At 62.2% G+C, this 57671-nt stretch carries 41 protein-coding genes (2 of these 41 cut by a window edge); 30 read left to right on the forward strand and 11 right to left on the reverse strand.

The features are described from left to right. Positions 1–102: the 3' end of a formaldehyde dehydrogenase, glutathione-independent gene (fdhA, locus tag P0D80_RS28880; protein WP_408179154.1), read on the forward strand. Its footprint begins 1098 nt before the window's first position; 102 of the gene's 1200 nt are visible here — the last part of the coding sequence; its start codon lies off the left edge, out of view; the stop codon is at positions 100–102. Between the two features lie 184 nt (positions 103–286). On the opposite strand, the gene P0D80_RS28885 is transcribed toward fdhA, so the two are convergent. After that, positions 287–1282 carry a GlxA family transcriptional regulator gene (locus P0D80_RS28885; protein WP_106280835.1) on the reverse strand — a complete coding sequence of 332 codons (996 nt, stop codon included), beginning with the start codon at positions 1280–1282 and terminating at the stop codon, positions 287–289. A gap of 442 nt (positions 1283–1724) precedes the next feature. On the opposite strand from P0D80_RS28885, the gene P0D80_RS28890 reads away from it, so the two are divergent. The 10 genes from P0D80_RS28890 to P0D80_RS28935 all read left to right on the forward strand — a co-directional run bounded on the left by P0D80_RS28890 (position 1725) and on the right by P0D80_RS28935 (position 14233). Continuing rightward, a complete protein-coding gene (locus tag P0D80_RS28890; protein ID WP_408288607.1) occupies positions 1725–2999 on the forward strand; it encodes a serine hydroxymethyltransferase in 1275 nt (424 codons plus the stop codon). Positions 3000–3017: 18 nt separating this feature from the next. Beyond that, positions 3018–3989: a dipeptidase gene (locus P0D80_RS28895; RefSeq protein WP_408288610.1), complete on the forward strand. Its 972-nt coding sequence runs from the start codon at positions 3018–3020 to the stop codon at positions 3987–3989. A 52-nt stretch (positions 3990–4041) separates the two neighbouring features. Continuing rightward, entirely contained in the window at positions 4042–4578 is a 537-nt protein-coding gene (locus P0D80_RS28900; protein WP_408288613.1) for a DUF5943 domain-containing protein, read from the forward strand. A 48-nt stretch (positions 4579–4626) separates the two neighbouring features. Continuing rightward, entirely contained in the window at positions 4627–6690 is a 2064-nt protein-coding gene (locus P0D80_RS28905; RefSeq protein WP_408288616.1) for an oxidoreductase, read from the forward strand. Positions 6691–6692: 2 nt separating this feature from the next. Further along, positions 6693–8606: a (Fe-S)-binding protein gene (locus tag P0D80_RS28910; RefSeq protein ID WP_408288619.1), complete on the forward strand. Its 1914-nt coding sequence runs from the start codon at positions 6693–6695 to the stop codon at positions 8604–8606. Positions 8607–8610: 4 nt separating this feature from the next. Next, the gene (locus tag P0D80_RS28915) at positions 8611–9783 is read left to right on the forward strand and encodes an electron transfer flavoprotein subunit alpha/FixB family protein (RefSeq protein WP_408288623.1); all 1173 of its coding nucleotides are present in this window, start codon (positions 8611–8613) and stop codon (positions 9781–9783) included. Then, positions 9780–10556, forward strand: a complete 777-nt coding sequence (locus P0D80_RS28920; RefSeq protein ID WP_408179160.1) for an electron transfer flavoprotein subunit beta/FixA family protein — start codon at positions 9780–9782, stop codon at positions 10554–10556. Before P0D80_RS28915 ends, P0D80_RS28920 begins: the two co-directional genes overlap by 4 nt. A gap of 73 nt (positions 10557–10629) precedes the next feature. Further along, the gene (locus tag P0D80_RS28925) at positions 10630–11943 is read left to right on the forward strand and encodes an aromatic ring-hydroxylating oxygenase subunit alpha (protein WP_408288627.1); all 1314 of its coding nucleotides are present in this window, start codon (positions 10630–10632) and stop codon (positions 11941–11943) included. A 33-nt stretch (positions 11944–11976) separates the two neighbouring features. Next, the gene (locus P0D80_RS28930; RefSeq protein ID WP_408288630.1) at positions 11977–13236 is read left to right on the forward strand and encodes an FAD-binding oxidoreductase; all 1260 of its coding nucleotides are present in this window, start codon (positions 11977–11979) and stop codon (positions 13234–13236) included. A 139-nt stretch (positions 13237–13375) separates the two neighbouring features. Next, the gene (locus tag P0D80_RS28935) at positions 13376–14233 is read left to right on the forward strand and encodes a glycine betaine ABC transporter substrate-binding protein (protein WP_408288633.1); all 858 of its coding nucleotides are present in this window, start codon (positions 13376–13378) and stop codon (positions 14231–14233) included. Positions 14234–14316: 83 nt separating this feature from the next. Here P0D80_RS28935 and purU read toward each other — a convergent pair whose 3' ends face one another. Continuing rightward, positions 14317–15192, reverse strand: a complete 876-nt coding sequence (purU, locus tag P0D80_RS28940) for a formyltetrahydrofolate deformylase (protein WP_408288637.1) — start codon at positions 15190–15192, stop codon at positions 14317–14319. 138 nt (positions 15193–15330) lie between these two features. Continuing rightward, on the reverse strand, positions 15331–16245 hold the full coding sequence (locus P0D80_RS28945) for a choline sulfate utilization transcriptional regulator (protein WP_408288640.1): 915 nt from the start codon (positions 16243–16245) through the stop codon (positions 15331–15333). A 162-nt stretch (positions 16246–16407) separates the two neighbouring features. On the opposite strand from P0D80_RS28945, the gene betC reads away from it, so the two are divergent. From betC to P0D80_RS28960, 3 genes are all read left to right on the forward strand, one after another. Then, a complete protein-coding gene (gene betC / locus P0D80_RS28950) occupies positions 16408–17946 on the forward strand; it encodes a choline-sulfatase (RefSeq protein WP_408288643.1) in 1539 nt (512 codons plus the stop codon). A gap of 51 nt (positions 17947–17997) precedes the next feature. Then, positions 17998–18948, forward strand: coding sequence for a choline ABC transporter substrate-binding protein (locus P0D80_RS28955; RefSeq protein ID WP_408288646.1), 951 nt, complete (start codon positions 17998–18000; stop codon positions 18946–18948). A gap of 269 nt (positions 18949–19217) precedes the next feature. Continuing rightward, on the forward strand, positions 19218–20366 hold the full coding sequence (locus P0D80_RS28960; RefSeq protein ID WP_408288649.1) for a porin: 1149 nt from the start codon (positions 19218–19220) through the stop codon (positions 20364–20366). Between the two features lie 60 nt (positions 20367–20426). Here the strand turns inward: P0D80_RS28960 and P0D80_RS28965 are convergent, their stop codons facing one another. Next, positions 20427–21347, reverse strand: a complete 921-nt coding sequence (locus P0D80_RS28965; protein WP_408288652.1) for a LysR family transcriptional regulator — start codon at positions 21345–21347, stop codon at positions 20427–20429. A gap of 110 nt (positions 21348–21457) precedes the next feature. On the opposite strand from P0D80_RS28965, the gene P0D80_RS28970 reads away from it, so the two are divergent. Both P0D80_RS28970 and P0D80_RS28975 read left to right on the forward strand, forming a co-directional pair. Beyond that, complete coding sequence (locus P0D80_RS28970) at positions 21458–22099, forward strand: glutathione S-transferase family protein (protein WP_408288655.1); 642 nt, start codon at positions 21458–21460, stop codon at positions 22097–22099. Between the two features lie 33 nt (positions 22100–22132). Then, on the forward strand, positions 22133–24181 hold the full coding sequence (locus P0D80_RS28975) for a 2Fe-2S iron-sulfur cluster-binding protein (protein ID WP_408288658.1): 2049 nt from the start codon (positions 22133–22135) through the stop codon (positions 24179–24181). Positions 24182–24209: 28 nt separating this feature from the next. Here P0D80_RS28975 and P0D80_RS28980 read toward each other — a convergent pair whose 3' ends face one another. Next, complete coding sequence (locus P0D80_RS28980) at positions 24210–24887, reverse strand: TetR/AcrR family transcriptional regulator (RefSeq protein WP_408288661.1); 678 nt, start codon at positions 24885–24887, stop codon at positions 24210–24212. Between the two features lie 71 nt (positions 24888–24958). Here P0D80_RS28980 and P0D80_RS28985 point away from each other — a divergent pair, with 71 nt between their 5' ends. Then, positions 24959–25603: a glutathione binding-like protein gene (locus P0D80_RS28985; protein ID WP_408288664.1), complete on the forward strand. Its 645-nt coding sequence runs from the start codon at positions 24959–24961 to the stop codon at positions 25601–25603. 91 nt (positions 25604–25694) lie between these two features. On the opposite strand, the gene P0D80_RS28990 is transcribed toward P0D80_RS28985, so the two are convergent. The 3 genes from P0D80_RS28990 to P0D80_RS29000 all read right to left on the reverse strand — a co-directional run bounded on the left by P0D80_RS28990 (position 25695) and on the right by P0D80_RS29000 (position 30935). Further along, complete coding sequence (locus P0D80_RS28990) at positions 25695–27050, reverse strand: epoxide hydrolase family protein (RefSeq protein WP_408288666.1); 1356 nt, start codon at positions 27048–27050, stop codon at positions 25695–25697. A 354-nt stretch (positions 27051–27404) separates the two neighbouring features. After that, on the reverse strand, positions 27405–29006 hold the full coding sequence (locus tag P0D80_RS28995; protein ID WP_408288669.1) for a DUF6345 domain-containing protein: 1602 nt from the start codon (positions 29004–29006) through the stop codon (positions 27405–27407). Between the two features lie 177 nt (positions 29007–29183). Next, complete coding sequence (locus tag P0D80_RS29000) at positions 29184–30935, reverse strand: FAD-binding protein (protein WP_408288672.1); 1752 nt, start codon at positions 30933–30935, stop codon at positions 29184–29186. A 347-nt stretch (positions 30936–31282) separates the two neighbouring features. On the opposite strand from P0D80_RS29000, the gene P0D80_RS29005 reads away from it, so the two are divergent. Both P0D80_RS29005 and P0D80_RS29010 read left to right on the forward strand, forming a co-directional pair. After that, positions 31283–32275 carry an ABC transporter substrate-binding protein gene (locus P0D80_RS29005; RefSeq protein WP_408288675.1) on the forward strand — a complete coding sequence of 331 codons (993 nt, stop codon included), beginning with the start codon at positions 31283–31285 and terminating at the stop codon, positions 32273–32275. 334 nt (positions 32276–32609) lie between these two features. Next, positions 32610–33143, forward strand: coding sequence for a MarR family winged helix-turn-helix transcriptional regulator (locus tag P0D80_RS29010; RefSeq protein ID WP_408179176.1), 534 nt, complete (start codon positions 32610–32612; stop codon positions 33141–33143). Between the two features lie 22 nt (positions 33144–33165). Here the strand turns inward: P0D80_RS29010 and P0D80_RS29015 are convergent, their stop codons facing one another. After that, entirely contained in the window at positions 33166–34101 is a 936-nt protein-coding gene (locus P0D80_RS29015) for a LysR family transcriptional regulator (protein ID WP_408288679.1), read from the reverse strand. A gap of 183 nt (positions 34102–34284) precedes the next feature. Here P0D80_RS29015 and gtdA point away from each other — a divergent pair, with 183 nt between their 5' ends. The 5 genes from gtdA to P0D80_RS29040 all read left to right on the forward strand — a co-directional run bounded on the left by gtdA (position 34285) and on the right by P0D80_RS29040 (position 38523). Then, a complete protein-coding gene (gtdA, locus tag P0D80_RS29020; RefSeq protein ID WP_408288682.1) occupies positions 34285–35331 on the forward strand; it encodes a gentisate 1,2-dioxygenase in 1047 nt (348 codons plus the stop codon). A 71-nt stretch (positions 35332–35402) separates the two neighbouring features. Continuing rightward, positions 35403–36101, forward strand: a complete 699-nt coding sequence (locus tag P0D80_RS29025; protein WP_408179179.1) for a fumarylacetoacetate hydrolase family protein — start codon at positions 35403–35405, stop codon at positions 36099–36101. Between the two features lie 33 nt (positions 36102–36134). Then, entirely contained in the window at positions 36135–36776 is a 642-nt protein-coding gene (maiA, locus tag P0D80_RS29030; protein ID WP_132379286.1) for a maleylacetoacetate isomerase, read from the forward strand. Between the two features lie 27 nt (positions 36777–36803). Continuing rightward, positions 36804–38009, forward strand: coding sequence for a 3-hydroxybenzoate 6-monooxygenase (locus P0D80_RS29035; protein ID WP_408288686.1), 1206 nt, complete (start codon positions 36804–36806; stop codon positions 38007–38009). A 229-nt stretch (positions 38010–38238) separates the two neighbouring features. After that, positions 38239–38523 (forward strand): DUF4148 domain-containing protein, encoded by a 285-nt coding sequence (locus P0D80_RS29040; RefSeq protein WP_408179181.1) that lies wholly within the window; start codon positions 38239–38241, stop codon positions 38521–38523. Between the two features lie 133 nt (positions 38524–38656). Here the strand turns inward: P0D80_RS29040 and P0D80_RS29045 are convergent, their stop codons facing one another. After that, positions 38657–41395: a winged helix-turn-helix domain-containing protein gene (locus P0D80_RS29045; RefSeq protein WP_408288690.1), complete on the reverse strand. Its 2739-nt coding sequence runs from the start codon at positions 41393–41395 to the stop codon at positions 38657–38659. A 425-nt stretch (positions 41396–41820) separates the two neighbouring features. On the opposite strand from P0D80_RS29045, the gene P0D80_RS29050 reads away from it, so the two are divergent. The 3 genes from P0D80_RS29050 (at position 41821) to P0D80_RS29060 (ending at position 44632) form a co-directional block, all read left to right on the forward strand. Beyond that, a complete protein-coding gene (locus tag P0D80_RS29050) occupies positions 41821–43203 on the forward strand; it encodes a sensor histidine kinase (RefSeq protein WP_243658285.1) in 1383 nt (460 codons plus the stop codon). Between the two features lie 379 nt (positions 43204–43582). Further along, the gene (locus tag P0D80_RS29055) at positions 43583–44224 is read left to right on the forward strand and encodes a response regulator transcription factor (RefSeq protein ID WP_132377129.1); all 642 of its coding nucleotides are present in this window, start codon (positions 43583–43585) and stop codon (positions 44222–44224) included. Positions 44225–44266: 42 nt separating this feature from the next. Beyond that, positions 44267–44632, forward strand: coding sequence for a response regulator (locus tag P0D80_RS29060; RefSeq protein ID WP_408179184.1), 366 nt, complete (start codon positions 44267–44269; stop codon positions 44630–44632). 30 nt (positions 44633–44662) lie between these two features. Here the strand turns inward: P0D80_RS29060 and P0D80_RS29065 are convergent, their stop codons facing one another. Beyond that, complete coding sequence (locus tag P0D80_RS29065) at positions 44663–46033, reverse strand: sensor domain-containing diguanylate cyclase (RefSeq protein WP_408288739.1); 1371 nt, start codon at positions 46031–46033, stop codon at positions 44663–44665. A 787-nt stretch (positions 46034–46820) separates the two neighbouring features. On the opposite strand from P0D80_RS29065, the gene P0D80_RS29070 reads away from it, so the two are divergent. The 3 genes from P0D80_RS29070 to P0D80_RS29080 all read left to right on the forward strand — a co-directional run. Beyond that, entirely contained in the window at positions 46821–47678 is an 858-nt protein-coding gene (locus P0D80_RS29070; RefSeq protein WP_408288695.1) for a hypothetical protein, read from the forward strand. Positions 47679–47809: 131 nt separating this feature from the next. Further along, positions 47810–56227 carry an RHS repeat domain-containing protein gene (locus P0D80_RS29075; protein ID WP_408288698.1) on the forward strand — a complete coding sequence of 2806 codons (8418 nt, stop codon included), beginning with the start codon at positions 47810–47812 and terminating at the stop codon, positions 56225–56227. An 88-nt stretch (positions 56228–56315) separates the two neighbouring features. Continuing rightward, on the forward strand, positions 56316–57671 hold the 5' portion of the coding sequence (locus P0D80_RS29080) for a hypothetical protein (RefSeq protein ID WP_408288701.1). It continues 39 nt past the right edge of the window; 1356 of the gene's 1395 nt are visible here — the first part of the coding sequence; the start codon lies at positions 56316–56318; its stop codon lies beyond the right edge, outside the window.

A 57671-nucleotide genomic window follows, 5' to 3' on the forward strand; every position in this document is an offset into this window, starting at 1 on the left:
GTGGTGTCGCTCGATCAGGCGCCTGATGGTTATCGCCAGTTCGATGGTGGTGCGCCGAAGAAGTTTGTGATCGATCCGCATGGGTTGTTGAAGGCGGCTTGAGGCAGATCTGATGCGAAGGCGGGACTGCATACGCGGTCTCGTGTTGCGCCGTCGTGCTGGAAGGTAGGTGGGCCAACAGAAACTGAGAAGGTCGAGGCACAAAAACAAACGCGTTGAGCGGTTTTCCGTTCAACGCGTTTTTTTGTGGCTGGGCAGTGAGTCCAGCGAGGCCGTCAAGCAGTGATCAAGCCGCCAGCACCGGCACCGCAGCCAGCGACGGCGCCTGCTTGCGTCGTTCGCGCGTCGGCGCCGTGCCGAACGCGTCGCGATAGCTCTTCGAGAAGTGGCACGCCGACTGGAAGCCGCACGCCATCGTGATGTGCATGATCGACATGTCGGTTTGCAGCAGCAACTCACGCGCGCGCCGCAATCGCAGCGTCAGATAGTAATGCGTCGGCGTCATGCCCAGATGTTCGCGGAACAGACGCTGCAATTGCCGTTGCGACATGCCCGCGAGCCGCGCGAGTTCTTCGCGCGAGAGCGGCTCTTCAATGTTGTTCTCCATCAGCGAGATCACTTCGAAGAGCGACTTGTTGGCCGAACCGAGCCGCGCCACCAGCGGCATTTTCTGTTGCGCGCTGGTATCGCGCACATGTTCGACGATGAACTGCTCGGCGATCTGCGTGACGCGTGCCGTGCCGACGCGCGGCGCGATCAGGTTCAGCATCATGTCGAGCGGCGCGACGCCGCCCGTGCAGGTGACGCGATCGCGATCGATCACGAACAGTTCTTTCAGAAAGCGCGTGTCGGGAAACTCTTCCTTGAGCGCCGACATGTTCTCCCAGTGAATCGCGCACGCATAACCCGCCAGCAGACCGGCACGCGCCAGCGCATAGGTGCCGGTGCAGAGGCTGCCGAGCACGCAGCCCAACCGGGCGAAGCGGCGCAGTGCGGAAAGGTGGGCAGGCGTGGTCGCGCGCTGCACGTCGATGCCGCCGACCACGAACACGATGTCCGGTTGGCCAACGCATTCAACCGGTCCTGTATCGACCGACAAACCGTTGCTAGCCGTGACCGGGCCGCCGTCAGGGCTCACGATCGACCAGCGGTAAAGCGTTTGGCCCGTCAGGTAATTCGCCATGCGCAGGACTTCGATCGCGTTGGTGAACGCAATCATGGTGAAGTTGGGAACCGGCATGAATGCGAAATGCGACAACGACGCCGTGCGATCGGTGGACATGGGAGGAATGATTCCTTCGAATCTGTAGTGTCACGTCGCCGTGGGGAGCAGCGACTCCTTCAATTTTGAGGACTAGGGCAACTACCGTGCCATCAGGCTAAACCCTCGGTTGGCCCGTATTCGACTCGGATAGCTAAACAAGTGGCACCAGAACGGAGCCGCAGAGGTCCGCTCTCGCACCTGAAGCGCGCACGGGCGTTCGCGTGCAGTGCAGCACGACCCCGCTTCAGCACGCTCGTTCGACCATTAACGAAAGCGCGGCAGCGTCGACTTGTGAAAAAAGGACGCGTATGGCGGAAAAGGCAAAGAACGCGTCTGAATTCATAAATTGACGCGCGGGGCGAGCGTCAAGAATAGACGCAATGCACACCGGTAGTAGCAGGGGCGAAGCAAGGCCCAGGCGCGGCTTCCGGCCTTCCGTCAACGACTCCACGGACCTTCCATGTCGAACCCGAATCCTTTCTTCGAAACATCGCTGGCCACGCGCGACACGGCGGTGCGCGGCGCCATTCTGAAAGAGCTCGAGCGCCAGCAGTCGCAAGTCGAACTGATCGCGTCGGAAAACATCGTGTCGCGCGCGGTGCTCGAAGCCCAGGGCTCGGTGCTGACCAACAAGTATGCGGAAGGCTATCCGGGCAAGCGTTACTACGGCGGTTGCGAATACGCCGACGTGATCGAAACGCTGGCGCTCGATCGCATCAAGCAGCTCTTTAACGCGAAGTTCGCCAACGTGCAGCCGCATTCCGGCGCACAGGCGAACGGCGCGGTGATGCTCGCACTGGTGAAGCCGGGCGACACGGTGCTCGGCATGTCGCTCGACGCCGGCGGCCACCTGACGCACGGCGCGAAACCGGCCATGTCCGGTAAGTGGTTCAACGCGGTGCAGTACGGCGTGAATCGCGACACGATGCTGATCGATTACGAGCAGATCGAGGAACTCGCGCAGCAACACAAGCCCGCGCTGCTGATCGCCGGCTTCTCGGCTTATCCGCGCGCGCTGGACTTCGCACGGCTGCGCGCGATTGCCGACGGCGTCGGCGCCAAGCTGATGGTGGATATGGCGCATATCGCCGGGGTGATCGCGGCGGGGCGTCACCAGAATCCGGTGGAGCACGCGCACGTGGTCACGTCGACCACCCACAAGACACTGCGCGGCCCGCGCGGCGGCTTTGTGCTGACGAATGACGAAGACATCGCGAAGAAGATCAACTCCGCCGTGTTCCCCGGCTTGCAGGGCGGCCCGCTGATGCATGTGATCGCCGGCAAGGCGGTCGCGTTCGGCGAGGCGCTGGAACCGGGCTTCAAGACCTACATCGACAGTGTGCTCGCCAATGCGCAGGCGCTCGGCGAGGTGCTCAAGGCGGGCGGCGTCGATCTGGTCACGGGCGGCACGGACAACCATCTGCTGCTGGTCGATCTGCGGCCCAAGGGCCTCAAGGGCAACCAGGTCGAGCAGGCGCTGGAACGCGCGGGCATCACCTGCAACAAGAACGGCATTCCTTTCGACACCGAGAAGCCGACGATCACCTCCGGCATCCGCCTCGGCACGCCCGCGGGCACCACGCGTGGCTTCGGCGTGAGCGAATTCCGCGAAATCGGCCGGCTGATTGTCGACGTGCTCGACTCGCTGCGTGAGCACCCCGAAGGGCATGCCGCCACCGAACAACGCGTGCGCCGCGAGATTTTCGCGCTGTGCGAGCGCTTTCCCATTTACTAAGCACGCCTGGAGCAAACGATGAGCACTTTGCACGACAACAGCATCATCATCGACGGTCTGAACATTTCGAAGTTCGAGCGCTCCGTGTTCGAGGACATGCGCAAGGGCGGTGTGACCGCGGTGAACTGCACGGTCTCGGTGTGGGAGAGCTTCCAGAAGACCGTCGACAACATCGCCGAGATGAAGCAGCAGATCCGCGAGTACGGCGAGATCCTCACGCTCGTGCGCACCACGGACGACATCTTCCGCGCGAAGAAAGAGAACAAGACGGGCATCATTTTCGGCTTCCAGAACGCGCATGCTTTCGAGGACAACCTCGGCTATATCGAAGCGTTCAAGGACCTCGGCGTGAACGTGGTGCAGCTTTGCTACAACACGCAGAACCTGGTGGGCACGGGTTGCTATGAACGCGACGGCGGTCTGTCGGGCTATGGCCGCGAAGTGATCCAGGAGATGAACCGCGCCGGCATCATGGTCGATCTCTCGCATGTGGGCGGCAAGACTTCCTCTGAAGCGATTGCGGCGTCGAACAAGCCGGTGTGCTACTCGCATTGCTGCCCGTCGGGTCTGAAAGAGCATCCGCGCAACAAGAGCGACGAGCAACTGAAAGAGATTGCGGACGCAGGCGGATTCGTCGGCGTGACGATGTTCGCGCCGTTCCTCAAGCGCGGTCCGGACGCGACCGTCGAGGACTATATCGAAGCGATCGAATACGTGGTGAATCTGATCGGCGAAGACCAGGTCGGCATCGGCACCGATTTCACGCAAGGCTATAGCACCGAGTTCTTCGACTGGATCACGCACGACAAAGGCCGCTATCGCCAGTTGACGAACTTCGGCAAGGTGGTGAATCCGGAAGGCATCCGCACGATCGGCGAGTTTCCGAACCTGACGGCCGCGATGGAACGCGCGGGCTGGAGCGAGACACGCATCAAGAAGATCATGGGTGAAAACTGGGTACGGGTGTTTGGGGAAGTGTGGAAGGTGTGACCTTGCATCGCTAATGAAATCTCACTCGTACACATAAAAACGGAGCCTCCACATGCAACCCCAACTGCCTATCGACGTCGATGCGAACACCGGCGTCTGGACCACCGACGCGCTGCCAATGCTATACGTGCCGCGTCACTTCTTCACGAACAACCACACCGCCGTGGAAGAAGCACTCGGCCTCGATACGTATGCCGATATTCTCTACAAAGCCGGCTACAAGTCCGCGTATTTCTGGTGCGACAAGGAAGCGAAGCAGCACGGCATTGCGGGCATGGCCGTATTCGAGCATTACCTGAAGCGTCTGTCGCAACGCGGCTGGGGCATCTTCACGATCACCGAAGCCGATCCGTCGAGTTCGCACGCGCGCATCGAGTTGCATCATTCGTCGTTCGTGCTGGCGCAGCCGGGCAAGGTCGGCAAGCTCTGCTATATGTTCGCCGGCTGGTTCGCGGGCGCGATGGACTGGGTCAACGACACCGCGCCGGACGCCTCGCGCAAGGGGCTGCCGTCCCATTCGAGAGAAGCGCAATGCGCGGCTGAGCACCACGACCACTGCGTGTTCGAAGTGTCGCCGCGCGCTTCCTGACCGCGCACGACACAGCGCAAAAAGTACTCCATTCCGAGGTCGATCGCGATGCGTTACCCGAACCTTTTCAAGCCTCTCACGCTGAACAAGCTGACCTTGCGCAACCGCATCGTCAGCACCGCGCACGCGGAGGTCTATGCGGAACCAGGCGGTCTGCCCGGCGACCGCTATATCCGTTACTACGAGGAGAAGGCCAAGGGCGGCGTCGGCCTCGCGGTGTGCGGCGGCTCGAGCCCGGTGTCGATCGACAGCCCGCAAGGCTGGTGGAAATCGGTGAACCTCTCGACCGACAAGATCATCGATCCGCTCGCGCGGCTCGCCGAAGCGATGCACACGCATGGCGCGAAAATCATGATTCAGGCCACGCACATGGGACGCCGCTCGGCGTTTCATGGCGAGCATTGGCCGCATCTGATGTCGCCGTCGGGCGTACGTGAGCCGGTGCATCGCGGCAATGCGAAGATCATCGAGGTCGAGGAAATCCGCCGCATCATCAGCGATTTCGCAGCGGCTGCGAAGCGCGTGAAAGATGCGGGCATGGACGGCGTGGAAATCTCGGCGGCGCACCAGCATCTGATCGATCAGTTCTGGAGCCCGCGCACCAACTTCCGTACCGATGAATGGGGCGGTTCGCTCGAAAACCGTCTGCGTTTCGGCACCGAAGTGTTGAAGGCCGTGCGTGAAGCAGTGGGTGCGGATTTCTGCATCGGCTTGCGGATGTGCGGCGACGAGTTCCACGAAGACGGGCTCGACCACGAACAACTGAAGGAAATCGCTCAGGCCATGAGCGAAACCGGCCTGATCGATTACCTCGGCGTGATCGGCTCCGGCGCGGACACGCATAACACGCTGGCCAACTGCATGCCGCCCATGGCGCTGCCGCCCGAGCCTTTCGTGCATCTCGCAGCGGGCATCAAGTCGGTGGTGAAGCTGCCCGTCATGCACGCGCAAAGCATTCGCGACGCGGGCCAGGCCGAGCGGCTGCTGGCCAGCGGCATGGTCGATCTGGTCGGCATGACGCGCGCGCAGATCGCCGATCCGCATATGGTCATCAAGATCCGCGACGGCCGCGAGGACGAAATCAAGCAGTGCGTCGGCGCGAATTATTGCATCGACCGCCAGTACAACGGGCTCGACGTGCTCTGTGTACAGAACGCCGCGACCTCGCGCGAAGAAACAATGCCGCACGTGATCGCCAAGACGCGCGGGCCGAAGCGCAAGGTGGTCGTGGTCGGCGCGGGTCCGGCGGGACTCGAAGCGGCGCGTGTGGCGAAGTCGCGCGGTCATGACGTGGTGTTGTTCGAGAAGAACGACTACGTCGGCGGCCAGATCATGCTGGCCGCGAAAGCGCCGCAACGCGAACAGATGGCGGGCATCGTGCGCTGGTTCGACATGGAGACGAAGCGCCTCGGCGTGGACCGGCGCCTCGGTGTCGCCGCCGACGAGCAAACCATCATGGCCGAGAAGCCGGACATCGTCGTGCTCGCCACGGGCGGTTCGTCGTTCACGTCGCAAGTGGCGGCGTGGGGCGTCGACGAAGGCCTCGCCGTGAGTTCGTGGGATGTGCTCTCGGGCAAGGTCGAACCGGGCAAGAACGTGCTGGTGTACGACGGCGTCAGCACGCATGCCGGCGCGGGCGTGGCCGATTTCATGTCGAGCCGCGGCTCGAACGTCGAGATCGTGACGCCGGACGTGAAGGTCGCCGACGACGTAGGCGGGACCACGTTCCCGATTTTCTACCGGCGGCTCTACGCGCAAGGCGTGATCCACACGCCGAACTACTGGCTCGACAAGGTCTACGAGGAGGACGGCAAGAAGATCGCCGTGATCCGCAACGAGTACACCGAGGAGCAGGAAGAGCGCGCGGTCGATCAGGTGGTGATCGAGAACGGCAGCACGCCGAACGACGAGTTGTACTGGAAGCTCAAGCCGGAGTCCGTGAATCGCGGTCAGGTGGACGTGCACAAGCTGTTCGCCTCCGAGCCGCAACCATCTTTGGGCGAAGAGCTCGGCAATGGACGCTTCCTGCTGTTCCGTGTCGGCGACTGCATTTCCATGCACAACATTCACGGCGCGATCTACGACGCGCTGCGCCTTTGCAAGGATTTCTGACGATGAGCCCCGTGTTTGTCATCACCGTCCTGCTGTGGTTGTCGGTAGCAGGTCTGGCGTTCGCGCTCGTCAAACGTGCCGCGTGTTGGCGCGAAGGCCGCGCCACGGCGGCGGGCGCATACGGCTGGGCCAATTTGCTGACGATTCCCAAGCGCTACTTCGTCGATCTGCATCATGTGGTGGCGCGCGATCCGTACATTGCCAAAACGCACGTGGCGACCGCGGGCGGCGCGATTCTCGCGATGGCGCTGGTGTTCGTCAACTACGGTCTGGCGATTTACTCGCCGTGGCTCGACAAGCTGATCTTTCTCGCCGCGCTCGTGATGCTGGTCGGCGCGGTGTTCGTCTGGCGCCGCCGTCACGGCGCGAAAGCGGTGCCGGCCCGGCTCTCGCGCGGACCTTGGGATCATTTGCCGCTGTTGCTTGGATCGTTCGCACTCGGCCTCGTGCTCTTTATCGCGCTGCCTGCCGGCGCGATGTCCGGCGCGCTGGCGATCATCGTCGCGCTGCTGATCGCGGCGGGCGCGTTTGCGATGACGTTCGGCGCGGCGCGCGGCGGTCCGATGAAGCATGCGCTCGCCGGTTTGCTGCACCTCGCGTTTCATCCGCGCCAGGAGCGTTTCGCCGAGCGCAATGACACCGACGTGGTGCCGCCTACCGCATTGAAAGCGCCGCTGCTCGACGCGAAAGAATACGGTGTAGGCAAGCCGGTCGAGTTCCGCTGGAACCAGTTGCTCAGTTTCGATGCGTGCGTGCAGTGCGGCAAGTGCGAAGCGGCGTGTCCCGCGTTCGCCGCCGGTCAGCCGCTCAATCCGAAGAAGCTGATTCAGGATCTGGTCACGGGCATGGTGGGCGGCACGGATGCGGAATACGCGGGCAGTCCCACGCCAGGCATTCCAGTCGGCAAGCATGCTGGCGCGCCGGGCAAGCCCCTGATTTCCAGTCTGATCGAAGCGGACACGCTGTGGTCCTGCACGACCTGCCGCGCATGCGTGCAGGAGTGCCCGATGCTGATCGAGCACGTGGACGCGATCGTGGATATGCGCCGCAATCAGACGCTGGTGGAAGGCAGCGTGCCGGGCAAAGGCCCGATCACGCTCGCGAATCTGCGCGAGACGGGCAGCTCGAACGGCTACGACATCGGCGCGCGTTACGACTGGGCCGTTGATCTGCAGGTGCAGGTCGCGCAGCCGGGGCGTCCGGTGGATGTGCTGCTGATCGCAGGCGAAGGCGCGTTCGACATGCGCTATCAGCGCACGCTGCGCGCTTTGGTCAAAGTACTGAATCGCGCCGGTATCGACTATGCGGTGCTGGGCGGCGTGGAAACGGATACCGGCGACACGGCCCGCCGCCTCGGTGACGAAGCGACTTTCCAGCAACTCGCGCAGAAGCTGATCGGCACGCTTTCGCAGTACTCGTTCCGCAAGATCGTCACCGCCGATCCGCACGTGCTGCATAGCCTGCGCAACGAGTATCGCGCGCTCGGCGGCTTCTATGAAGTGCAGCATCACACGGCGCTGATCGAGCAACTGGTCGCGAGCGGCAAGCTGACGCCGCGCGCGGTGGCCGCCTTCGCGGATCGCAAGATCACGTATCACGACCCGTGCTATCTGGGCCGCTATAACGGTGAAACGGAAGCGCCGCGCCGTTTGCTGAAGACCATCGGCATCAAGGTCGTGGAGATGGAGCGCAACGGTATGCGCGGACGCTGCTGCGGCGGTGGCGGTGGTGCGCCTCTAACCGACATTCCGGGCAAGCGGCGTATTCCGGATATCCGTATCGACGACGCGAAAACCGTCGGCGCGGAGATCGTCGCGGTGGGCTGTCCGAATTGCACGGCGATGCTCGAAGGCGTGGTCGGGCCGCGTCCGGAAGTGCTGGACGTCGCCGAACTGGTTGCAGCGGCGCTGGAGTAACGCGATGAACACTCTCAAACGAATCGATCCGCGCCGTCCGTTCACGATCACGGCAGACGGACTCAAACGCATCACGCTCGGCGTGACGGGCGTAACTGGTTCACTGGAATTTGCCACGCACGGCGGCGCCTCGCATCGTGAACAGGCCAAACCGCGCCGGAGCACAGCTGTGCCGCAGCGCGTGATACTCGTGGCCGCGCATGCCGACCGTGGCGCATTGGACGATCACGCACGTCAAACTCTGGCTGGCGCTGCTTTGATCGCCGATTCGGCAACCGAAGTCGTGCTGCTGGTATTCGGCGAGTTCAGCGGCGACGCCGCCGCGCTCGGCGCCGACAAGCTGATCGAATTGGCGATGTTCGATCGCCGTAACTTTGCGCCGCTAGACGAACTGAACGCGCTGGCTGCGTGCGTCGCGGCGTATGCGCCAGTCCATATTTTCCTGCCCGATAGCGCGACCGGCGACGGCGATCTCGGCCGGCGTTATGCCGCTGCCGCGAATGCCAGCGTCGCGACGCATGTCGTCGAGATCGATGCAGCGCATGTGGCGGCCTATGTTCAGGCGAATACAGCGTTCGCCGCGCGCAAACTGCCCGAGGTGGTGCTGCTAGCGCCCAACGCGGTCGATCCGAAATTGCCGTTCGTCGGTGCGGGTGAACGGGTCATATGGCGCTTCGACGGAGAGCCCGCCTCGCAGCAAGGCGTGGTGCGCGATCTCGGCATCGAGGAAATCGACGCCGCGCAACTCGCGCTCGAAGAGGCGGATTTCATCGTGTCAGCCGGCAACGGCGTGAGCGACGTGCCCGCGTTCGAGCGTCTCGCGGCTACGCTGGGCGCGGCGATCGGCGCGAGCCGCGTCGCCGTGGACGACGGCAAGTTCACTCGCGACAAGCAGATCGGCGCGACCGGCAAGACCGTCGAAGCGAGTGTGTATATCGCGTTCGGCATTTCCGGCGCGGTGCAGCATCTGCAAGGCATCAAGGATTGCCGGCATGTGATCGCGGTGAATCTGGACGCCAGCGCGCCGATCGCCAAGCGCGCGAATCTCACGCTGATCGCGGACGCGCAGGAAACCATCGCGGCGCTCAACGAAGCGGCGTCCGCGGCGCGCACGGCGCGCGGAACCGGTGCGGCGCTGCTCAATTCAAAGGCTGTCGTCGAAGGAGCGCTCGCATGAAGATCGCCATCCTCGTTTCCGTGGGCCGTCATCCGGTGAGCGGCACTGCGCGCTACAGCCGCAACGACGCCGCCGCGCTAACCCTGGCGCTCTCGCTCGCCAGAACGCACAACGCGACGCTCGACGTGCTGCACGCGGGCGATCCGTCCAATCCCGCATTGAAAGAATATCTGGCGCTCGGCGCACGTTCGGTCGAAGTGCTCGAGATCGCCGCAACACCCGAATTGCAAGCCGACGCAACCGCGCCGCTGGCTGCGCGTCTGCGTGGCTACGACCTCGTTCTGACCGGCACGTGTGCCGAAGGCGCGTTCGACAGCGGCATGCTGCCGTATCGCGTCGCCAATGCGCTGGAGATGCCGTTGGTCGGCGCCGCCGTTGACATCGCGCTGCGCGACGGCTGCGCGGAAGTCCGCCAGTTCATGCCGAAGGGTTTGCGCCGTCGCGTGGAAGTGCGGCTGCCCGCGCTGATTGCCGTGCATCCGCTGGCCAACGCCGCACCGACCTACGCGTATGCGCGCTTGCGCGAAGGCTCGATTCGCCCGGTCGCCACGCAGGCCGCCGCCAACCCCGACGACCTCGCCTGGACCCTGCGCCCGGCGGGCGCGAAACCGGTGCGCCTCGCCGCTGCCGAAAAGCGCTCCGGCCACGCCCGCATGCTCTCGGCGACGACGACTGAAAGCCGCGGCGGCAGCGTCGTAATTGAAGGAAGTTCTGTCGAAAAAGCACAAGTGATTCTGGCGTATTTGCGCGAGCATCAACTCGTGGATTACTGATTTCCGGTTCGGGCCAGCATGCGACCAGGAGGGCCTGGCGCGGCGCCAGACGTGACATGCAACGGAGCACACAATGAAAGTTTCGGCAGACGTTCGCGCAATGATCGAACGCCGCAAGAAGAATTACACGCTGGAAGCGCCGTTCTATACGAGCGAGGATATTTTCGCGCTCGACATGGACGCGATCTTCCGTCAGCACTGGATTCAGGTCGCGGTGGAACCGGACGTGCCGGAGCCGGGCGATTACATCACGGTGGAAATCGGCAACGATTCGATTCTGATCGTGCGCGACGACGACATGCAGGTGAGGGCGTTTCACAACGTCTGCCGCCATCGCGGCGCGCGCCTGTGCAATACCGACAAAGGCTCGCTCGGCAATATCGTCTGCCCGTATCACAGCTGGACGTACAACCTGAACGGCGATCTGATGTTCGCCGAGCACATGGGCGATCAGTTCGACCGCTGCAAACATAGCCTGAAGGCCGTGCACGTCGAGAATCTGGCGGGCCTGATTTTCATTTGCCTCGCCGACAATCCGCCGACCGACTTCGGCGTGATGCGTGCCGCAATGGAACCGTACCTGCTGCCGCACGATCTGGCCGGCTGCAAGATCGCGGCCTCGATCGACATTATCGAAGACGGCAACTGGAAGCTCACGATGGAGAACAATCGCGAGTGCTATCACTGCGTCGCAAACCATCCCGAGCTGACCATTTCGCTCTACGAATACGGTTTCGGCTATCAGCGCTCGCCGGCCAACGAAGAAGGCATGGCCGCCTTCGAAGAGACGGTGGCTCGCCGTACCGCGCAATGGGAAGCGATGAAGCTGCCCTCGGCGGAAATCGAACGGCTGGCCGATCTGGTCACGGGTTTCCGCACGCAACGCCTGCCGCTCGATCGCGATGGTGAATCGCAGACGCTCGACGCGAAAGTGGCGTCGAAAAAACTGCTCGGCGGCTTCGAGCAGGCCGATCTCGGCGGCCTGTCGTTCTGGACGCAGCCGAATTCGTGGCATCACTTCATGAGCGATCACATCGTCAGCTTTTCGGTGATTCCGCTCTCGGCGGGCAAGACGCTGGTGCGCACCAAGTGGCTCGTGCACAAGGACGCGCGCGAAGGCATCGATTACGACGTGAATAACCTCACCGCCGTGTGGCGCGCGACCAACGATCAGGATCGCGCCCTCGTCGAATACTCGCAACGCGGCGCGACGAGCAGCGCGTACGAGCCGGGTCCGTATTCGCCGTTCACGGAAGGGCTCGTCGAAAAGTTCTGCGAGTGGTACATCGCGCGCATGGCGGATTACAGCAATGCACCCCAAACCCATGAGGCAGGCGATACCGCGCCGGCTTCGCACGGCGAAAAAGTCGTGTCCTTCATGCGCTGAGCGCGACACCGCAACCAGGAGTCGGAGAAAACAATGATGCGCGATCAGGCGACGTTTCAGCTCAGCCCCGAGCCGGCTCCGGTCCACGCTGCGAGCCGCGTCACGCAGCCGCGGTTCTGGGAGACGTTGCCGCCACGCTGGAATAGCGATACCGACGATACACTGGTGTGCTGCCAGGTTCGTCAGGAAACGCACGACGTGAAGAGCTTTTTCTTTCGCGCGCCGTCCGGGCGGGCGTTCGTGTTCGAGCCGGGGCAGTTCATTACGCTGGAGTTGGAGATCGACGGCGAATCGATCAACCGGTGCTATACGATTTCTTCGCCGCCCACGCGTCCTCACACGATCTCGATCACGGTGAAGCGTGTACCGGGCGGCAAGGTCTCCAATTGGCTGCACGACAATCTGCACGCGGGCGCCGAAGTTCGCGTGCTCGGGCCGTCGGGCGAATTCACCTGCGCACGGCATCCGGCGCGCAAGTTTCTGTTTCTATCGGCCGGCTCGGGTATCACGCCGCTGATGTCGATGAGCCGCGCGCATCATGAACTCGGTGAAGACAGCGACATCGTGTTCGTGCACAGCGCCCGTACGCCGGACGACATCATCTTCGCGCGCGAGCTCGATCTGATCGCGTCGAATCAGGCCCATTTCCGCACCGCGTTTGTGTGCGAACGGCTCGGTGCGCGCACGAATTGGTCAGGTGTCACCGGTTTTCTGACCTTGCCGCTGCTCAAGCTCATCGCGCCGGATTATCTGGAGCGGGAGATTTTCACCTGCGGCCCCGCGCCGTACATGCAAGCCGTGCGCAATCTGCTGGCCGAGGGCGGGTTCGATCGCAGCCACTATCACGAGGAAAGTTTTTCCTTCGAGACGGTCAGCGAAGTGGCCGCGCAATTGACCACCGTGCATGTCGCGGATGCATTGCAAGGCGCGCTCACGCCGGTGACTGCCGACAGCTTTATCGAGACGCGCGAAGAGGCGTCGGGGTTCACGCCCGCGTCCGCACCGGCGCCCGTGTCTGTCGAAACGGAAACGCGCTTCAAGGTGAGTTTCGCCAGGAGCAACCGCGAGATCGAATGCGGCAGCGCCCAACACGTGCTCGACGCGGCGAAGAAAGCGGGCGTGCGGCTACCCGCATCGTGTACGCAGGGGATGTGCGGCACTTGCAAGGTGAAGCTGGTGTCGGGTGAAGTCGCGATGAAACACGCCGGCGGCATTCGTCAGCGTGAGATCGATCAGGGCATGGTGCTGCTGTGCTGCAGCAAGCCGTTGAGCGATCTCGTCGTGGATAAGTAAGACGAGAAGGATGCTGTGTCCAGTGGCCACGAAGTCGCGTGGGGACAACTGGATGTCGGAAAACAACGCTACCCGGCAATTCTGGCTGGCGATTCTAAATGCTCATTGGGTTGTTTTGACGGCAAACGGGAGAGCGGCGATGAGACTGATCAGAAAGATATTCGTGTTGAGCGCCTTGAGCGCGGCGCTGGCGGCAAGCAGCGTGAGCGTGTCGGCCGATAGCAAGCCGACCATCAAGATCGGTTACGTGGAAGGCTGGGACGACAGCGTCGCGACCTCGAACGTGGCTGCCCGTGTGATCGAGAAGCGCCTCGGCTATCAGGTCACACTCGTGCCGGTCGCGGCCGGTGTGATGTGGCAGGGCGTGGCGCGCGGCGACCTCGATGCGACGCTGTCGGCGTGGCTGCCGGTCACGCACGGCGCGTACTGGAACAACTTCAAGGACAAGGTGGTCGACCTCGGTCCGAACTTCAACGACGCGAAGATCGGGCTGATCGTGCCGGATAACGTCGACGTGAAGAGCCTGGGCGATCTGCAAGCGAAGAAGTCGGAGTTCGGTTCGCGCATCGTCGGTATCGACGCCGGCGCGGGCGTGATGCAAAAGACCAGCGAGGCGATCAAGGCCTACGGTCTCGACTACACGCTGATGCCGAGCTCGGGCAGCGCGATGACCGCCGAACTGGCGCGTTCGGAAGCGGCGAGCAAGCCGATCATCGTGACGGGCTGGAAGCCGCACTGGATGTTCGCGAAGTACAAGCTCAAATTCCTCGACGATCCGAAGAAGGTGTTCGGCGAAGCGGAGCACGTGGATAGCGTCGTGAATCCTGAACTCGAGAAGAAGGCGCCGCCGGTGGTCGCGTTCCTCAAGAAGTTTCAATGGAAACCCGGCGAAATCGACAGCGTGATGCTGGCGACGCAAAACGGCGAAACGCCGACCGCCGCCGCCGATGCGTGGATCAGCGCGCATAGCGATCGGGTGGATAGCTGGGTGAAGTGATTGTGCCGTTCGTGTGAACGCGTTGCCGCTTTGATGAAACGGCAACGTCTAAAGGAAACGCCGCTTTTTAGCGGCGTTTTCGTTTATTGCAGTACGACGGTCCGATCCCCGTTGATAAACACCCTTCGCTCGATAAACGCCTTGACCGCCCGCGCGAGCGTAATGCATTCGACGTCGCGCCCGGTGGCAAGCAAGCGCTCCGGGCTATACGAATGATCGACGCGCTCCACCACCTGTTCGATGATCGGACCTTCGTCGAGATCGTCGGTGACGAAGTGCGCGGTGGCGCCGATCAGTTTGACGCCCCGTGTATGTGCCTGATGATACGGCTTGGCGCCCTTGAAGCCGGGCAGAAACGAATGGTGGATATTGATCGCGCGCGCCGCGAGCGCACGGCTCGTTTCGCCGGACAGAATCTGCATATAGCGCGCGAGAATCATCAGCTCGGCACCCGACGTCTCGAACAGATCGAGCAGGCGCGCTTCCTGTTGCGGCTTTGTGTCCGCGGTGATGGGCAGATGGTGGAAAGGCAGTCCGTGTTGCTGCGCCAGCGGTTCGAGATCGCGATGATTCGAGCCGATGCCGACGATGTCCATTTTCAGCTCGCCCATGCGCCAGCGGAACAGCAGGTCGGCGAGACAGTGCTCGAGCTTCGACACCATGATCAGCACCTTCGGCCGTGTGCCGACGTCGTGCATCGCCCACGTCATGCGGAAACGCTCGGCGATCGGCTCGAATTCGTGCTTGAGCGCCGTGACTTGCAGCGTCTCGCTGCTGTCGACGCCATGAAACACGCAGCGCACGAAGAAGCGCTCGCTGAGGTCGTCGTCGAAAACGGTCAGTTCGTCGATATAGCAATGATGCCGGTCGAGAAAGCCGACGACGGCGGCAACCTGGCCAGCCGCGCTCGGACAGGCGACGGTGAGAACCAGCTGATCAGGACGGGAATCGGCGGGCATGCGCACTCCACTTGAACGATAGGACGATGCCGCGGGGCGCGGCATGCATCTTCGCAGTAGAGCAAATCAGGCGGGCGCGCGGATAGAAGCTAACCGCCGTCGCGCTGGAACGGGAGCGTCAGGCTGGCGCGCAGGCGTTCATTCGGCGTCGAGCCCGCATTCGCCGAGCAGCCAATGGCGAAAGGCGCCGACCACGGGTGTCGCCGCGCGCTGCGTGACGAGCAGATAGCCGCGCTCGGTGACGACCGGCGGGTCGAACAGTTCGACCAGTTGCCCGGTGGCAAGCAGTTCGTCGATCAATGGCGCCCAGCCCAGTGCGACGCCCTGACCCATGATCGCCGCATGGGCCACGAGCGCAAAACTGTTGAACGTGATGCCGCGATGCGCGGCGGGCGCATCCAGTTCGTGCGCGGCAAACCAGTCGGCCCACGACAGCCAGCGCGCCGGCTGGGTCGGCTCGAGATGCAGCAGCGGCAGGTTCAGCAGATCGGACGGCGTGCGCAACGACGGATGCGCCGCGAGAAAGGCGGGGCTGCACACCGGCGTGACGCGCTCGGGAAACAGCTTGACCACGCCGCGCGCGGTCCAGTCCGCGTGTTCGTCGCCGAACGCAATGGCGATATCCGCCTTATCGTGCGAAGGATCGAACACGTTCTGCGAGGTGATGATCTTCACGTCGACGTCCGGCATCAGCGCCTTGAACTGCGATAGACGCGGCATCAGCCAATAGGTGGCAAAGCCGAAGTCGGTGGAGAGCGTGAGCGTTTGCGGCGTGCGCCGCGCGCGGATTTCACTGGTGGCGAGGCGAATCGTATCCAGCGCGTGGCGCACCGCTTCGAAGAGCCGCTCGCCGTCTTCCGTGAGCGTGACGCCGCGATGGCCGCGCTCGAAGAGCGGTGCGCCCAGCGCTTCCTCGAGTTGCACGACGCGTTGACTCACCGCGGGCTGCGTCGAACCCAGCTCGCGCGCGGCCGCCGTGAAGCTGGCCAGACGCGCGGCGGATTCGAACACCGTCAACGCCTGCATCGGCGGCAAGCGATCCTGTCTCGACATAACACCCTCTTATAGGCACATAACGAATTGCCGTCTTCACAGCGGCGAATTGGACGGCAATAGTGGTGCACATGGCGGGCTCGGCACGCTGGCAGCCGCTCGCAGTTGCATCCATCACGACATTTGCACCAACACTTGCGATTCTATTCGAGGCACGCACCAATGCTTGACACCAGGAAGAATATTCTCATTCTGATGGCCGACCAAATGACGCCGTTCGCGCTCGCCGCTTACGGACACCGTCTGACGAAAACGCCCAATCTCGATCGCCTCGCGAAACAGGGCGTGGTGTTCGAATCGGCCTATTGCGCGAGTCCACTGTGTGCGCCTTCGCGGTTCTCCTTTTTGTCGGGCAAGCTGCCTTCCGCGATCGGCGCCTATGACAATGCAGCGGAATTTCCGTCGCAGACGCTGACCTTCGCGCATTATCTTCGGGCCGAAGGATATCGCACGATTCTCTCCGGCAAGATGCATTTCTGCGGCGCCGATCAGTTGCACGGGTTCGAGGAACGGCTCACCACCGACATCTATCCCGCCGACTTCGGTTGGACCCCCGACTGGGACAACTTCGAAGCGCGTCCCACGTGGTATCACAACATGAGTTCCGTGATCGACGCGGGCCCATGCGTGCGCACTAATCAACTCGACTTCGACGACGAGGTCACGTTCACCACCCGTCAGAAACTCTTCGACATCGCGCGCGAACGTCATGCGGGCAAAGACGCGCGGCCATTCTGCATGGTCGCCTCGCTGACGCACCCGCACGACCCGTACGCGATTCCGCAAAAGTACTGGGACATATATCGCGACGAAGATATCGACATGCCCGCGTTTCGCGATTCGTTCGAAGACGCCGACCTGCACTCGAAGCGCTTGCGCCATGTCTGCGAAACCGATCGCACGCCGCCCACCGATCAACAAATCCGCAATGCGCGCCGCGCCTACTACGGCGCGATCTCCTACGTCGACGACCAGTTCGGCGCGATCCTCGAAGCGCTCGACCAAGCCGGGCTCGCGAAAGACACCGTGATCGTCGTGACGTCCGATCATGGCGAGATGCTCGGCGAGCGCGGCCTTTGGTACAAAATGACTTTCTTCGAAGGCGGTTGTCGCGTTCCGCTGATCGTGCACGCACCGCAGCAATTCGACCCACATCGCGTGCAGGCATCCGTCTCGCATCTCGATCTGGTGCCGACGCTGGTCGAACTGGCGCGCGGCGAACAACCGGCTGCGTGGCCCGATTCGCTCGATGGACAAAGCCTCGTGCCGCATCTGCTGGGGACTCAAGGCGGCCATGACGAAGCCATCGGCGAATATCTGGCTGAGGGCGCGATTGCGCCGATTGTGATGTTGCGGCGTGGGCGCTTCAAGTTCATTCATACGTCGGCCGATCCCGATCAACTCTACGACGTGGCGGCTGATCCGCTCGAACGCGAGAACCTTGCCGCGCGCAGTGAATATGCATCACAGGTCGCGGCATTTCGTGAGGAAATCGCGCAACGCTGGGACCTCGCCGCGTTGCACAACGAAGTGCTGCAAAGCCAGCGGCGCCGCCATTTTCATTTTGCTTCCACGACGCAAGGCACGGTCGCGTCATGGGACTGGCAGCCGCTCGTCGATGCGAGCCAGCGCTATATGCGCAATCACATCGATCTCGATACGCTCGAAGCAATGGCGCGTTTTCCCGCCGTCGCCCGTTGATCCTCACGCTGCTAACGACCCCATCCACCCCACGAACAGGAAGCCGACATAATGAAAAAGCTCTTCAAACAGGCGGTAACCGGCGTTGCGCTGCTGTGCGCGGCAGCCACTTTCGCGTCGGCCGCCGAGCCACAGTCGTGCGCGCAGGTCAACATGGCGGGGCCGGGATGGACCGACATCGACGCGACCAATGCGATGACCGGCGTGCTGTTGAAGGCGCTCGGCTACAAACAGAACGTCGCGAACCTGTCGGTGCCGATCACGTATCAAGGCCTGAAGAAAGGGCAGATCGACGTATTCCTCGGCAACTGGATGCCGGCGCAAGCGCCGGTCGTCAAACCATTTGAAGAGGAAAAGTCGATCGAGGTCGTGCACCCGAATCTGAGCAACGCCAAGTTCACGCTCGCCGTACCTGACTATGTGGCCGCTGCCGGCATCCATTCGTTCGCTGATCTGGCGAAGAATGCCGATAAGTTCGACAGCAAGATTTATGGCATCGAGCCTGGGGCGCCGGCCAATCAGAACATCAAGAAGATGGTCGACGACAAGGCGTTCGGACTCGGTAACTGGAAGCTCGTCGAATCGAGCGAGACCGGCATGCTTACGCAAGTGGAGCGCGCGGTGCGCGAGAAGAAGTGGATTGTCTTTCTTGCGTGGGAGCCGCATTTGATGAACACGAAGTTCAAGCTCACGTACCTCGATGGGGGAGACAAGTACTTCGGGCCTAATTACGGCGGCGCCACGGTCAATACGGTTGCGCGCAGTGGCTATGCGGCGCAGTGCCCGAATATCGGCCGCCTGTTCAGGCAACTCACCTTCAACGTCGATCTGGAAAACGGCGTGATCACCGAAGTACTGGAAAAGAAGACTGGCGTGGATGCAGCGGCGACAGAAGCGCTCAAGCGTCACCCCGAATTGTTGAAGTCGTGGCTCGACGGCGTGAACACAGCCAGCGGCGCCAATGGCCTGCAAGCCGTGCAAACCGCACTCGGCGTGAAATAACAGCCGCATTCCTAACGATGAGGTCGCCGTGCGACAGAATTATGTCGCATCCGGTCGAATCCTCGTCAATCTGGACTCGTATTCTTGATCCGGCGATGCGGACATGATTGGTCACTGCATGCATCGTAGATAGCTCCAATCCGTTTCACTCGGTCTCAGCCGGTTTCGAACTGCCCGTCATGCGAGAAGTGCCGCGCGCTGGTCAACAGCACGCAGCAGGGATCGCTTTATCCAACGAAATAAGCAGGCAAAGAGCAGGGGAGAATTAGATGAAGAAGAGAAATGCCGTCAGCCTTTCGGGACTCGCGATCGCGGCAAGCGCTGTATGCGCGCCGACGGCTGCCCATGCGCAAAGCAGCGCCACCCTGTACGGCATTCTGGATGCCGGCATCACCTACGTGAACAATGCCGGCGGGGCTCACCAGTTCAAATTCGATGACGGTATTTCGTACGGCAACCGGATCGGCTTCAAGGGCGTCGAGGATCTCGGCGGCGGCTTGCAGGCCGTGTTCGTGCTCGAATCGGGGTTTCACTTGGGCAACGGGCAATTAGCATTCGGCGGCGCCGAGTTCGGACGCCAGGCTTATGTCGGCTTGAAGAACAACTGGGGAACGCTTTCGCTGGGTAATCAACTCGACATGACCGAAGAGTTTGTCTACCTCTATAACATCTCGGCATGGGCGAGCGGCTACGCGATCCATCAAGGCGACTTCGACCGGATGAACGGCGACCGGCTGCCGAATTCGGTCAAGTTTCTCTCCAACGACTATGCGGGCTTCTCGTTCGGCGGCATGTATTCGTTCGGCAATACGGCGGGCGACTTCCACAACAAGAGCGCGTGGAGCGTGGGCGCGCGTTACGAGCATAGTGCCTTCAACATGGGCGCGGCCTATACGCAGTTGAACAACCCGAACGGCATCTATGCATTCGACCCATACGCGATGATCGGCACGCGCACGTTCCTCGGCAAGCCGACCGTATCCGTCGATCCGGCGACCGGCGCGGTGACGGACCTGTATAGCTCGTCGCCGTTCCCGGTCGACAAGCAAGGGGCGTTCGCGGTCGGCGCCGCCTATACGATCGGCAACGTCATGCTGAGCGGCGACTTCACCTACACGACCATCAAGGGTCTCGGCGAAACCTCGCATATGCAGGTCTATGAGGCGGGCGCCTCGTACACCTTCACGCCCGCGTTGATGCTGTACGGCGGCTATCAGCACACGCGGTTCGAAGGCAATCACTGGAATCAGGGCTCGCTCGGGCTCCATTACCTGTTGTCCAAGCGTACGGACGTCTATATCTCCGGCGACTACCTGCGCGCGTCGGATGGCGTAAACGCGGTGATCGGCTACAGCTTTACGCCGTCCACATCGAACACACAGACCGACGTGCGGATCGGCATGCGGCATTCGTTCTGACGTGCGGCGAAGGTTTTCAGATTTTGCGGTGTCCCGGGTCACGGGACACCATCCACGCCGTCACGATGCGCGCTCGAGCTGCTTCTTGAACGTGTCGATCAGCGCCCGCACTTTTGGCGGAGGATGGCTGGTGGGCGGAAAGATAGCCTGAATACTGGCGGGCTCGGTCGCCCATTCCGGCAGTAGGCGAATCAACCGCCCGGCGGCGATGTCGCCGCCGATCGAGAAGTCCGTCAACAGGCCGAAGCCGCCGCCGGCAAGTGTCGCCGCACGGCAGGCGTCGGCGGTGTTCACGAGCAACGCGTTTTCACAGCGCACGGTCTCGGCGTCGCCATCGCCTTTAGCTCCGTTGCGCTGCAAGTCGAGCGTCAGCGGACGCGGCAGGACCGTCAACGCGCAGAAGGGCATCGCCGACAATTCGGCGGGCGTCTGCGGCTGTCCCCATATCTCGACGAAATCCGGACTCGCCACGACCCACTTGACGAAGCTGCCGAGTTTCACCGCGCGGTAATTGGAATCGGCCAGCCGGCCGAGGCGAATCGCGACGTCGATGCCGTCCGCGATGAGATCCACATATCGGTCGGTGCACAGCAACTCGACATTGAGTTGCGGATGCGTGCGGCGCAGTTCGACGAGCACCGGCGCGACGGCAAGCGAACCGTAATCGATCGGCGAGCTCACGCGCAACATGCCGCGCACGGACGCCGTTTCGCCGCCGATCGCCGACAGCGCGTCTTCCGTGGCGCGCAGGATCTTCACGCTCGCGTCGTAGAATGCGCGGCCCGCTTCGGTCAAACCGAGCCGCCGTGTCGTGCGCACCAGCAGGCTTGCGCCCACCTCGGCCTCGAGCCGCTGCATGTTCGTGCTGACCATCGTCTTGGCGAGACCCAGACGCGCTGCCGCGGCGGTCAGCGAACCCGCGTCGACGACCGCGACGAAGATCGCCAAGCGGTTGAGGTTTACGTCGCGTACGTCGGCCATGGTGGATTGTCCATCTTCGATTGATTGTGTTTCCCGGATTATCAGGCTTCTGCAAGGTGGCTCGTGCGCATTATGCTCGATCCATTCCTTCACGTTTTCCGGAACCCGTCATGCCCGTTGCCCGACCCGCCCAGCCGATCCGCCTCCATACGACCCTGCTTTCCGGCCACGGCCATCGGGTGAAGCTGTTTCTGACCCTGCTCGATCTGCCGTTCGAAGTGGTCGAACTGGACATGAAGGCCGGCGAGAACCGCAAGCCGGCGTATCTGGCGCTCAACCCGTTCGGACAGGTGCCGACGATTCAGGACGGCGACATCACGCTGTTCGATTCGAACGCCATTCTCGTGTATCTGGCGAAGCGTTACGGCGACGCCTCGTGGCTGCCGGAAGACCCGCTCGGCGCGGCCGCGGTGCAACGCTGGCTGTCGCTCGCGGCCGGCCAGATCGCCTATGGGCCGTGCACGGCGCGGCTCGTCACCGTGTTTGGTGCGCCGCACGATCACGACACCGCGAAGAAGCTGGCCGTCAAGCTGTTCGACGTGCTCGACGGCGAACTGGCGCACAAGCCGTTCGCGGCGGGCAATCAGGTGACGATTGCCGACATCGCCGCCCACACCTACATTGCGCACGCGCCGGAAGGCGGCGTGTCGCTCGACCCGTATCCGAACATTCGTGCGTGGCTGCGCCGCGTCGAGGCATTGCCGCGGTTCATCGCGATGCCGTCGACAAAAGCGGGGCTGCTCGCCGAATGAGCGGCTGATCTTTCACGACACCGGAGTCCGGTCATGTCCACCTTTATCCCACTGAATGGCTGGGGCGTCGACGCCTCGCCGTTTCACGCGGCCGAACTGGCCGCCCAGCAGCGTGCCGGGGTGAGAAGCATGGCGGAAGCGTCCGGACGCCGGGGGATTCGCCGCTACATGCCGGATCAGCATCGCAAGTTTTTCAGCGAGCAGCCGTTCATGGTGTTCGGCGGTGTCGATGGACACGGGCAGCCGTGGGCGACGGTGCGCGCCGGCATGCCGGGCTTCGTGTCGTCGCCGGATGCGCAGACGTTGCGCATCGAGGGCGGTGTGTTGCCCGGCGATCCGCTCGCGGATAGCTGGCGGGAGGGCTCGATGATCGGCGGCCTGGGGCTGCAGCCGCAGACCCGCAGGCGCAACCGGATTAACGGCGTCGTGAGGTCCGTGGACGGGGCCGCGTTGACGCTCGACGTTCGCCAGAGCTTCGGCAACTGCAATAAGTACATCCAGAGCCGTACGCCGACCTGGGTGGAGCAGAGTACGTCGGAACCTGCCACGCCGCCGGAAATAGCGACCCAACTCAGCGATGCCGACCGCGCGTTACTGGCGCGGGTGGATACGTTTTTCATCGCGAGCGCGAATCTTGCGGAAGATGCGGACCTTGCCCGCGGCGTCGACGTGTCGCATCGCGGTGGCGCGCCAGGCTTCGTTCGAGTCGACGATGAGCACACGCTGACGACACCCGACTTTATCGGCAACAACTTCTTCAATACGATCGGCAACCTGATCCACGATCCGCGCGCCGGACTGCTGTTCATCGACTTTGCGAGCGGCGATCTGCTGTATATCGCGGCGCGCGCTGAAATCGTATGGGACGGCGCGGAACTGGCTGCGTTCGAAGGCGCGCAACGGCTCGTGCGTTTTCACGTGCAGGAAGTGCGGCGCAGCCGGAGCGCGTTGCCGTTCCGTTGGTCCGACGTCGAGTATGCGCCGCAGTTTGCGGCCGCGGTGCGTAAGCCGGTGGCTGCCTCGCCCTGGCACAAATTGAAGGTTGCGGCCGTGGTCGACGAGACAGCGTCGGTTCGCTCCTTCTATTTCGAATCGATCGACGGTGTGCCGTTGCCGCCGTACAAGCCGGGGCAGTTTCTGCCGATCCGCGTGCCGGTGTCGGACTCCGCCACGCCTTTGTCGCGCACCTACACGCTTTCCGATGCGCACGATCCGCAGCGGTATCGAATCAGCGTGAAGCGCGAAGGCGTGGCTTCGGCATGGCTGCATGAGCACCTCATTGACGGCACGGAAATCGAAGCGATGAAGCCGCGCGGCGCGTTCGTTTTCGATGAAGACAGCCCGCGGCCCGCCGTCCTTATCTCGGCGGGCATCGGCATCACGCCGATGATGGCGATGCTTCGGCATGCGTTGGCAGCATCTCCCAGTGAGGTTGCGCGAGCGAAGCGGCTGTTCTTCTTTCACGGCGCGCGCAGCGATCGCGAACGTCCGTTCAGTGCGCAATTGAAAGAGCTTGCCGCGCGCAATGCGGCGCTGTCCTTGCATCTTTTCGATAGCGCCGCCGATGGGTTGGCCGAAGGCGTGTCGGCCGGGCGTGTGACTATCGACGCGTTAAAGCGCGTGCTTCCGTTCGATGACTACGACTTCTATCTGTGCGGCCCCGAGTCGTTCATGCGTGATCTGTATGAGGGCCTCCGCGGCTTGAATGTCGCGGATGAGCGGATTCGTTTCGAGGCTTTCGGTCCGGCGACCGTCAAGCGTGCGGTTGTCGTAAACGCGGAGACGAAACCGGTTGAGACTTCGGCGCAAGACACCGGCGCTGTGCAAGTGACTTTCGCGCGTTCGGAGCGGACGATTCAATGGTTGCCGCGCGACGGCAGCTTGCTCGAATTTGCCGAAGCGCACGGTATCGACGCGCCGTCCAGTTGCCGAGCGGGTGTATGCGGGACGTGTTCGACGCGACTGTTGTCGGGCAAGGTCGAGTACGACGGCGAAGTCGAGGCGCAAATCGAACCCGGCGCGGCACTGGTTTGCATGGCACATCCGGTTGCTGGCGATGCGGGCGTGACGTTGGATCTTTGATCGACGGCCTCTAGCTTTCGGTAAAAGTCTAGGACTTCGTTTTGCGTCGCCCGCGTGGTTGCGGATCGGCTGGCAGCTCGTCGCGCGTGCCGCAGATCAACGCGATGCCGGCCTCGGCGGTCGCTCGCAACGAATCGCTCGAGTCGCCCGCACGCGAGCGCAGCGCGATGCTGTGAAGGATCGCCGAAGCGATTTTCGCCAGCATGGCCGGATCCGAAGCCGCACTGAGTTCGCCCTCTGCTTTGGCGCGTTCCAGCCGCCGCTCGAATGCGCGATCGTAGGTAGTCAGGCCGCCGAGGAGCTTGTCGCGAACTTCGCCATCGTTTCTTGATTCCACGAGTGCCGTACCGATCAGGAAACATCCGCGAGGCGCCTCGCCGGGAGGAAGGTACATGGCGAGCGCGGCGTCGTACACCGACTGCAAGGCCTTCGCCAATGGGCGATCTCCGGCGAGCGCGGCTTCCATCCCCTGACGCCCGAGTTCGATGTATTGATCCAGCGTGTTCAGATAGAGCGCGTGTTTATCGCCGAATGCGCCGTATAGACTCGGCCGGTTCATGCCGGTCGCGTCGCTCAGCGCGTCGAGCGACGTGCCGGAATAGCCGCCATGCCAGAACGCGTCCCGCGCGTCGCGCAGCGCCTGCTCGGAATCGTAGCCACGAGGCCGTCCGCGCGAACGCTTCTCACTTTTTGTACCGTTGTGCATAAAATTATCTAGCCGCGTCGATTTTTATACACTATAGTACAAAAATCAATCCAACAACCGGAGACGCCAGCATGGAGCTTTACTTCTCGCCGCTCGCCTGTTCGCTCGCGACACGTATTGCGCTCTACGAGGCCAATGCGGACGCGCAGTTCATCGAAGTCGATACGAAGTCGAAGCAGTTGCGTGACGGCTCCGATTTCTATCCGATCAACCCGTTAGGTCAGGTGCCTGTCTTGCGTACCGACGAGGGTTGGCTGCTCAGGGAAAACACCGCGATCCTGCCGTATGTTGCCGACGCATTTCCGGCAGCGCGGCTCGCGCCGGCAGTGGGGACCGCGGAACGCGCGAAATTGCAGGAATGGCTGGGTTTTATCAGCACGGAGCTTCATAAAGCCGTATTCGTGCCGCTGCTCGATCCGCATGCGACGGCCGACGTTCAGGCCTACACACGCAAGAAAGTCAACCTCCGACTCGGTGTGCTGGAAGCGCATCTACGCGGGCGCGAGTTTCTCATGGAGCATTTCACGGTTGGGGACGCTTATCTCGTCACCGTCCTGAACTGGGCGCAGCATAGCGGTGTCGATCTTGCCGAGTGGCCGTCCGTTGACGCGTATTACAAGCGAACGGCGCATCGTCCGCAGGTCGCTAAGGCGTTGGCCGAAGAGGTGGCGCTTTATCTCGAGGAACAGGCTCGGCGGCATGTGAATGCTGCGTGAACTGCCGTAGCGCGATGCGGCCGCGTGATACGCCGAACTCGGACCGTTGTCGCTTGCTGCGGGTAGTCGTCCGAGTCCGGCAATTTCTCATTTACGTGCGCAGCGGCCTCAACCCTGCGCGGACCTCTTCGGCAAATAGTTGCGGTTGCTCCCACGCCGCGAAGTGGCCGCCTTTATCGAGCCGGTTGTAATAGATCAGGTTGTGATACGCCCGCTCTGTCCAACTGCGCGGAGCCTGATAGTTCTCGCGCGGAAAGACGCTTACGGCAGCGGGGACGGATACATCGGCGGCGGCCAGGAAGTTGAAGTGCGACTCCCAATAGAAACGCGCCGCGGAAACCCCCGTGTTCGTCAACCAATACAGGGTGATGTCGTCGAGTACATCGTTGCGCGTCAGCTCGCCGGCCGATTCCCCGTTGACGGAGTGCCCGAACACGGCCGAGGTCAGTGCCGCCGCCGGCTGCTCATACCCGTCGCCATGGTCGAGAAGCCAGCTCGCGAGGCCAATGGGAGAGTCCGACAATCCAGAGAGCGTTTGCGGGCGTGTGCCCATTTCCAATGCGTAGGCGCGTCGCTTCATGGCCGCGGAACTCAGTTGTTCGTAAGCGTGCTTTTCGTCGGCGGAGAGGTTGGCTGGCGGCGGATCGCCGGCTTGAAGCGCCTTGGTGATTTCCGGTGGAACAGTCGCCGGGAAATTGACGTGGATGCCTAACAATTCCGGTGGCGCCTGCTTGCCCATTACGTTGCAGACAACACCACCGAGATCGCCGCCTTGCGCGGCAAATTTCTCGTATCCGAGGCGCTTCATGAGGACGACCCATGCACGCGCGGTACGCTCGGGGCCCCAACCGGTCGTGGTCGGCTTGCCTGAAAATCCGTAGCCCGGCAACGACGGAATGATCAGATGAAACGCGTCGGACGCACTCGCGCCATACGCGGTTGGATTGGTCAGCGGATCGATGATCTTGAACTGCTCGATCACCGAACCTGGCCATCCATGCGTGACGATGAGCGGCATCGCATTCTCATGTTTCGAGCGGACGTGAATGAAATGAATGTCCAGTCCGTCGATCTCGGTCACGAAATTCGGCAGCGAGTTGAGCTTCGCTTCGCACTTGCGCCAATCGTAGTCGGTTGTCCAATGGCGCGCGAGTTCCTGGATCATCGCGAGCGGCACGCCTTGCGAGTTATCCGTGACGGTCTCCCGATCAGGCCATCTCGTCGCCTTGATGCGTCGGCGCAGGTCGATGAGTTGCGATTCCGGGACATGCACGCGGAGCCGGCGAATGGCGGTCCTGTCGCCGCCCGTCGCCGGGGCAATTTCAGTAATCGCTTGATTCGTTTCCGCGAACGCGAGCTGACTCAATGAGCCGGCGGCAACGGCCGCCGCTGCTACGCTGACAAAACGGCGGCGAGAGGGCGAGTGAGGAGGGAGGTTGTCTGACATGAAGTCTCCGATCGGCGATGAAGCCAGGCTTACCCATCAATGGCAACATGATTTCACGATTTCACGAGCGATTGGCAGGCGGTATTCGATGTAGGGTGGACGTATTGGAGCGCGCGGAGGTATCCCGCGTGTGTCGGGAGGGGCGGTTTTTGTATGCGCGGGTATCGGTGAACCCGGCAGATACGTTGCGATACAAAGCGGAACCGTATCGGCGCACACGGCGGATCCGCTTTCATTTCAACGGCGCAGGTTCGCAGTTGGAGAGTGGTTCATCGACGACGCCTCCAACTGCCACAGACGTGTGCCGCTTGACCCACATCTACAGCAGTTGGAGTACGAGGCTGAGTGTTGCGCTCAGCAGGTCGTCCACATCGCGGCGAGCCACGTCGGCGAGGTCGGATCATTGGCGACCGAGCCATAGTCCCACGCGTGGTCGTTGACGGGATCGACTCCGTCCTTGCCCACCCACATCGCGCCGACCCAGACGTTCGGACCATCGGGCGCGGCGGCGCCGTTCGTCGCCGGCTGAATCTCCCGGGCTGTGCGGAACCACGAATCGATGATGGTGCTGCCGCCCTTCGCGTACTGGGCGAGTTTGCGTCCTTCGTCGGTGTTGTCGAAGGTGATCGCGCCGTAGCCCATCAGGATGTGCATGCCATCGAACGCGCCATCCCAGCGGGCCAGCACGTCGCCGCCGCCACTTGCGAGCAGGTCGTCCTGCAATGGGCCGCAGGCGGCAATCGTCGCCCATTCGAGATCGCTTTGGCCCCACAGGTCGCCCGGTGTTTGTGGTCCGGCGCCGATTTCGGCGAAGTCGAGGAATCCGTCGTCGGGTTTGGACAGCACCCAGCCGTTCATATTGGCGTGCCCCGTGTAGAACACGAAGTCGGCGTTGTCCACCCAGGTGTCGTCGTTGCGACGCCAATCCGATTCCCATGCGTTGGCATCGCCCCAGTTGAAATCGATGTGCCAACCTGCTGCCGCCCATTCGTCGACGAATCCTTGCGCGTTGGCCTGGCTCCCCGCCAAACCCCCGCTCTGTCCGATCCACGATGTCCCGGCTTCCCACGGCCGCGTCACGGTTGCGGCGGCAAACGACCGGCGCAATTTGCCGGCAGCTTCGGTCTTGGCTTTTTCCTTCGACACCGTGGCGGGCCTGGCCGACTTTGGCCGTTTCGCTTGCGGCTCGCCGAAGGTGAGCGGTGGACCGAAGTCGGTGGCGGCGAGCATGACCTGCCGAAGCGGCACGCGTTGTTTGCCGAACACGGCCGTGGCGCGGCACACGTACACCGGATAGAGGAATTCCTGCGCGGTAAACGACGGCGCTGCGTAATAGGCGAGCGACATGTCGAAGGATTCGATTTTCATCTGGCTCATGAGGCCGTGAAATTGTTCCTTCACTTTGTCCGGCGCGATCATTTTCGCGTCGAATTCAGCCACCACTGTGCGCCAGCCGCCGCTAAAGCCGATCACGCTGCCTTTGTGTCCCAACGTCACAGTCAGATCGCTGCCACCGCCGACTACGGGAATCTTGTCGACCATAACTGGGTACACCACCTGTACGTCAAGACGCCGGTTTTGCCGCTTGCCGTCCTTGCGTAACGCGAAATGAGTGCCGCCGATCACCGGCTTGCCATAGGAAAACGGCGCCTTCAAAGCAGGCAGCAAACCTTCCCGATGCAGAAAGTCTTTGGCTATCGACAGTGCGTCGTCATCGCCCGGCAGTTCCGCGCTGACCGATGGTCGCCACATCTGCGACTCGTCAGCGGCCCACACGGCGCCGCTGGCATTGGCAATTTCCACGACGTGGTGGGCGTTGCGCAGTACTTTGCCGTCGCGCGTTTCGCTGAGCCGGAACTCATCGTGCAGGCCGAAGATTTGCCGCCCGAGCATCGCCAGGCGCTTGACGCTGGTGTCTTGGGGTTCGAGCCGGTAAATGGGCAAACTGTCTTTCATGATGAACTCCTTGTGCGCATACATACGGGGCGACGACAGGCGATATAAGGAAACCGCCAATCAAAGGACGACGAGCGCGCAAGCGAATTGAAAGACAGTGAAGGTTTGGATGCCGAAACGAGGGCGCGGAGTACGCGCCTTCATCGAATGGACGATTCAGCGGTTTGCGGTATTTGATCAGGAAAGGCCGACGTCTTGCGTACGCGATGAAGTGGACTCCGACTTGCTGATGCCCTCGGCCTGATCATTCTCGGCAAGCGCCATGGCGGCGAGATATCCAAACGTCAATGCGGGCCCGAGCGTAATTCCGGCACCGATGTAGTGACCGCCTACCGGCGAGTTCATATCGTTGCCGCAGGCATATAGTCCGGGAATCGGGCGACTATCGTCGTCGAGCACTTCTCCGTGAGATCCGGTCACGAGCCCGCGGCTCGTTCCAAAGTCGCCCGGCATCAGCTTGACGGCGTAGAAGGGCCCCTTTTCAATGGGGCCGAGACAGGGACTTGGCGAGTGTGTCGGATCACCCTTATAAATGTTGTACGCAGATGATCCCTTCCCGAAGTCCTCGTCGATACCGGTTTTCGCAAAGCGATTGTTGCGCTCGACACTGCGTTCCAGTCCGCTCGGGTCGACGCCGATCTTGCCGGCAAGTTCACGCAACGTGCGACCGCTGAACAGGTAGCCCGCTTTCTCATAGCGTCGCAACGACAAGCTGCCCGGCAAGATGACGCCAATCCCGTACTTCTTGATCGCCGTGGCATCTGCGATCAGGTGGGCCGGGATTCCGCCTGCGTTGAACATGCCCTGCGTGAAGGCATGATACGACGCCGCCTCATTCGTGAAGCGGTGTCCGTCCTTGCCTACGGCAACGAAGCCGGGCTTGGGACGGTCGAGCATGAAGTGCCCCCAGAGTTCCTTCCCACCCGCGTCGTTCGAATAGACCGACATGGGGACGTAGAAGCCGGTGTCCTGACCGTTGTGGTCGAGTCGACCGCCGGCCGATTCGCCAAGATGAATGCCTTCGCCGACGTTGCTGGGCAGCCCAAGTCCGAGTTCTACCGTTGGTTGTCGCGAGTGCTCCCGACGCATGACCTGGTTGCCGGGGTAGCCCCCCGTCGCAATGACGACGCCGCGGCGAGCGCGTACGCGGATTGTCCGACCGTCTCGCACCACTTCCGCGCCCGTGACTTTGCCGCCATCCATGATCAGCCGGGTCGCGGACGCGCGCAGCCAGACGTCGATGTTCTGATCCAGCATTGTTTTGTACAAGCGGCCTATCAATGCATTCCCACCGACGAGCCGGGTGCCGCGATGATAGTTCAGCCGGTCCACGCCATAGCGAAAAAAGCGCTTCAGTACATGGAAGAACGACCGCGCCGAGCGCGTGAAGGAGAGGAAATGGAGCAGGTCGACGAGGTCGAGCATCATCCCGCCGAATGGCGCGAAGGCCGGCAGCGGGGCACGTAGATCCTTGAAGTGCGCGCCGAGCTTGCGCCCGTCGAATTCGAGGGGGGCATGAGCGCGACCGAACATCCCGCCCTCAAGTTCGGGACTGTAGTCCGGATACTCGAGCGCCATGACTTCCAGTTCGGAGTGACGCAACAGGTAATCGAGCGCGACACGGCCCTGCGAGATGTAGGCTTCCTGCAATGAGCGGTCGACACTGGTCCCGACCGTGGCGGCAAAGTATTTTCGCGCCTTGTCGAACGAGTCTTTGAAGCCGGCCGCCTGCATAGGCGCGCTGTCGACGAACCACATCATGCCCACCGACCAGGCGGAGGTGCCCCCGACCTGGTCGGTCTTCTCCAGAACGAGCGGCACAAGCCCTTCGTTCTTTGACACGATTGCCGCCGTCATGCCAGCCGCGCCGGCTCCCATGATGATGACGTCGGCCTCGCGGTCCCAGTTCTCCGTCGTAGCGGTGTCCATGGCGGTTTTCCTGCTTTAAGGGTTTCTGTTGGATCTGGTTGGAAATCGATTTATATCGAATGATGTGTCTCGGAATGAATGATGTCAAGAAACTCCAGGGAATCCCCTGGCAAAGTCATATCTGTCTCATGTGGCGCGCGTGTCGTCTCGCCCTGAGAACTTCTTGACGCGCATAATTCCTTGTAAGATCATGCGATATAAAACGAATTGACTCGATTGTCGATCGCGATGAAGGTTGCGCTGCGTTGGCACTCTCGCAACCGGAAAGAGCGAGACAGGAGTCGTGAGCCACTAGACGACGCATCAACCCGCAGAGGTTGCATTTTCAGTAACGTTCAGGAGACGCAATGAGCAAGCTTCAGCTTTCCGTCGCCGTAGGCAACTACGACCGGATTCGGCCGCTGGTCGATGGCGAGGTGCAGATCGAGGGTGTCGATCCGGTTTTCATGTTGCAGGATCCCGAAGAGATATTCTTCCGTGCTTTCCGACATGCGGACTACGATATCTGCGAACTCTCGCTTAGCAGTTACTCGGTGAAGACCGCAGCGGGCACTTCACCCTACATCGCTGTCCCGGTGTTTCCGTCGAGAGCGTTTCGGCACACCTCGATTTATGTGCGTGCGGACCGCGGTATCAACCGCCCTGAGGATCTGAAGGGTAAGCGCATCGGCGTGCCCGAGTATCAACTCACCGCCAACGTCTGGGTCCGTCTCTTTCTCGAAGAAGAATACGGCGTGAAGGCTTCCGACGTGACGTGGGTGCGCGGCGGCTACGAGGATGCGACACGCGTCGAGAAAATCTCGTTGAATCTGCCTGACGATGTGAAACTGGAGAACGCTCCTGAAGGGCAGACGATCTCGAACCTGCTCGCAGAAGGGGAGATCGACGCGGTCATCGGGCCGCGCGCTCCTTCCTGCTTCGACCGTGGACATCCGCAGGTCAGGTATCTTTTCGACGATCCGCACAAGACCGCCGCCGAGTGGTATTCGCGCACGAAGCTTTTCCCTATCATGCACACGCTCGGAATCAGGAAGACGCTCGCGGAACGTCACCCGTGGCTGCCCGGCGCAGTAATGAAGGCGTTTGAGAAGTCCAAGGCTCTTGCCTTGACTCGGCTGAGCGATACGTCGGCCACGAAGATTACGTTGCCGTTCGTTGAGGATCAGTTGCGTGCCGCTCGCAAGCTGATGGGTACCGACTTCTGGTCATACGGTTTTGCTGACAATGAACATGTCGTTGACCGCTTTCTCGCCCGTCATTATGCGGAGGGACTGTCGAGCCGCCGGCTGGAAGCTCGGGAGCTATTCCATCCGGCAAGTCTCGAGAGCTTTGCGATCTGATCCAGGCCGGCAAGGTTAGAGGTTGCACGGAGCAGCAGTTGCCAACTCCGGCGTGGAATTGGCGTGCTGCTTTCCTGACAGCCTGATGCCGTTACCCTGTGCGCGGGGCCACTAACGGCAGCGGCCTCGCCAGACGGTGAGCGTCGACAAAGCAGCGTGCCGGTCCCGCACTATAAGTGGATTCGCGGATACAGATGAACAGACGGGTATCTGTTGTATGATCTCTGTCGAAACGAATCATCTTTAAAAAGATGATTCCGTTGGAGATAGAGTTATATCGAATGATGTGTTTTGGGTGAATAAAGTCAAAGACTCCATGTCAAGGAATGAGCGAATGCCCAAGTCAAATTCCACTGCGGCCAAAGCAACGATGGACGTTGCCGTACGACCGGCAGCAACAGAACCCTCTAACGTGTTTGATGATCGGGGCCGAACTGTGCCGTGGATGGCGCGAACGATACACAGGCTCTACGACGCGCAAGCACAGAAGATTCTCGACAGGGAGAATCTCGCGATCGCGTACTGGTACTACCTTCGAGTCCTGGCCGAACGCGGTGAACTAAACCAGCTGGAACTCAGCAAGCGCGTTGGCATTGCCTCGACCACCGCGGTACCGGCGCTGGATAACCTTGAAAAACGCGGCCTCGTGCAACGAACCCGCGATCCAAACGACAGAAGAAAGTACTTCGTCAATCTGCAGGACGAGGGCAAGCGGCTTGTCGATGAAATGCTGCCCGAGCTCACTGAGATGATTTCGTCATCATTCGACGGGATCACCCAAAAAGATATGCGCATTTTCTGGAAGGTCATGCGTCAGATCGAGACGAACCTCACCCAGAAGTCTCAAGGCGATACGGTCGTGGATTGAACGTGGGCCGGCGTCCAAGGCCTTAAGCGGTGTGCCATTCTTCCATATGCGGATCGGCGAAAGCGCGCAGGCTTTCCAGTGTCATGGCCACCGCGGCGCGATTGACGTTCTCGGCGTGCCAGTAGACCGAGACCGACCCGAAGCCTTCGAGTTCGATAGGCAGAATACGAAGGGCGTTTAACTGCTCGAATCGGAGCGCGGCCCGATGCGATGCGACGCCTACCAGTTCCGTGTTGTTCAGCAATGTCAGGTTGAGAATCGAGGAATTCGATTCCACGCAATGATCTGGCAGCGTGCGTCCTTCGGCCGTCAGCGCTGCTTCCAGTGCCGTTCGCACCGGTGTTCCCTGTGGCCAGACGATCCATGAAAAACCAAGCACGTCTTCCCACGTGAGCGTCGACTTGCGGGTGAGCGGGTGCTGCGGTCCCGCGACGAAGTTGATCGGCTCCGTGTAAAGAGTCTGCGTCTGCAACTGCGGATCGTCGTACTGCTGGCCAGACCGGCCGACGACGATATCCAGCTCGCCGCGCACCAGCTGCGGCATCAGCTGGTTCATCGTGCTCTCGACGAGTCGCACCTGCGCGCGAGGCATGCGCTCCAGAAGCCGGGAGACGGCGAGGGGCACTGTATCGGCCGCCGATACGCCCGACGTTCCGATGCTCACGAGGCCGCTACCGCCTTCACGCATTGCCTGCATGTCGTCGCGCGCAACGTCGAGGCGCGCTTCTATGCGGCGCGCGTGTTCGATCAGCGCCTCGCCATACGACGTAGGCCGCAAGCCGCGCGCGTGCCGCTCGAATAGCGGCAGGCCGACATCCTCCTCCAGTTCCTTGATCCATTTCGACAAGGCCGGCTGCGTCGTGTTGAGCGCCGCCGCCGACTGGCTCAGATTGCCTGTGCTCGCGAGGCTCAGCAGCACCTGCAGATGCCTCAGACGAAGACGGTAAGTCCAGTCCATCGCCTAATCCTCTCGTCAGATTCCCGTTGCGGTTGCGCAGATATACCCGAAACCATATGGGCTAGATGTTTTTGCCATTTTACCGAGTATAGCTTTGTCGCATATAAATAATGCGGAGGGTCGACAAGAGCGACGCGTGACCCGCGACGCGCCTGACCCACGAGACACCGAAAGGAGACGCGAATGACCAACAACGCTCCGGGCGCATCGCGCGCGGCCTATTACGAGCAAATCGCGCGGCAGCGCATGTCGCCGCTGTGGGAATCGCTGCACAACCTCGTGCCGAAGACGCCGCAACCGAAAGCCCAGCCTGCGATCTGGAAGTACGCGCAAGTGCGCGACCTCGTGATGCAGGCCGGTTCCGTCATCAGCGCCGAAGAGGCCGTGCGTCGCGTGCTGGTGCTCGAAAATCCCGGCCTGCCCGGCAAGTCGAGCATGACGCCGAACCTGTACGCCGGATTGCAGTTGATCCTGCCGGGCGAAATCGCGCCGAGCCATCGGCATACGCAATCGGCGCTGCGCTTTATCGTCGAAGGCAAGGGCGCGTGGACAGCCGTCAACGGCGAACGCACGACCATGCATCCGGGCGACTTCATCATCACGCCGTCGTGGACGTGGCACGACCACGGCAATCCGTCCGTGGAAGACGGCGGCGAACCCGTCGTATGGCTCGACGGCCTGGACATTCCGCTCGTCGCGCAGATGGACGCGGGTTTCGCCGAGAACTATCCCGAGGCGACGCAACCGGTTTCGCGCCCGGAAGGCGACAGCTTTGCGCGCTTCGGCCACAACATGGCGCCCGTGCGGCATCGCGTGACCGATCCCACCTCGCCGATTTTCAGCTACCCGTATGAGCGCAGCCGCGAAGCGCTCGACGCGCTGTTGCGCAACGGCGAACTCGACGAATGGGATGGCGTGAAGCTGCGCTACGTGAATCCGGCGACGGGCGGCTGGCCGATGCCGACCATCGCGACCTTCATGCAATACCTGCCTGCGGGCTTCAAAGGCCGCACATATCGCAGCACCGATGCAACCGTGTACTGCGTCGTCGAAGGCAAGGGCGCCGTGAAGATCGGCAATGACGAATTCACCTTCGAGCCTCACGACGTGTTCGTCGCGCCGTCGTGGGCGCCCGTGCAATTGTCGGCGGCTGCGGAAAGCGTGCTGTTCAGCTATTCGGATCGTCCGGTGCTCGCCGCGCTGAATCTGCTACGCGAAGAGCGCAGCTAACCGTTGGCATTTTCTTACGCGCGCCGCCGGCGCGGCGCGTGCTCAATCCTCTTCTCCGAGTCGAATTCATCATGGCTTTTGTATTTCCTCCCGAAGCTCCGATCGCCGTTCCCGTCGCTGGCAGCGATGCTCAATTCGCGGTACGTCGCGTCTATTGCGTGGGCCGCAATTACGCGGCGCACGCACGTGAAATGGGCTTCGATCCCGATCGTGAGCCGCCGTTTTTCTTCTGCAAGCCCGCCGATGCCGTCGTGCCCGTTGCTGATGGCGAGACGCTAGAACTCGCGTATCCGTCGCAGACGCAGAACTACCACTACGAGGCCGAACTCGTCGCGGTGATCGGCAAGGGTGGCTCGGATATCGCCGTCGAACAGGCGCTCGATCACGTATGGGGCTACGCGGTTGGCCTCGACATGACGCGCCGCGACCTGCAGATGAAGATGCGCGAGATGGGCCGTCCGTGGGAAATCGGCAAGGCCTTCGACCGTTCGGCGCCGATCGGCCCGATTCATCCCGCCAGTGCGGTCGGCCACTTTGAAAGTGGCGGCCTGTGGCTGACGGTCAACGGCGAGACAAAGCAGAAGAGCGATGTGTCGCATCTGATCTGGTCGGTGGCCGAAACCGTTGCGGACCTGTCTAAGTACTTCCGCCTTGAACCGGGCGATGTGATTTTCACGGGCACGCCGGAAGGCGTCGGCTCGGTGAAGTCGGGCGACACGATGAAAGTAGGCGTCGAGCGTCTGGGCGAAGTGACGGTACGCGTGGCCTGATACAGGTAATCTGCATTGGACGGAGATCTACTCGTGCAACTCCATAGTTTCTTCAACAGCTCGACCTCGTACCGTGTGCGCATTGCACTCGCGCTCAAAGGTCTCGCGTACGACACGTTGCCCGTGAATATCCGCATCGGCGAACATCGCGCGGCGGACTACGTGGCGAACGTGAATCCGTCGGCGTCGGTGCCGGCGCTCGTCGACGGCGATTTCAAACTCGGCCAGTCACTCGCGATCATCGACTATCTCGACCGGACGCATCCCGAGCCACGCCTGATTCCGCTCGAACCGGTGGCGCGTGCGCGCGTGCTCGAATTCGCATCACTGATTTCGTGCGACATTCATCCAGTCAACAACCTACGCGTGCTGCGCTATCTGGAAACGGAACTCAAGGTGACGCCACAGCAGAAGACCGCGTGGTATCGACACTGGATTGCTGAAGGGATGGCCGGTGCCGAGCGCATGCTTGAACGCAGCAATGAAGGCCCTTGGTGCTTCGGCGCGCAGCCGACGCTCGCTGACGTGTCCCTCGTGCCGCAGATCGCCAACGCGCTGCGCATGGACTGCGATCTGAGCGCCTATCCGCGCTGCCTCGCTGTGTATGAACACGCGTCGAAACACCCGGCATTTGCTGCTGCGCAGCCGCAGCGCCAGCCGGATTACATTGCTTGATGGCGGGGCAATCATGGGGAGACAGTCATGAGTGAGACAGACAAAGGGCGCCGCGTGCTCGTGATCGGCGGCGGAATTGGCGGCCTGGCCGCTGCGCTGGTGCTGGCGCGTCAGGGCATTCGCGTGCAACTGCTCGAGCAGGCTCCGGAAATCCAGGAGATAGGCGCGGGCATCCAGCTGGCCGCGAACGCGTTCAATGCGCTCGATGCGCTGGGTGTCGGCGAGGCGGCGCGTGGCCGCGCCGTGTTCACCGACTATCTGAGCCTGATGGACGCGCTCGACGCGAAGGAAATCGTGCGCGTCGACGTCGGCGCGCCGTATCGCGAGCGCTTCGGCAATCCGTATGCGGTGATTCATCGCGCGGACATCCATCTGTCGATTCTCGAAGCCGTGAAGGATCATCCGCTGATCCAGTTCCGCACGAACACGCAGGTCTGCACTCTCGATCAGGATGCAGACGGTGTGACCGTCACCGATCAGCATAGCGAGCGCTACAGCGCGGACGCGGTGATTGGTTGTGACGGCGTGAAGTCAGCGATACGCAAGGCGTTGATTGGCGACGAGCATCGCGTGACGGGACATGTCGTGTATCGCGCAGTCGTCGATGCCGAGAACATGCCCACGGATCTGCAAATCAATGCGCCTGTCGTGTGGGCGGGTCCGCATTGTCACCTTGTGCACTATCCGCTGCGCGGCGGCCGGCAGTACAACCTCGTCGTCACGTTCCATAGCCGCGAAAAGGAGGAATGGGGCGTGCGCGAAGGCAGCAAGCAGGAAGTGCTGTCGTACTTCGAGGGCATCCATCCGCTGCCGCACCAGATGCTCGACCGGCCGACTTCCTGGAAGCGCTGGGCCACGGCGGACCGCGATCCCGTGGAACGCTGGAGCGACGGGCGCGCCACCGTGCTCGGCGACGCCGCGCACCCGATGACCCAGTACCTTGCCCAAGGCGCCTGCCAGGCGCTTGAAGACGCGGTCACGCTCGGCGCGGCCGTTGCCGCGACCGACGGCGATTTCGAAGCCGCGTTCAAGCTGTACGAGACCGCACGTATTCCGCGCACGGCACGCGTGCTGTATTCGGCGCGCGAAATGGGCCGCATCTATCACGCGAAGGGTGTCGAGCGTCTGGTGCGTAACTCGCTTTGGGTCGGCCGCACGCAGGAGCAGTTCTACGACGCGTTGGCGTGGTTGCATGGCTGGCGCGCGGAAGATTGCCTGAAGGGCGTCCTCTGAGGATAAGGGTAGCTGTGCACCAAGATCGAGGTCTGCGGAAAAGACACGATCGGTTCTGTGTTGGAATACCAAAAGTGATGAGATCGTTTTTTTGATTGTGTGCGCCGATGCAACGGTGAATTGGCAAAATTGGTACTTACCCTAAGTGCGTCTCCCTCTTAGACTGTTTTCAGCCGTGGCAGAAAACCCGTGTGGTCCTGCCACCAACCAATCTAAGAGGTACGAAGTCATGAAGTCGTTCACCAAGGTTGTTCTCGTTGCGGCGCTTGCCGTTGTCCCTCTTGCATCGTTCGCACAGTCAAGTCCGTCGCTGACCCGTGCGCAAGTGCGTGCCCAGTTGGAACAGCTCGAGAAAGCGGGTTACAACCCACGCGATTGGGTTCATTACCCGGAAAATATCCAGGCTGCTGAAGCGAAAGTCGCGGCACAGAACACCGCAGCGCAAGGTGCGGTATCCGGGTATGGTGGTGATGTGGATGGAACGTCTCGCTCGGGGCGAGCAGATGGACTCTGAATAGGAAGCTGTATCGGGACTGAGGCGGCGCAACCTCAGTTCCGGAATTCCTCGGTTCGTGGCGGCATGGTCCCTGGCTGAGCCCGGCAAGTGCGTTAGTCCACATACCGTGAGCGGCCCCTCGGCACGCGGCCTAGTATGGACCCACGAGTCCGAGGTCCCGCGCGTGTGCAACGGCTTGAGCTCGCTTATCGACGCCGAGTTTCATGAAGATGCTCTTCATATGAGATTTGACGGTTTCAGCGCCAATTCCAAGCGTATTTGCGATTTCCTTGTTCGACTGTCCTCTCGCAATCAAGTCGACGATTTCGCGCTCCCTTGAGCTCAGTGATCCGCGCTCCGTGTCGCGCTGACGGTTGCCGCCGGGCTGATAGAGTGTCCGCCAGCCATGGAGCAGATGATTGGCGTAGGCGATCGTCTCGTTCGTTTGCGCCGTATTGTGCGCGTCGTCGTAAACGGCGTGCAGCAAGTCGCCGATGTCCGGGCCCACATCGAGAATGGATTGGTACACCCCTGCGGGCGCGGCGATCTTCAGGACTTCGCTAAAGACCTCGATCGCACGGGTGCGTTCGTTCGCTGCCAGCCAGACGAGCGCAAGCATGGTTCGCAAACGTATCGCGAGGAAATCTCCATGTCGTCGTTCCGTGCTCTGCAGCGCGGTGCTCAACAGCGCAGTGGCCTCTTCGGTCCGGTGCTGAGCCGCGGCGACAGAGGCCGCCCCTAGTGCACGATAATCCTCGATCTCGAGCGAGATGGAGCGTGAAGAATGGGAATGGGAGTGCGCCACCTGATCGAGTTGGGCGACGCACACAGCCGCCTCGACCGTCCTGCCTTCCACAAGATAGAGCCGTATGCGTTCGACCAGGGCGGCGGCGGTCATGCGTTCCCATCCACGTGCGCAAGCCAACGCCTGCGCGCGATCGAGCAACGCATACGCCTGCCTCATGTCCGAACGCGCGACTGCGATGCGGATGAGGACGCGATAGGTGATCAACACGCTATCTAGCAAGACCGCCACGTCGATAACGGGCATCAGTCCGGCAACCAGCGTTTCAGCCTCGTCCAGTCGGCCGTGTTCGTACCAGATCTGTCCGATCATCGGTGCGCATAGTGCTACCGAGATCGAATCGGGACCGGCTTCGCGTTCGGCCAGCTTCATCGATTCCGTGAAATACCGTTCTGCAAGCTCGAAGTGCAACTGTTGCATCTCCGCGTGTCCCAGCAGGCACAGCCGGTAGACGGAAGAATAGAGGTTGCGTTGATTTTCTTCGATTGAATAGGACATCCACGGCGTGGCGTAAAGCGCTTCGAGGTTGCCGGCCTTCCAGTGCGCGAAGCGCACGACGTTGGATGCCACATTGGTCGTCCAGATATTGGCGGATGGTCGCTCGAGGCATGGCTCGGCAATAGCGAGCGCCGCTTCAGGGTCGTCCTTCAGTGCCGCGACGACCGAACGGATCGCCTGGCATTCCCACCGGATGTCTTCGGGCTCGGCGCCGGTCTGGGACGGGATATCACGTTCGACCGTATCCAGCATCGCGAGCGCCTCGTCGAAACGCAACGCGAGCGCCATTCCCCAGGCGATCGCCAGCGTAACCCTCACCTGTGCACCGGCCAGACCCACGGGGAAGCGGCGCTGCAAACCGAGCAGCGTGAGCAGATCGCCTTTCTTGACGAGTGCCATCGCGCACTGTTCCATGAGACGGATCGCGTTATCCGTGGTGCCCGCGGCGATCGCATGTTTGACTGCCTCCGTCCACAGCTCCTGGCCGCCATACCACCCGGACGCGCGGCAATGCAATTCCGCCACCTCGTCGGCGTGCTGTGCGTCGAGCTTCGCTCGCAGGTACTCGCCCATCAGATGGTGATAGCGGAACCATTTTCCGTCGCAGTCGAGCGCTTGCAACAGCATCTGCCCCTCGGCGATGTCGTCCAGCATGCGCTGGCTAGTGCGCAGGCCCGTTACCGCCTCGCAGAGCGGCGCGCTCAATCGATCGAGTATCGACGTGCGCAGCATGAACCCGACTATTTCGGCGGGCAGCCGCTCGAACATGTGTTCGATATAGGCGGCGAACGGCCGCGACGTGCCAGACGGCGCACCAGGCTCCTTAACGCCTTGGCATTCCTTGCGCGAGAGCATGGACATCGAGATGCGCAGCGCCGCAGCCCAGCCCTCTGTGCTCGCAAAAAGCGTCTCGATGCGGGAAGCGTTCAGCACGCCGGGCAATGCGTGTTCGACGAAGCGCTTCGTTTCGTCGAAGTCGAAACGTAACGCCGACGCATCGATTTCCAGCAGATCGTCTCCTGCTCTCATCCTCGCGAGCGGCAGCGATGGTTCTGTGCGACTGCAGAGAACCACATGCACATTCTGCGGTGCCTTTTCAATAAAGAACGACATCGCGTCGTGCACCGCTTGAAGGGTGACCACGTGATAGTCGTCCAGAAACAGGACGACCTCGTCGTCGACTTCGACAAGCTCGTTGATCAGCGTGGAAACGACGGCGTGCAGAGGGACGAATGCGGCGTCGGCAGTCAGGCTGATCGCCGCCGCGCCGACATTGCCGCAGGCATGCCACAACGCATGCGCCAGGTAATTTACGAAGCGTGCGGGTTCGTCGTCCTCGGCGTCGAGCGACAACCAGGCCACCCGCGCACCGTTCGCGCGCAGCCGGTCGAGCCAGATGAGCGCCAGCGAAGTCTTGCCGAATCCGGCGGGCGCTTTGATCACGGTGAGACGTTTGCTCGCGGCGCGCTCAGCCAGACCGACGAGTTGCGGACGAACGATCAGATCCACCGGCAAACGCGGCGGAACGACCTTCGTTGCAAGGAAAAGATGCGGCCCGATCGTGGACGTTTCTCCAACCACACGCATTTTTCAGTCACATTGTTTTTGGGGTGGGCGTGCTTGCCGCCATCCCCCATCTATTGAAGCGTATCCCCGGTGTTGGGGGATGGCGGGCATCTCCCCTGTATGGGGGATGGTGGGCCGCGCCGCGCCAGGAGATCATGCGTCCACCGGGTTGGGATCGAAGCGCGCCCCCTGGAGAAGGCAGCGCGCTTGTCGATCACTGCCGGGCGGCTCACTGGCGCTTCGCCGGGAACGACTCGTTTTTTGCCACATGATACGCCGCCTCGAATCGCATTGCAGAGTGCCAGGCGGGAACCGGTCGGCGCGCAGCCGTCAACATCGCTGCGCCGGCGTTCCTTGTCAGTCGAAATCGCGCGCCTGCTACTGATAGATATATAGCCGTGTTAGCCAAAGTTCCAAAGATCAGCAATCACTTGCGGGAAAAAACCGTGTCCATCGCAGCCGATCTGACGCTTGTCGTCGAACGCACGCTTGCGATACTGACCCAGTTCGATGGATACAAATTGCTCGCGCCGGCAGCGAAACGGGACGTTCACGAATCCGTCGCGCTGTCGGCCAAAGTATGGTTCGAGACGCTGTTGTCGGGCGAACCTCCATCGGCACAGGACATGGACGCTTTCCGGGAAATCAGCCAAAGACGTGAGCATCAGCGCGTGCCGCTGCAGAGCCTCCTTCAGGCGCTGCGCCTCGGGTTGCGCGAAACCTGGAGCACGTACATCGCGTTGGGCGAGTTGGACGAGCGCATTGCCAAGGAACTTCTGGCCGACGTCTCGCTGTATCTGCTCGATCATTTCGATTTCATTGCGCAGATCATTGTCCGGGCCTATCTGGCTGAACATTATCGGCAACCGCGGTGGGCGGAATTGGCCATCGCAATCGAGGAGGGCGCGCGCCGATCCGAAAGTGTACGGCACCATCTCGTCGCGCTCCTCGAGCAGTTATCGGATGAGCCGGACCTGCTATCAAGGCTCGAAGTCGGCCACGCTCGAGAGCAGCGCGGTACTGAAGCGGCCGGCGCGCAGGTGATGAAGTTCTTCGGCCTCGACGTCGATATCGATGACGGCGCGGAACTGTCGAAGGCCTTGCACGATGCGCAGGAGCAACTCGCGCAGGCGTCGAGGCTCGCGGCCGTTGCCGAGCTGTCCGCCTCCATCGCTCACGAACTCAATCAGCCGCTCCAGGCCATCGTGGCGCATGGGCGCGCATGCGTGCGATGGCTCGCCGCAACGCCGCCCAGGATCGACGAAGCCAAATATTCGGCCGAGCAGTTGCTCCGCGACGCGAATTCCGCAGCGGACGTGGTCAGCCGCATTCGGGCGCTCTTCAGGCACACGGCTCCACAGAAGGTCGAACTCGATATCAACAAGCTGATTCTTCAGGTATGCACGCTGATGGCCGACGACATCCAGCGCAGCGCGGTTTCGCTCGAGACAATATTGGGCGAAGACGTGTCGAAGATCAGCGCGGACGCGGTGCAGATCCAGCAGGTGATCGTGAACCTCGTGCGCAACGCGATCGAAGCGCTGGCGGCAACGGAGGAACGGCCGAGGCTGCTAGTGATTCGCTCGCGTCGCGATGCGGACAACGTGGTGGTCGACGTGGAGGATCATGGTTCGGGACAGGTGGACTTCAAGAAGATCTTCGAGCCGTTCTTCACCACGAAGGAAACAGGAATGGGCATGGGGCTGGCAATCTGCCGGTCCATCATCGAGGCACACGCGGGCCGGATCTGGGCCGTGCGCAATGTGTCCCGCGGCGTAACCTTCAGCTTCAGTCTTCCGATAGAGCGGTCGAACGCGACAGCACGTTGACGAGGGTGGGCGGTATCGCCGGTCGGCTCGTCAGGTAAGCCTTTCCACCTGGGCATTCATTGACCAGCGCCCGCATTTGCGCAGCCAGACCGTGCGGGGATGGTTCAGGCACACGTCAACGCAAGGACGTTTGCAGATCATTCGTGACAGACCTTGTGGGCCATTTCGCAACGGGTGCCGAGCCTACAACTTCATTTTGGGCGCTGCCATTACATATTCATGTGATGCACAACACAGCCGTCCGTGGTCTCATGTGACGTTTCCGATGGCAATGGTTTTTTTGTCGGCACGACCGCGCGAGACGGACATTAAGCGGGATTATCGTGGCCCGGCTGTGCCGAAGTTAGGAGGGACTTTCACCTAACCACCGAGGGGTTCCATGGAATCCGCAAGCGAATTGGTCTACGTGGTCGACGACGAAAAACGGGTGCGGGAAGCACTCTCCGCACTGCTGCGCGCAAACGGAAGAAACGTTCAGGCATTCAGCTCCGGTGGAGAGTTTCTGGACACGCCGCGTCAAAAAAATGTCGTTGCATGTCTGATCCTGGATATGCGCATGCCAGACATGAATGGCCTGGAAGTCCAGAAGCTGGTACGCACGGACTCGCGAATTCCTGTCATTTTCATTACGGGAAGAGGAGATGTGCCGTCCGCGGTCCTTGCCATGAAGGGCGGGGCAGTTGATTTCCTCACCAAGCCCGTCAATGAAGACGCATTGATGGGCGCGGTCGATGCGGCTCTCGCGAGAGCATACGTGCTTCGCAAGGAGGCGGAGGACGCGACGACACTCTGGGCTCTCTATCAATCGCTGACGCCTCGCGAGCAGGAGATTTTGCCGTTACTCGCAAGCGGTCTGCTCAACAAGCAGGCGGCAGCAATTCTTGGCATCACCGAATACACCGTGCAGGTACATCGCGGCCACATCATGAGAAAAATGCAGGCGGATTCATTTGCTACTCTCGTCAGGCAGGCCAGCAAACTGCAACTCGAAGCATCGCTGACAACCACGTCCGATGTCTGAGGTCGATTAATTCTTCGTGAGAAGCGATGAGCGGAGAAAAAAATGCCCACGCCTCCGGTTCGGACCGTCGCCATAATTGATGACGACCGGCGCGTTTTGACGTCTCTTGCGAACCTGCTTGCGTCTGGCGGGTATGGAGTACGAGTCTACGAATCGCCACTGGATTTCTTTTCCGATGGTTGCTCCGGTCTGGTATGCGTTATCACGGACTTGGGAATGCGGCCCATTGACGGTATTCAAGTACTCGAAAGAACAGTTCATTCGAACGCGCTTACACCCGTCATCATCATCACCGGGAACTCGAGCGGGCATACGGAAGACTACTATCTGCAAAGAGGCGCCTTGGGTTTCTTCAGAAAGCCTGTTGACGGCGACGCGTTGCTGGACCTGCTGGATAGTATCGCTTGAGCAGTTGGCCCTGAAACAGACAGTCGCGCTTCACGGCAGCGACGTGACGGACTGAACCCGATTACGTCCTGCACGTTTTGCGTCGTAAAGCGCGGCATCCGCTGCGTGAACGAGTGCGCTGGGCGTGCCCAGTGTGTTTGGGTCAATAGTCGTCGCGCACCCGGCGCTGATGGTGATCTGACCGGCGGGTATCGGCGCTGTCAATCCTAAGTCCATGACTGCGAGCCTGGCCTGCTCGGCAATCGCCGATGCCTCGCTCAATCCCGTGTCGGGTAACACGAGCGCAAACTCTTCACCGCCGTAACGGGCGACGAAATCGCCTGGCCGGCGCGCGGTTCCTGCCAGCGCGCCCGCAATCACCCTAAGGCAGGCATCGCCACGAAGATGACCAAAAGCGTCGTTGTAGTCTTTGAAATTGTCGACATCGACCATGACGAGCGAGAGCGGCTGACGGTTGCGCGTCGCACGCTCGAATTCCCTGCGAAACTGGTCGTCAAAATAGCTACGGTTATAAACGCGGGTCAGGGCATCGCGTATGGAGGTATGCAACAGAGTCGTGTGCGCCTCGGACAGTTTGCGATAGAGAACAGTGACTTCCCAGACCAGGACGCAGACCAGGACGCCGGGAGCCAGCATGCTGAAGACCCGTGCGACGTACCAGCCGAGCGTGAACTGAACGATGCTCAGCAGATTCAGGGTAGCGTCCACGAACGACGCCAGCAGAGCGATGGTGATCCACAGATCGAGCACCGTCCGCAGTCGCCCTTTTATCAAAACGACGACGATCGCCAGAACGTCGAGCGAGCAGATAACGACCGCGGTTCGGCCGCCTGAGAGCACGCCCGTTTCGGGCGCCATATGAAAAGGCGCCGACAGATCCGCATAAACAGCGAGGACGCCTAGCGCGGCGGCAAGCGCGGTTGGAACACCGATCAGCGCCCAGGTCCAGAAGTCGATATGAGGCAGTTCGATCGACTTGCCCGGAAAGCGGTCGCGAATGAGCGCTGCCACAATGACGAGCAGCGGGAATCCCGCATGCCAGAAAACCCACATCCACGCCGCACTGTAAGCGCCGGCACCGAACAGGCCAGTGCGCGTGAAAATGCCAGGGAACATCAGCAGTTGCAAAGCGACGGTGATCGCCGTGAATGCGTATGCGCCACCGAGCGCGCCGATCATCGGTTGTTGCGTCACGGCAAAGCGGGCGCCGAGAAGGAACGCGGCGATTCCCGACATGGTGAACACCGTGAGTGCGCACATCGGCATGAAGGAAGTGATTGCCGGCAACGTCTGGTGCGCGCGCGGACCCGCGATCACGAAGGTGAGCAGAACAAGCGACGCAAATGTACCTGCGAAAACGGCCTGTTTGCGTGTTGCCGGCCCGATAAGCAAGCTGTCCATTCTGACCCGTTTGGTTGATGTTCTGTCTTCTGGGTGTATCGGCGTCGCTAACCATCCAATCTGTATGTGTGCTGGACGGTAGAGTGCGGAGTGCGCTGCTGACGGAACATATTGTCCTACATATCCGCTCCGACGAAAGGCTTTCAGCTTATTCAGTGCGGGCTCGCACTCATCACAACCCGAGCACAATCAAGGCACAACGCGCCCGGTTGATCCGCTTTGCATCGATGCCCGATAGCCAAACGTCAAACTGTGCTAATCGACTGAAATTGTCTCTCTTTCAATTGGGAATGTGATTTTCCTTACCCGCCGAACCAGCGCCTGAGTGAAACGATTTTTTTTGATGGCAACGCCTTTCGGAATTGGTCTGAACATTGAATTTCCTGTTGCCATCAACCATACTGAGTCGCATAACAGCAATTTAGACGCAATCCGGCTATCGGCCGCTCAGAGTGCCGAGGTTCTGTAGGAGGCCATCGAATACCGGGGGCATCAGGCCCGCGGGACGGGCATTTCCGTTCGTACGCGAGGGTGCGGTCTGCGCTTTCGCTCTTCAAAATCAGACAATCCGATTCCCTTCATTGGAGTCTGGGAGAGATTTTGTTTTTTGGATTCTGATTTAGCGGGAATGTTAAATTTTTAAATAAAAGTACGTTGGGTTTTATTTCAGTCTTTTACTGAAAGGGGTTCCTTTTTTTATTAAAAATGGCTGGTTAAGCCAAGGCGCATAAATCGCCATGGCAGGGACTGGCTTTGTCCGCGCGTATTCAAATTCGGGAGCAATATCATGCCGCTGCAGATTCAGAGTGCCCAGATCAAACCCGGTGCTACCAACACCTTCAACTTCACCGACCAGATTACGCAACGTATGGTCGGCATCTCGGCTTTTTCGTTGAGCTATGGCAATACGGACCATCACGTGCAGACGATATCGGTCTCGCTGAGCGTCAATCAATCGGGATCGTCCCTCGCCATCACGGCGCATGCGACGATGGTCGATGCAAGCGGAAACAACCTCGATCCGGCTTCGTCCTATGTCAATGTCGTCGCGCTCGCGTGGGTCGGCGTCGACGATTCCAATCTGAAGCTCGGCAATGTCTCCGGCATCGTCAACGGCGGGACGAGTTCGCCGATCACGATTCCCGGCACCGATCCGAACGTGCTGCAAGCCGCGCTCGCCGGTTACTACCTGTCGTATGGCGGCACCGATCACCAGATGGAGACGGCATGCGCGGCTGTCGGCACGACCTTGAGCGGGAACACCGCGTCGATCAACGGCACGGTCTATATGTACGACGACACGGGTCATGGAAACGTATCGGGCACCGTGGATGCGGGACTCGTGGCGAACTGCGACCCGTCGCTCGGCAACTTCGTGCGCGGCACCAACACGTTGCAGAACAACACGCAGAAAGTCACGTTCGGCAAGCCGTTCGCGCACTACACGCCGTTCCTGAGCAGCTACAAGGTGCAGTACCGCGACAACTCGGACCATCACGTGAAAACGTTCTCAGTGAGTCTGTCGGTGCAGAGCGTGAGCGGCAGTGATGTCACGGTTACCGGCGCGGCGAAGCTGATCGACAACTCCGGCCATGTGCAGGACGACGGCGTGAGTAACGTCAGCGGTTTCATCGTCGGCACCTGAGTCAGCGGCCAGGCAACCCGCCGCAACATGCAACGGCGCACGCGCGTGCGCCTCCTTACACCTGCGCGTTCACGCCGCCCGCATTGGCCGCGGGCGGTCGCGTGCGCGCGTTCTTTCCGGAGCCGGCCGTCATGTCTGATTCCTCGATTCCCAGCATTCGTACTTTCCAGATGGATGCCAGCACGGTGGGCGTGCTCAAGAGCAGCGTCAACCTGTTTCGCGGCGACGTGAACCTTACGCAGGCACTGTTTTCGATGCCCGGGCGTACCGGCAACGACGGCCTGCAGATCGATCTGTCGATCCCGTACGAGAGCAACGTCCACCAGCAGGCGATGACATGGAACCGCGACCGTCCGACGGGCGTGCTGGGCATGGGCTGGCAATTGCCGGTATCGGCGATCACGCTCGACACCGGCGGCGCGCCGACACCGGGAGCCGCGACCTATTCGATCAATATGGCGGGCGTGTCGAGCCAACTGATCCGCGAGCCCGCCAATCCGTCGCTGTTCGGCATGGCCGGCGCGTTGGCGGGATCGCTGGTCGACGGTCAGACGGTGCCGGCCGCCGTGCGCAGCGAGTTCGTGCAGCGCGGTTTGCCGCTCTCGGCGAGCGCGAAGATCGCGGGCAGCGCAAGCCCGTGGCGGATCGACGATGATGCACTCCAGCAGCAATTCGTTCTGCAACTGAATCAGCAAACGCTCGATGCCAGCGACGGCGGCGAGTCGTACCAACTGGTCAATTACAAGTTCTGGAAGGTGCTGTATTACTCGCGTTACGAGCGTTGGGCCGTGACCAACGAGACGGGGCAGACGATGTCGTTCGGCGGCGGCGTCGCGCAAACCGCGCAGGGCTACAACGTCAGTGCCGGCAACAGCATCGAATGGGCCGTGCAATGGACCGACGACAACGGTCTCGCTCTGTGGCAAGGCAACAGCGCCGTGACCGGCAAGCAGCAGCAATACGCGAGTGCGTGGCATTTGCAGCGCGCCTATAGCCGCTTTGGCGAATTCGTCTCGTACGGCTACAACGGCTTCGATCGCGACGGCAGCGGACTGCTCACGCATGGCGCGGAACAGCAGGTCGGCGTGGGCGGTAAGCCGTACACCAAGGCCTGCTATCTGACGAGTATCACCGACGTGTTCGGCCGTACTGCAAGCTTCACCTATCAGCCGAAACTGTGGAGCAATGCGACACCGGAGAGCCCGCGCGAATATGCGGATCCGCACAAGACCGTGCCGGACATCACGCCCAACGGCTTCCAGGACCGTTACGAGACGCAGTTCCTGAGCGGGATCGCGGTCACGCATACCGACGGCTCGACGCTGTTTTCGCTGGCATTCGTCTACGACCCGAGCCCGTCGAACCCGGGCGCGCAGGCGGTGGCCAACGTTGCCGGCACATCGGGCGACACCTGCAAGCGGCTGCTCACCGGCTTCGCGCTGTTCAATCCAGCCGAAGAAAATTTGCCAGGCTATGGCTATGACTACAACCTCGACATCGGCGAGCCCACCAACCTCGGCGCGTTGCGTCGCGTCGTCTATCCGACCGGCGGCAGCGCCAGCTATGCGTATGAGCAGGTCGAGTTGCCGATCTGCGAGCGCGCGCTGACGCTATCCGCGCCCGCGCCCATGCCGCAGCAGTCGATGCCGCGCGTGTGGTTCGGTCCCGACTATGCGGTCGCGCTGTGGAACAACAGCGCGACGCAGCAGTTGTCGTTGCAGATCCTCACCTGGAACGGACAGTGGACCAGCTGGCAGGCGGACCCATCCAACCCGCTGCTGGTGGACGGCAACGGCGGCACGGATCTCTCGACGGTCGCCGTGCTGGCCGCCGCGGACTTCGTTGCGATTACGTACAACACGAGCACCAACACCAATCTGCACCTGTTCCGCAAGGATCCGGCGCGCCGGGCCCAGTGGGACGCAGCAGTGATTGCCGGCGGCGGCAGCGGCGGTTGCAACAGCCCGACCTGGCACTGGCCGATTGCCAACGGCCACGTCTCGACACTGGCCGGGCAGAACTTCGTGCTCGTGCCGCAGATGAGCACCTCGGCCAATCAGGGCACCTATGACCTGTTCACGTGGAACTGGCCGACCCAAAGCTGGACGCATACGACCCGGCAGACGGCCTCCTATACGTGGTTCACGGCTGGCCGCGAGTACTTCACCACGCTGGATATGAAGTCACAGGTCACGCTGTCGTATCTGAGTCCGACGGGCACGTGGCAGCAGGGCGGCAGCGCGACGCTCGGCTTTTCGCTGAGCAATACCACGACAGTCGCGCTGAGCTCGGACGTGTCGCTGCTGGCGGTCTCGCATCTGACCTCGGGTGGCGCGTCGAGCGGTCAGCAGGGCTACGACGTGTTCGTGCTGCAATGGAACAGCGCCTACCGCTTTGCCGCGCCGGCGAAGTTCTCCTTCATCGACAAATTCGACAACGCGTATCCGACCAGTTGGGCGCCCGCGAGCATCGGCAACGCGATGGTCGCGGTGGGCGGCAACCTGATCCGCTTCGACGGCGACGCGTGGCTCGCGAACAGCAACCTGAAGCCGCAAAGCGGCGTGATCGTCGGCGAGCAGCGTTACGCGTATGGACCGGACTACGGCACGCTGATTCTCGTCGGCAACGGTTCGCCGAAAGCACAACTGGTCGGCTACGACGCGAACAGCACCAGCGCGAACTGGACCGACACGGCGACCGCGATCACCGGCTTGAGCGTCCCGCCGAGCAACCAGAGCACGGCGAACTGGGCGAGCGGCGGCAACCCGGACTATCTGAGCGTCGGCACGCAGCTATTTTTCCGCGGCGTGGCGACCAACTGGTCGCATGCGGTGACGCAGAGCATCGGCGACATCCAGACGCTGATCAACCAGGCCGCCGGAACGAGCAACCGCTATCAGTTGAACGCGGCGTCGGTGATCAACGAAGGTCCCGCGTTTATCGCCTGTGCGGCGTACGACACGCAGAATCCGAGCGGGCATGCAACGGCTTCGTCGGCGCTGGTGCTGCGCAATGGCGGGGTGGCCGGCTCCGCCCAACTGCTCGGCGGCCAGCAGATGTGGACGGCGCAGGAGCACGATTTGCCGGGACAGGGCATGTATCCGGGCGGAGCCTCGGCGTTCTTCACGTACCCGGACACCGCGAGCGATCTCGACGACGCCACCAGCGTCAATCTGCATCGCTACGCGGGCGACGCGATCCAGGGGCCGATCGAGGATTGGCCCGTCGCCAGCATCACGATCGACGACGGCCTGTCGGAAAGCTCGACCACCTGCTATGCGCAGAACACCGCGAGCGCCGCGTGCGATGCGAGCGGCGAGGTCGTCAAATATTTCGAGAGCATCGTGTACCCGGGCGGCAGCAGCGCAAATCCGGTGAATGGTTCGGTGACGAGTTGCTACCTGAACGGCAACCAGCTGGTCGCGCCCGACGATTACTACAACATGCTCGACGGCTTGCTGCACAGCGTCGTGACCTGCGATGCATCGGGCACGACCCTGAGCAGCGTCGAGAACGAATGGAATGCGTATGTGATGCGCGCGGGCGACCCGACCGATACGCATGCCGCGCCGGTTCAGCTTTATGGCGCGTATGTCCTGCAGACCGCGCAGAACGCGGTGACGGACGGCGTCGCCTCGGGGCAGGCGACCGTGTACGCGCCGCAAGGGCTGCCGTACACCTACACGGGACAGCCGGCGAGCGTCACCCGCACGACGATGAACGGCGCGGGCGAACTCGAAACCGACGTGCAGACCAATGTGTACGCGTGCGAAGTCAACCCGGCCAGCCGCGTGCTGAGCGATGTCAGCAGCCTGGTGGCGCAAAGCTCGACCAACGCCGGCGTCACGACATCGTCGGCGGTCACGGCGCTGAGCAACTGGCCGACGCTATGGGGCGACGACGTGCTGACGCCCGCCGAAGAAGCCGACTTCAGCTGGACCGGCGGACCCGCCGCGTTCCCATTTTCGACCTATGCGCCGGGCGAAACACCCGCTGACTGGCAATGCACGACGCGCAACCTGGTGCGCGCGGCCAACGGCACCGTCTTGCAGCAGGCGGATGGCGCCGGGACGTTATGCGCAACGCTGTTCGGCACCGCACTGGGTTTGCCGGTGGCGACATTCAAGGCCGCGGCGCTCGCCGAATGCGCCTGGAACGGTTTCCAGTCCTACGAAGACGCGAGCGGCTGGACACTTACGGGCACGACCTTCGACACGGCCAACGCGTGGCTCGGCACCCGCAGCCTGAGCGTACCGAAAGGTGCGAGCGCAAGCGTGACGGTTGCGCCGGCGGCAGGGCGTACGGCCTATCTGCTGGCCGTGCGTTATCAGACGCCCGCGGGCTACGACGCCGACGGCTCGGGCATCGACATCGACTGTGGCTCACAGAAGAGTCACCTCGCGTTCGTCGACACGCAAGGGCAATGGCAGTATCTGAGCGCGTCGGTCGCGCTGGCTGCGGGCACCAGCAGCATCGCGTTGCGCCTTGCCAATGTCGGCAGCGGCAATGTGCTGGTGGACAGTGTGCTGTTCGCGCCGTTCGGCACCGACGTCACGGTTCAAAGCTGGCACGCGGACACGCGTCTGCTGCGCGCGACGATGAACGCCGGCGGCAACGTGAGCTTCACGCTCTATGACGCGTACAACCGGCCGCTGGGGGCGGTCGGCGGCGACGGTCAGTTGCAGGAACTGGACGTGCGCTTCCTGTCGCGCCAGGGCGCATCCGACGATGCGTTCAACAACGCCAGTCCGAATGCCGAACTGACATTGCACATGGCCGACGGCGGCCACGCGGAAACCTTCCTCGACGGCGCGCAGTGGCGCACCCGCTGGCAGCCCGGTAATCCGGGCCTGTGGAGCACCGCGGACGGCGTGCTGAGCAAGACCGGCAACGCCGCCGACTCGCTGGTCTGGCAAGGCGCCGCGAACGCCGCACCGGCCGTCGTGTTCTTCATCGAGATGGTGCCGCCGGCGACGCTGGGCAACGGCACGATAGCGTTCCAGTTCGGCGCCGGCGAGCAGATCGGCTGGACTCCGGGATCCGGCTGGCAATGGACCGGCGCGGGCGGCACAACCGTGCAAACCCCGCTGGCGACCCCGCCGCATCTGGCGACCCAATGGCTACTCGCCATGGTGCCGGGCGCCGTGCTGTTCTTCGGCAACGGCCAGTTGTTGTTCAGTCATGCGAGCGCCGCGACGCCGTCGCAAGGCCTGACGTTCTCCACCGGGCCGAACGCGTTGCAGATCGTCAATCTGATGGCGGGCGCCAATCCGCGCATCGGCCAGTCTTATACCGACGGCGCCGCACGCCAGCGCCAGGTGCATCAGTTGCAGGGGACCGACAGCCGCGTGATGGAAGTCGTCTACGACGCGCTCGACCGGCAACTCGCCCTGACGCGCATTGCGCCCGGCACGTTCGGCAGCGGCGCGGCGTTCGCACCGCTGCAATACCGCTCGAGCTTCGTCGACGTGCCGGCTTTCCTCGCCGCGCTGCAAAACACCTGCGAGATGGAAGGCGACGTCGCGGCGTACTACGCCGGCCAATCCGACGGGCCGGTCAAGCGTTCGAACGACCAGAACTATCCGTACAACGGACTGCGCTACGGCGGCTCGGCGCTTGGCCGCATCGTGGAAAGCGGCAAGCCCGGGCTGCAACTGTCGATTCACGACGTCAACACCACGAGTCCCGCCGAGCGCGAAACGACCCGCACCGTCTATACGGCAAGTGCCGCGAACGATCCGGTGCAAGCCGGCCAATATTTCGCGACGCTCACCACCACGCCCGGCGGTTACCAGGGACGGCAGTTCGTCGATACGGCCAAGCGCGCGGTGGCCACCGTGCAACTCGCCACCGACGGCAGCAACGCCGGGCAAACCACCGTGAGCCCGAGCTATGACGCGGCGGCCGGCACGGCCGGGATCCTCGGCACGATGAAATTGCCGAATGCGTTCACGAACGGGCCGCAGTCCGACCCGGCCGCATTCGTACGGACGACTTTGCAGAATCCGTTGGGCCAGCCAAGCGTCTATAGCGATCCGGATACCGGCAACACGTCGTATCTATTCGACGGGAAGGGCCAGTCGCGCTTCGTTCAGGTGCCGCTCGACGGCGATGAGCACTACTTCCTCTATACCCGCTACGACGCGCTCGGCCGCATCGTCGAGGAGGGCGTCGTAGCCGGCGCATGGGACGCCGCAAAACTCACCGCGGAAGTGGACAACCTCGCGTGGCCGAGTGCGAGCGATGGCGCAACCGCGGCGCGTGTCTACAGCTACGACGGCGACGGCACGGACCCGAACGCGCTCGGCAAGCTCACGCGCGCGCTCACCTACAATCCGGCGCCGGCATCCGCACGCGGCCTCGGCGACTGCACCGTCGACGAGCAATGGGTCTACGACGCCTTGGGCCGTGTCGTGACGACGCGTCTCGATGTGTCCGGCGCCGCGCAACTGTCGGCCAGCGCGACTTATCACTACAACGCGCTGAACGAGATCACGCAGATCGATCTGCCGGCGGGCAGTCCATTGCCGAGCATCGTCTACACGTACGACGATCAGGGGCAAATCACCGCGATCGGCGTGCCCGGCACGCCGGCCGCGATCGCAAGCTATACATGGACCGCCGACGGCCAGTTGCAAACCGCACAACGCGGCGTGCTAGCCGACGCGTGGGGCTACGACTCGCCCGGCAGCATCCTCACGCACCAGGCGAGCGTGGGCACGAAGACGGTGTTCAGCCAGAACTACACGTATACGCCCGACTCGCAGATCGCCAGCCGTGACACCGCCTTCAATTTCAGCGCGCTGAGCGACACGCGTTCGGTCGCGTACACGTACGACGGCCAGCAACGCTTCAACACGGCGGTCGTGGCCAACGCCGGCCGCGGCAATCAGGCGGTGACGGAGTACGACGCGAACGGCAACATCTGGAAGGCCACGCAGGACGGCGCGACCTTTTCGGCGAGTTGTAGCGCGGGCACCGACCGGCTCGACACCGCGACGCTCGCAGACGGGGAGGGCGTCACGTTCCACTATCGCAACGACGGCAAACCCGATCAGTGGCGCGGCCTGAGCATGGAATACGACCCGGCGCTCGGCACGGTCGCCGCCGTGACGAACGGCTCGAACGTGGTTCGCTACGCACGCGGCCTGAACAATCAGCGCGTGGTGCGTCAGCAGGGCAGCGCGTTGCAGATCAGTTTCCAGGGCGCGGGCAACACGCCGCTCGTGATCTGGAACGACGGCACGCCGCAGGTTTGCATCTGGGGGGCCAACGGGCTCGCCGCCGTGCACGATGGCGCCCTGAAGTATCCGATCGCCGATCATCAGAACACGGTCTGGGCCGTGACCGACACAGCCGGCGCACTGGTTGCCAGTTTCGACTATCTGCCGTTCGGCGGGTTGTTGAGCGAAGCGGGCAGCGGCGCACCGAGCTGGCTGTTCCAGTACGCTGGCAAGCCGTGGGACGCGACGCTCGGTTTGTACGACTTCGGCGCGCGGCTCTACGACCCGGCGCTGCTGCGCTTCGTCACGCCCGATCCGGCGCGGCAATTTGCGAGCCCTTATGTGTTCGCGAGCAATAACCCGCTGAACATGGTCGACCCGAGCGGCAACATTTCGCTATGGGCGCAGATCGGCATCGGTGCGGCGATGGTTGCGGTGATCGCGGCCGGCATCGCACTGAGCTTCGTGACGTTCGGCGCCGCCGCACCGGCGGCCGCGGCGGCCGACGGTGCGCTGGCGGGAGCGGCACTCGGCGGTGAGGCCGCAGCCGGCGCGGTGGCCGTGGGCGGTGAAGCGGCCGGTGCGGCCGCGGGCGCCGCGGCGGGCGAGGTCGCGGTCGAAGGGGCGGCGGCCGGAGCGACCGAGGTCGCGGCCGGCGCGAGTGCCAGCGTCGAGGCGGCCGCGCCGCTCACGACCGCGCAGGTCGTCGCGCAGAACGCCACCTCGGTGTTGTGGAGCGCGACCACCAGCGCGATCAGCGGCGCCGGCACGAGCGGCTTGCAGTACGACGTCCAGCACGGCCGGGACTTCACGGCCAAGGGCTTTTTCGAAGCCATGGGCACCGGTGCGCTGACCGGGTTTGCGAGCGGCGGCATCGGCGGGCTTGCCACGATGCCGGCCACGCTGGGTTTGTCACAGGGGATGAGCGCCACGGCGAGCGTCGCGTTCCGAGCCCTGACGAAGGCGACAGCCGGCATGATCGGCAAGGACGTCTCGACCCTGCTCACCGACGCCGTCTCCGGCCAGAAGGTAACGGTCGGACAGTTGCTGCTCAGCTCGGCGCAGGGCTTCGGCACGGGAGCGCTCTCGGGTGCGTTCAGCGGCGTGAAAGCGGCCAATGCCGGGCCGGCGTCTACCGCCGTCAGCGCGTCGGACAAGGCGATCGTGCGGGTCTCGAGCGTGATCAACGGCGCGGTCGACACGCTCAAGCAGCAGGCAACCTCGCAGGCGGCGATCGCCGCGTATATCGCGGGCGGCTATTTCCTCGTCACCGGTTATACGGTGTGGGGCGTCTACGGCGCGTCGTCGAAGAACCAGAGTGCATGAAGTCGATCACGATGATTGAACGCGGTGGTGGGGTGCGGCGCAGCGACTGCGCCGTGCGACGTTTCTCACGGTCCCTCAAGGAGATGCCATGTCGGAACGATCGATGACGATCAACCTTACGAACTGGGCTGCCGGCCTGACGCTCGAGTTCGGCAGCGCGGCCGCCAGCGACGGGCCTGTGCCGCAAGCACAGCCGGGCGCGATCGGCTATGGACAAAAGATGGTGGCCAGCGCGCTCAACCGCTCGGGCGGCTGCACCGGCCGCTTCAGCCTGACGGCCAGCGCCGTGAATTTCGGCGTGTCGTACAACCATCCATCTGGAGCGGGTTCGACGACGGTGAGCGTGGATGCGTCGACCGGTTATATCGCGGGCGCCAATGCAACGACGTTCCCAGGGCACGACTCGGTGGCTTACCTGAATCTATATCGGGCGGTCAACGCCAACGATCGTACATGGGTCGTGCCGCTGGGTCTGCTCGATACACCGGCGCGCAATAACAGCCAGGATTTCGTCAACAGCATGTTTGGCGAAGGCACACGCGATGCGGCCGTCGTCACCACGGCGTACGGCAACGGTGCGCCGAATGGCTATATCGAGCCGGCGGATTTCACCGGCGGCCAGATGGCGGGCTTCGCCGCGCAATGGGCACAACAGTGGCTCGAGGGCGGCAGCATGTCAGGAAACAACGCGGCTTGTCCGCCGCAGGACGCGGCGCTGATCGGATTGCTCGCGCGTTACATGAGCGGCGCGGCGAGCAACGGACCGCTGACCATGTGGGTGCCGCAAATCACCTGGCAGGCGGGCACCAATCCGTCCGTGTTCGCTATCAGCGGCTATCGTGCGTTTCCATTCGGCGACGGTGCGAAGTGGAACGCCGCGAGCGTGACAGCGTTCACCAGCTTGCTGGCGGCGGGCGCGCATTTCGTCGCCGTCAGTGCGAAGGACGATCTGCCGGCGGGCGTTGCCATGAGCGCGTTCGATCAGTTCTTCACTTCGGCTGGCCTGCCGACGCGGCACGACATGGGCAACTCGCACTATGCGAGCGTCACCAATATCACCGGCACGTACTATCTGGATGTCAGCGGCAGCTTTGCGCCGGAAAACTGTGGGTTGATCCTGGCGTTTCTCGCCGGACGCACGGTCAACGATCCGTACGCCAGCGCGGGCAGCTACAACACGTTTATCCAGCTCGAAGGATGGCAAGCGGGTTCGCAACGCCATAACATCGACTACGACACTTACAAGCAGACCCTGTGGAATATCTCGACGTTCGGTGCGTGTCCGTACAGCGAGAAGCGTGCGACGACGATTTTTCTGGCGCCTTCAGGCTGGACGCCACAGTTCTATCAGACGACTTGCATGATGCCTTACGTCGGCGCGTATGCGGTTTCACAGGGCACCCCGCAGGCGTGGCTGAACAGCGCGGTCGTGCGGATTCCTGCT

The organism is Paraburkholderia sp. RL17-373-BIF-A, from assembly GCF_046030175.1.
Lineage (GTDB): Bacteria > Pseudomonadota > Gammaproteobacteria > Burkholderiales > Burkholderiaceae > Paraburkholderia.

Excerpts from the sequence above, each read along its gene's own strand:
- P0D80_RS28885 (WP_106280835.1), bottom strand. The coding sequence starts at position 1,282 with ATGTCCACCGATCGCACGGCGTCGTTGTCGCATTTCGCATTCATGCCG.
- P0D80_RS28890 (WP_408288607.1), top strand. The coding sequence starts at position 1,725 with ATGTCGAACCCGAATCCTTTCTTCGAAACATCGCTGGCCACGCGCGAC.
- P0D80_RS28895 (WP_408288610.1), top strand. The coding sequence starts at position 3,018 with ATGAGCACTTTGCACGACAACAGCATCATCATCGACGGTCTGAACATT.
- P0D80_RS28900 (WP_408288613.1), top strand. The coding sequence starts at position 4,042 with ATGCAACCCCAACTGCCTATCGACGTCGATGCGAACACCGGCGTCTGG.
- P0D80_RS28905 (WP_408288616.1), top strand. The coding sequence starts at position 4,627 with ATGCGTTACCCGAACCTTTTCAAGCCTCTCACGCTGAACAAGCTGACC.
- P0D80_RS28910 (WP_408288619.1), top strand. The coding sequence starts at position 6,693 with ATGAGCCCCGTGTTTGTCATCACCGTCCTGCTGTGGTTGTCGGTAGCA.
- P0D80_RS28915 (WP_408288623.1), top strand. The coding sequence starts at position 8,611 with ATGAACACTCTCAAACGAATCGATCCGCGCCGTCCGTTCACGATCACG.
- P0D80_RS28920 (WP_408179160.1), top strand. The coding sequence starts at position 9,780 with ATGAAGATCGCCATCCTCGTTTCCGTGGGCCGTCATCCGGTGAGCGGC.
- P0D80_RS28925 (WP_408288627.1), top strand. The coding sequence starts at position 10,630 with ATGAAAGTTTCGGCAGACGTTCGCGCAATGATCGAACGCCGCAAGAAG.
- P0D80_RS28930 (WP_408288630.1), top strand. The coding sequence starts at position 11,977 with ATGATGCGCGATCAGGCGACGTTTCAGCTCAGCCCCGAGCCGGCTCCG.
- P0D80_RS28935 (WP_408288633.1), top strand. The coding sequence starts at position 13,376 with ATGAGACTGATCAGAAAGATATTCGTGTTGAGCGCCTTGAGCGCGGCG.
- purU (WP_408288637.1), bottom strand. The coding sequence starts at position 15,192 with ATGCCCGCCGATTCCCGTCCTGATCAGCTGGTTCTCACCGTCGCCTGT.
- P0D80_RS28945 (WP_408288640.1), bottom strand. The coding sequence starts at position 16,245 with ATGTCGAGACAGGATCGCTTGCCGCCGATGCAGGCGTTGACGGTGTTC.
- betC (WP_408288643.1), top strand. The coding sequence starts at position 16,408 with ATGCTTGACACCAGGAAGAATATTCTCATTCTGATGGCCGACCAAATG.
- P0D80_RS28955 (WP_408288646.1), top strand. The coding sequence starts at position 17,998 with ATGAAAAAGCTCTTCAAACAGGCGGTAACCGGCGTTGCGCTGCTGTGC.
- P0D80_RS28960 (WP_408288649.1), top strand. The coding sequence starts at position 19,218 with ATGAAGAAGAGAAATGCCGTCAGCCTTTCGGGACTCGCGATCGCGGCA.
- P0D80_RS28965 (WP_408288652.1), bottom strand. The coding sequence starts at position 21,347 with ATGGCCGACGTACGCGACGTAAACCTCAACCGCTTGGCGATCTTCGTC.
- P0D80_RS28970 (WP_408288655.1), top strand. The coding sequence starts at position 21,458 with ATGCCCGTTGCCCGACCCGCCCAGCCGATCCGCCTCCATACGACCCTG.
- P0D80_RS28975 (WP_408288658.1), top strand. The coding sequence starts at position 22,133 with ATGTCCACCTTTATCCCACTGAATGGCTGGGGCGTCGACGCCTCGCCG.
- P0D80_RS28980 (WP_408288661.1), bottom strand. The coding sequence starts at position 24,887 with ATGCACAACGGTACAAAAAGTGAGAAGCGTTCGCGCGGACGGCCTCGT.
- P0D80_RS28985 (WP_408288664.1), top strand. The coding sequence starts at position 24,959 with ATGGAGCTTTACTTCTCGCCGCTCGCCTGTTCGCTCGCGACACGTATT.
- P0D80_RS28990 (WP_408288666.1), bottom strand. The coding sequence starts at position 27,050 with ATGTCAGACAACCTCCCTCCTCACTCGCCCTCTCGCCGCCGTTTTGTC.
- P0D80_RS28995 (WP_408288669.1), bottom strand. The coding sequence starts at position 29,006 with ATGAAAGACAGTTTGCCCATTTACCGGCTCGAACCCCAAGACACCAGC.
- P0D80_RS29000 (WP_408288672.1), bottom strand. The coding sequence starts at position 30,935 with ATGGACACCGCTACGACGGAGAACTGGGACCGCGAGGCCGACGTCATC.
- P0D80_RS29005 (WP_408288675.1), top strand. The coding sequence starts at position 31,283 with ATGAGCAAGCTTCAGCTTTCCGTCGCCGTAGGCAACTACGACCGGATT.
- P0D80_RS29010 (WP_408179176.1), top strand. The coding sequence starts at position 32,610 with ATGCCCAAGTCAAATTCCACTGCGGCCAAAGCAACGATGGACGTTGCC.
- P0D80_RS29015 (WP_408288679.1), bottom strand. The coding sequence starts at position 34,101 with ATGGACTGGACTTACCGTCTTCGTCTGAGGCATCTGCAGGTGCTGCTG.
- gtdA (WP_408288682.1), top strand. The coding sequence starts at position 34,285 with ATGACCAACAACGCTCCGGGCGCATCGCGCGCGGCCTATTACGAGCAA.
- P0D80_RS29025 (WP_408179179.1), top strand. The coding sequence starts at position 35,403 with ATGGCTTTTGTATTTCCTCCCGAAGCTCCGATCGCCGTTCCCGTCGCT.
- P0D80_RS29035 (WP_408288686.1), top strand. The coding sequence starts at position 36,804 with ATGAGTGAGACAGACAAAGGGCGCCGCGTGCTCGTGATCGGCGGCGGA.
- P0D80_RS29040 (WP_408179181.1), top strand. The coding sequence starts at position 38,239 with ATGAAGTCGTTCACCAAGGTTGTTCTCGTTGCGGCGCTTGCCGTTGTC.
- P0D80_RS29045 (WP_408288690.1), bottom strand. The coding sequence starts at position 41,395 with ATGCGTGTGGTTGGAGAAACGTCCACGATCGGGCCGCATCTTTTCCTT.
- P0D80_RS29055 (WP_132377129.1), top strand. The coding sequence starts at position 43,583 with ATGGAATCCGCAAGCGAATTGGTCTACGTGGTCGACGACGAAAAACGG.
- P0D80_RS29060 (WP_408179184.1), top strand. The coding sequence starts at position 44,267 with ATGCCCACGCCTCCGGTTCGGACCGTCGCCATAATTGATGACGACCGG.
- P0D80_RS29065 (WP_408288739.1), bottom strand. The coding sequence starts at position 46,033 with ATGGACAGCTTGCTTATCGGGCCGGCAACACGCAAACAGGCCGTTTTC.
- P0D80_RS29070 (WP_408288695.1), top strand. The coding sequence starts at position 46,821 with ATGCCGCTGCAGATTCAGAGTGCCCAGATCAAACCCGGTGCTACCAAC.
- P0D80_RS29075 (WP_408288698.1), top strand. The coding sequence starts at position 47,810 with ATGTCTGATTCCTCGATTCCCAGCATTCGTACTTTCCAGATGGATGCC.